A 57289-nucleotide genomic window follows, 5' to 3' on the forward strand; every position below is an offset into this window, starting at 1 on the left:
CGACGGGCATCACGTCACTCCTCCCACTGCAGCCGGGCGACCGCGTCCAGGATCCGGTCCACCCCGGGCAGGTGGTGGTGCTCCAGCATCGGTGCCGGGTAGGGGATGTCGAAGCCGCTGACCCGCAGCACGGGGGCGGCCAGGTGGTGGAAGCACTTCTCGGTGAGCCGGGCGGCGATCTCCGCGCCCGGGCCGGCGAAGCCGGTGGCCTCGTGGACGACGACCGCACGGCCGACCGAGCGGACGACCTCGCAGGCGGTCTCCTCGTCGAAGGGGACGAGCGAGCGCAGGTCGAGCACCGCGAGGTCCCAGCCCTCGGCCTTGGCGGCCTCGGCGGCCTCCAGGCAGACCGGCAGCGAGGGGCCGTAGGTGATCAGCACGGCGGAGCGGCCGGTGCGGCGCAGCACGGCCTTGCCGATCGGCTCGACGGGCGCCGCCGGGTCCCACTCGGACTTGCCCCAGTAGAGGCGCTTGGGCTCCAGGAAGACGACCGGGTCGTCGGAGGCGATGGCCTCGCGGAGCAGGCCGTAGGCGTCGTGCACGGTGGCCGGGGCGACCACGTGCAGGCCGGGCGTCTGGACGTAGTACGCCTCGGAGGAGTCGCTGTGGTGCTCGACGCCGCCGATGCCGCCGCCGTAGGGGACGCGGACGGTGATCGGCAGCGGCAGCTTGCCGGCGGTGCGGTTGCGCATCTTGGCGACGTGCGAGAACAGCTGCTCCAGCGCCGGGTAGGCGAAGGCGTCGAACTGCATCTCCACGACCGGGCGCAGGCCGTACATGGCCATGCCGACCGCGGTGCCGAGGATGCCGGCCTCGGCGAGCGGGGTGTCCAGGCAGCGGTCCGGGCCGAACTCGGCGGTCAGGCCGTCGGTGATCCGGAAGACGCCGCCGAGCTTGCCGACGTCCTCGCCCATGACGTGCACGGTCGGGTCGGCCTGCATGGCATCGCGCAGGGCCGCGTTGAGTGCCTGCGCCATGGTGCTGGTGCGGGCGGAGACGACTGTGGTCATCAGTGGTGCACCTCGGCCTCGGCGGCCAGTTCGGCGGCGAGCTGGGCGGCCTGCTCGCGCAGCTGCGGCGTGGGCTCGGCGTAGACGTGGGCGAAGAGCGACATCGGGTCGAGCTGCGGGTCCTCGTGGAACTCGGCGCGCATCCGGGCGGCCAGCGCCTCGGCCTCGTCGGCGGCGTCCTGGACGAGGGTGTCGTCGAGGACGCCGAGCGGGCGCAGGTGCCGCTCCATCAGCAGGATCGGGTCGTGCTCGCGCCAGGCGGCGACCTCGTCGTCCTGCCGGTAGCGGGTGGCGTCGTCGGCGTTGGTGTGCGCCTCGATGCGGTAGGTGAGCGCCTCGACCAGAGTCGGGCCGCCGCCGCTGCGGGCGCGCTCGAAGGCCTCGGTGAGGACGGCGTGCACGGCGGGGGCGTCGTTGCCGTCGACCAGCCGGCCGGGCATGCCGTAGCCGACGGCCTTGTGCGCCAGGGTCGGGGCGGCGGACTGCCGGTCCAGCGGGACGGAGATCGCGTAGCCGTTGTTCTGGACGAGGAAGACCACCGGGGCGTTCAGCACCGCGGCGAAGTTCAGCGCCTCGTGGAAGTCGCCCTCGCTGGTGCCGCCGTCGCCGAGCATGGCGAGCGCGACGACCGGATCGCCGGCGAGCCGGGCGGCGTGCGCGAGGCCCACGGCGTGCGGGGCCTGGGTGGCGAGCGGGGTGGAGAGCGGGGCGGTGCGGGTGGCGCGCGGGTCGTAGCCGGTGTGGGCGTTGCCGCGCAGCAGGGTGAGGGCCTCCAGCGGGTCCACGCCGCGGGCGACCACGGCGAGGGTGTCGCGGTAGCTGGGGAACAGCCAGTCCTGCTCGTGCAGGGCCATCGCGGCGGCGACCTCGCAGGCCTCCTGGCCGGTGGTGGCCGGGTAGACGGCGAGGCGGCCCTGCTTGGTGAGGGTGGTGGCCTGCTGGTTGTAGCGGCGGCCGACGACCAGGCGCCGGTACAGCTCGCGCAGCAGTGCCGGGTCGGCCTTCTCCAGCGCCGGGGTGCCCAGGACGCGGAAGGGGGAGTCGTCCGGCAGCAGCGGGGCGGGATCGGTCCGCGGGGCGGTGGCACCGGGCAGCCAGCCGGGTACGGCGGCCGCCTGGTGTCGGTGGTCGAGAACGGTCATCTCGGGGCACCTCCGGAGTGGTGGGGGCTCCCTACCGATTGTTCGGTCGTCTGTTCATCTTGACCAGATGTGCGACAGGGTGGTGGACAATCGGCCCGATCGGCGGTCGACTGGAGGCAGCACGTCCAACGAGGGAGGGTGGGGGGCCATGTCGGCTGAACAGACGTCCAGGCTCGACCGTGTCGACCGTGCGATCCTGCGGCTGCTGCAGCAGGACGGCCGCGCTTCCATCCGCTCGGTGGCCGAGCGGGTGCACGTCTCCCGGGCCAACGCCTACGCCCGGATCTCCAGGATGGTCGAGGAGGGCGTCATCCGCGGGTTCACCGCGCGGGTGGACCACGAGAAGTCCGGGCAGGGCGCGTCCGCGTACGTCACGCTGAAGATCGTCCAGAACTCCTGGCGGACGATCCGCGAGCAGTTGCTGGAGCTGCCGGGGGTCGCGCACATCGCGCTGGTCGGCGGCGAGTACGACGTGCTGATGCTGGTGCACACCGCCGACAACCGGGCCCTGCGGGAGCTGGTGCTCAACCGCATCCAGGCGATCCCGGACGTGCTCGGCACCCAGACCGTGCTGGTCTTCGAGGAGACCGACCAGGTCCCCCCGGACGCCTGAGACGTAAGCCCCGGAGGGGCGCCCTACCGCGCGCGGAGGCCGTCGAAGGCGAGGTGGGCGACCGCGTCGGCGACGCCGTCCGCCCCGCGGGTGCCGGGCCGGTACCACTCCACGATGGAGTTGATCATGCCGAAGAGCAGTCGGGTGGCCAGCCGGGGCTCGACGTCCGACCGCAGCTCGCCGGCCGCGACCGCCGCCCGCAGCAGTTCGGCGACCCGGTGGTCGAAGTCGCGGCGGCGCTCCAGCGCCCACAGCTCGGTGGCGGTGTTGCCGCGGACCCGCAGCAGCAGGGTCACGTAGGGGAGTTCGGCGAGGAGCACCTCGGCGGTGCGCCGCACCACGTGCTCCAGCCGGTCCACCGGCGGGCCGGTCTCGGCGGCGGGCTCCTCCAGGATGCCGAAGAGGGCGTCCAGCGCGCGCCCGACGGCCAGCCGCAGCAGTTCCTCCTTGCCGCGGACGTGGTGGTAGATCGAGGACTTGGAGATCCCGGCGGCCCGGGAGAGGTCCTCCATCGACGTGCCGTCGTACCCGCGCTCGTTGAAGACCCGGACCGTCACGGCGAGCAGCGATTCGACGGTGTAGGCAGTACGGGGGGTGTTCTCGGCCATGGGCACGAGTATCCCCGGCAGCCCGGCGCCGCCTCCGCGCGGGGTGGCGGCTTCGCCGGCCGGCGAAGCCGCCGGAGGGGCGCCTACTCGAACGGCCGGCAGGCTGGCCGAAATTCCGGTGTTCCGCCCCGCCGGGGCCGCCTAGGGTCCTTTTCTCGTAGGGACGCACACGAACCGGAAATCCGGAACGTGCCCTTCGACATTTCCTTTCCACCCATCACCGGAAGGTCCTTCCATGACGAACTGGATGCGGCGAGCAGCCACCCTCTCGGCCGGTCTGGTGCTCGCCGGCGGTGCCGCCATGGCGACCGCCCCGACCGCGTCCGCACTGGTCAGCGGCCCGCTGCACCCCGCCAGCTCGGGCAAGTGCCTGGGCGTCTACGGGATGTTCACGGACAACGGCATGGACGCCGTGCAGTGGGACTGCAACGGCAACCCCGACCAGCGCTGGAGCTACTCCGGCGTCGGCGGCGGTTACTACACCATCACCAACGCGAATTCCGGCAAGTGTCTCGGCGTCTACGCCATGGACAAGAAGGACGGCGCAGTGGCGGTCCAGTGGGACTGCAACGGCAACCCCGACCAGCAGTGGTACATCGACTCGGTCGGCAACGGCGCGGCCCACCTGATCAACCGCAACTCGGGCAAGTGCCTCGGCGTCTACGGCGGCAACACCGCGAACGGCACGGTCGCCGTGCAGTGGGAGTGCAACGGCAACCCCGACCAGGTCTGGTCCTCCTGACGCCCCGCCCGCGGCCGGCCGGCGGGGTGCCCGCAGGGGTGCCCCGACCGGCCGGCCGCGGGCCTTCGGGCCGCTCGCGGCCGGGCGGTAGACTCCGCCGCGCCACCCGCATGCGGCGGGGTGACCGGCGACGGAGGACCGACGTCCATGAGCGCGATACCTGACACCGCGGTGCCGCGTCAGCGGCCCGCCGCCGACCCGGTCGCCGCCGACCCGGCGCCGGCCGGCGCGGACGACCGCGGCGGGCAGCGCCCCCCGGAGCCGCTGCGCAGCGCGCTCGGCTCGGCGGCGGCACGCTTCGGACCGGCGCTCGGCCTGTACGGCGCGGTGAAGCTGATCGGTTTCGCCGTCTTCATGATGCTGCTGGAGTCCTCCGGCAAGTTCCGCGAGCAGTCGCCGCGGTTCGGCGGCGGCGCGAACCCGTGGGACGTGGTCGGCTCCTGGGACGGCTGGTGGTACCGGCAGATCGCCGAGATCGGCTACGACCCCAAGCTGATACCGGACCCGGGCGGGTTCTTCCCCGTCCACCAGGACTCCTCGGCGTTCTTCCCGCTGTACCCGGGCCTCGTCCGGCTGGTGTCGGACGGCACCGGCCTCGGCCTGTACGGCGCGGGCATGCTCGTCTCGGTGGTCTCCTCGTTCGTGGCCGCGGCCGGCATCTACGCGGTGGCGGCGCACCTCGGCGGCCGGCGGGCCGGCGTGATCGCCGCGGCGGTCTGGGGCGCCTTCCCCGGCGCCGGTGTCGAGTGGGCGGTCTACACCGAGTCGCTGTTCGTGGCGCTGGCCTCGTGGGCCTGCTACTTCACGATCACCCGGCAGTGGTCGCAGGCCGCGCTGGTGGCCTTCGTCGCCGGGCTGAGCCGTCCGACCTCGATGACGCTGATCGCCGGCGTCGCACTCTCGGCGGCCGTCGCGCTGTTCCGGCGCCGGGAGGAGGGCGTGGCCGGGCCGCTGACGGCGATCCTGCTGCCCCCGCTGAGCTTCTTCGGCTACATCGGCTGGGTGGGCTGGCGGATGGGCCACCTCGACGGCTACCTCACCCTGCAGCGCTACGGCTGGCTGCACTTCTTCGACTGGGGCTCGTACACGAGCACGGCCGTCTCCAACATCCTGGTCGGCGAGACCGCGTACCTCTTCCCGTACCCGACCGAGGACCTGGTCGCCGTCCTGGTGCTGTTCGCGCTGCCCTGCCTGCTGGTGCCGTTCCTGTCCCGGCGGCCGCCGCTGGTGCTGGTGGTCTACACGCTGGGGACGCTGGTGCTGGCGCTGGGCAGCCAGCAGATGTTCGGCACGCTCTCCCGCTTCGTGCTGCCGGTGTTCCCGCTGACGATCCCGGTGGCGCTCGGGCTGCGGCGCCTCAGCCTGCCCTCGCTGGCGGTGGTGCTCGGCGTGGCCGGCGCCGCGTCCGGCTGGTACGCCGGCTACGTGATCTTCGAGCTGGGCATCCCGTAACCGCGGAGGCGTCCGGGCCGCGGGCGGCCGCGCCCTCTTGTCCCGACCGATCGTTCGGTTACTCTTTGGGGTGTCCCGCCCGCCCCTGTGAGGAGCGCACCATGGCTGCTGCGACCCCCGACCCCAAGGTCGCCGACCTGATCGAACGCCACCAGGCCACCCTCGACCGCGCGCTCACCGCGATGGCCGAGCGCGACTACTGGTCGCCCTACCCCGAGTTCCCCAAGGCGTACGGCGAGACCGGCGCCGAGGACGGCAAGGCGGCCTTCGACGCCCTGCTCGGCAGCGTGTTCGCGGTCGAGGGCCAGCCCACCGACGGCGACCTGGTCGGCGGCGAGACCTCCCCGTACGGCATCGAGCTCGGCGTCAGCTACCCGCACACCGAGCCCGGCGCGCTGATCGAGGCGCTGGAGGCGGCCCGCCCGGCGTGGGCGGCGGCCGGCCCGGCGGCCCGCGCGGCGGTCTGCCTGGAGATCCTCGCCCGGATCAACGCCCGCTCGCACGAGTTCGCGCACGCGGTGATGCACACCACCGGCCAGGCCTTCGGCATGGCGTTCCAGGCCGGCGGCCCGCACGCCCAGGACCGCGGCCTGGAGGCCGTCGCGTACGCCTACGCCGAGCAGACCCGGCTGCCGCAGAGCGCCGGCTGGACGAAGCCGCAGGGCAAGCGCGAGCCGCTGCAGATGGTCAAGGAGTTCACCGTGGTGCCGCGCGGCACCGCGCTGCTGATCGGCTGCAACACCTTCCCGACCTGGAACGGCTTCCCCGGCCTGTTCGCCTCGCTGGCCACCGGCAACGCCGTGCTGGTCAAGCCGCACCCGCGGGCGGTGCTGCCGCTGGCGCTGACCGTGCGGATCTCCCGCGAGGTGCTCGCCGAGGCCGGCTTCGACCCGAACGTGGTGTGCCTGGCCGCCGAGCACGAGGGCGGTACCGCCGCGCAGGTGCTGGCCGTCCGCCCCGAGGTCAAGGTCATCGACTACACCGGTTCGACCTCCTTCGGCGACTGGCTGGAGGACAACGCCCGGCAGGCCCTCGTCTACACCGAGAAGGCCGGCGTCAACACCGTGCTGGTCGACTCCACCGACGACTACCGCGGCATGCTGAACAACCTGGCCTTCTCGCTGTCCCTGTACAGCGGCCAGATGTGCACCACCCCGCAGAACCTGCTGATCCCGCGCACCGGCATCGGCACCGACCAGGGCGACAAGTCCTACGACGAGGTGGTCGCCGACCTCGCGGCCGCCATCGACGGGCTGCTCTCGGACGACGCCCGCGCGGCCGCCATCCTCGGCGCGGTGGTCAACCCGGGCGTGCTGCAGCGCACCGCGCAGGCCGCCGGCGGCGAGTTCGGCGAACTCGCGCTCGCCCCGCGCCCGGTGGCCTCCGCCGAGTTCCCCGGCGCGACCATCCGCACGCCCGCCCTGGTCAAGGCCGACGCCGACAAGCCGGACGACCGGGCGTCCTTCCTCGGCGAGCAGTTCGGCCCGATCTCCTTCACCGTCGCGGTGGAGGACACCGCGGCCGGCATCGAGCTGCTGCGCCGCAGCGTGCGCGAGCAGGGCGCGATGACCGTCGGCGCCTACACCACCTCGCCCGAGGTGGAGCAGGCCCTGGTGCAGGCCTGCCTGGACTCCGGCGTCTCGCTCTCGCTGAACCTCACCGGCGGGGTCTACGTCAACCAGACCGCCGCCTTCTCCGACCTGCACGGCACGGGTGCCAACCCGGCCGCCAACTCGGCCTACTGCGACGGCGCGTTCGTCGCCGGCCGGTTCCGCACGGTGGAGGTCCGCCGGCACAGCTGATCCGGCGTCCGGCACGGTCCGGCGGCCCGCTCCCGCACCGCGGGGCGGGCCGCCGGCCTTCCCCGGCCCGCCGCCTCACCGGCGGGCCCGCCGCGGGTTGAACACCCAGACCCGCAGCAGCACGAAGCGCACCAGCGTGGCCAGCGCGTTGGCGGCGACCAGGGCCGCCAGCTCGGCGGAGTGCCCGGCGGCCGGCGCGGCCGCCCCGAGCAGGGCGATCGCCCCGCTGCTGAGGACCAGCCCGATCACGAAGGCGATCCCGCCCTCGACCTGGTGCTTGAGCGCGTCCCGACGGCCCGTCACACCGAAGGTGAAGCGGCGGTTCGCGGCGGTGTTGAAGACCGCGGTGACGGCCAGCGCGACGAAGTTGGCGAGCAGCGCCGGCACCAGCTGGCGCAGGCCCAGGTAGAGCAGCACGTAGGCGAGCGTGGACACCGTGCCGACCACGGCGAAGCTGGCGAGCTGCCAGCCGAGGCCCGGCGGCAGCCGGTCCTGCCCGGGACGCTCGGGCGGCTGCACCGCGCCGCCGCCGGACAGCGAGCGGCGGGCGACCCTGGCCATGCCCCTGAGGTCGTCGAGGGCGGTGCGGACGATGTCCACCCGGCTGTCCGGGTCGTCGACCCAGTCCACCGGCACCTCGTGGATCCGCATCCCGGACCGTTCGGCGAGCAGCAGCAGCTCGGTGTCGAAGAACCAGGCGTTGTCCTCGACCTCGGAGAGCAGCTGCTTCACCACCGAGGTGCGGCCCGCCTTGAAGCCGCACTGGGCGTCGGAGAACTTGGCCGCCATGGTCGCCCGCAGCAGCAGGTTGTAGGTGCGGGAGATGAACTCCCGCTTGGGCCCGCGGACGACCGCCGAGCCGCGGTGCAGCCGGCTGCCGATGGCGAGGTCGCTGTGGCCGGAGAGCAGCGGCGCCACCAGCGGCAGGAAGGCCTCCAGGCCGGTCGAGAGGTCGACGTCCATGTAGGCGACCACGTCGGCGTCGCTGTCGCCCCAGACCTGGCGCAGTGCACGGCCGCGGCCCTTGAGGTCCAGGTGGACGGCGGTGACCTGGGGGATCTCCTCGGCGAGGGCGGTCGCGACCCGCCAGGTGCTGTCGGTGGAGGCGTTGTCGGCGACGGTGATCCGGTAGGGGTAGGGGAAGGTCTCGGCGAGGTAGGCGTGCAGCCGCCGGACACACCGCTCCAGGGTGTGCTCCTCGTTGTAGACCGGGACGACCACCTCGACCAGGCTCGTCCGTACCTTGTCACCGCCCGGCGGGGTGTCGGCCAGGATCGTTGCGGGCTCTGTCATGCCAAAGAGGCTCACAGCGGCTGATGGGCCCGGGATGATGGGAGGGTGAGAGCGGACTGAGAACCGCGCGGCCCGCTCGCCGTACCACCAACGGGAGATGACACATGGCTGACAGGCAGCTCGACTCCGATGTCGTGGTCGTCGGCGCAGGCCCCACCGGCCTGCTGCTGGCCGGCGACCTGGCGGCGGCGGGGGTCCGGGTGACGGTGCTGGAGAAGCGCGGCGCCGAGTCCAACCTCACCCGGGCGTTCGCGGTGCACGCCCGGACCCTGGAGCAGCTGGACGCCAGAGGGCTGGCCGACGACCTGATCGCGACCGGGACGCCGCTGTCCTCGCTGCGGCTGTTCGGCAAGGTCCGGGTGGAGCTCGGCGACCTGCCGACCCGCTTCCCCTTCGTGCTGATCACCCCGCAGTCGAACACCGAACGGCTGCTGCAGGAGCGGGCGCTGAAGGCCGGCGCGGTGATCCGGCGGGGCGCCGAGGTGGTGGGGCTGCGGCAGGACGCCGCCGGGGTGCGCCTGGACGTCCGCGAGGACGGCGGCACCGCCTCGTACCGGGCCGCCTACGCGGTCGGCACGGACGGCGTGCACAGCACCGTCCGCGACCTGCTGGGCCTGCCCTTCCCGGGCACCTCGGTGGTGGACTCGGTGGTGCTCGCGGACGCCCGGCTGGAAAAGGCCCCGGAGGAGGTCCTCACGGTCGGCGCGAACGAGGCGGGCTTCGCCTTCGTCGCCCCGTTCGGCGACGGCTGGTACCGGGTGATCGCCTGGGACCGGCACCGCAGCCTGCCGGACGCCGCCCCGGTGGACCCCGCCGAGCTCACCGGACTGCTGCGCGCCGTCCTGGGCACCGACCACGGCCTGCACGACGTCCGCTGGTCGTCGCGCTTCCACAGCGACGAGCGGCAGGTCCCGACCTACCGCTCCGGCCGGGTCTTCCTGGCCGGCGACGCCGCGCACTGCCACTCCCCCGCCGGCGGGCAGGGCATGAACACCGGCCTGCAGGACGCCGCCAACCTGGGCTGGAAGCTCGCCGCCGCGGTGCAGGGCTGGGCCCCGGACGCCCTGCTGGACACCTACCAGAGCGAGCGCCACCCGGTCGGGAAGGCCGTGCTGCGCAGCTCGGGCGCGCTGATCCGGGTGGCCCTGGCGCAGTCCCTGCCGGCCCGGGCGGCGGGCGGTCTGCTGACCGCCGCCGCGGACCGGCTCGGCCCGCTCACCCGGTTCGGCGCCCGGGCGGTCTCCGGCCTCGCGGTGGCGTACCCGCCGGCGGGGGAGGCGCACCCGCTGGTCGGCCGGCGCATCCCCGACCTGCGGCTGGCGGTGGACGAGCCGGGCGGCGCGCCGCGGCTGTACGAGGCGCTGCGCGGCGGCCGGGCGGTGCTGGTCTCCAACGACGAGCAGCCGTACGCCGACCAGTGGGCCGGGCGGGTGGTGACGGCGGCGCCGGCCGACCCGCACGGCAAGCTGCGGGACACCGTGCTGCTGGTCCGTCCGGACGGCTACGCCGCCTGGGCCGCGGTCGACCCGACCCGCACCGAGGTCCGCGCGGCCCTCACCGCGCTGCTCGGCCGCCCGTCCCAGCCGTAGGGGGCCGTCCTCGGACGGGCACCCTCAGGACGTGCCCGGGCGCCCGCCTGCCGTCCGCTCGTAATGGCGGGCGGCTTTCGAGCGGTTCCCGCAGAGCGCCATCGAGCACCACCGGCGGCGGCCGTTCTGCGATGTGTCGAAGAAGTGCAGAATGCAGGCGGGGTGTGCGCACTGCTTGATGCGGTGCGCCCCCCGCCGCAGCAGCGAGAGGTAGTCGTCGGCGGCGAGCCAGGCGGCGAGCTGCTGCGGGGGATCGGCCTCGGCGGTCTCGGCGGGGCCGTCCGGTCCGAGGCTGTGCCGGACCCTGCCGTGCGCGAGGACGGCGTTGAGCGCGGCGGCGCCCTCGGCCGAACCCGGGTCGGCCACGAGCAGGTCGAGGGCGTCGCGGGCGGCCTTCACCGCGGTCAGCGAGGCCTCGTCGGCGGGGCAGCGGTCGGTGAGGCCGGCCGAGGAGAGCCAGATCCGGTAGCCGTCGAGGTCGGTCAGGAGGTCCTGCCGATCGGCTTCGCGCCAGCGGGTGTTCAGCAGATCGAGGGCGAGCGGTTCGCCGATCAGCGGTCGCGGGTCGCGGGGGTCAGCCATGCAGCCGAGTGTAGTGCGGTGCCGCCGGACGCCATTCACTGTATGAATTCACATCCATTCTGTTGATGGATTCCGATTCCACACTTGACTGTTTTTTAGCAAGCGATTGCTGCCGCATGGGCCCTTTTCTGGGTGCTTTCTGGGAACTTCGTGCAAGCGTTTTCGAACCCGGAACGCCCCACACCTTCCGGAGGACCCCGTGCGACCCCGCTCGCTCGCTCTTTCCGCGGCCATAGCCGTCCTGCCCCTGACCGTGGTTTCGCTGGGCGTCTCCACCGCCCAGGCCGCGCCGACCCCGCAGGCCGCCTCCCGGGTGGCCCTGCCGAACACCGTGACCCCGGCGGTGGCCCGCTCGCAGAAGCAGGGCGACCTGCCCGCCGACCGGACGATGTCCGTCTCGGTGAACCTGAAGCTGCGCAACACCGCCGACCTCGACCGCTTCCTGAAGGCGGTCAGCACGCCCGGCACCCCGGAGTACGGCCGCTACCTGACGCCGGCGCAGTTCACCGCGCTGTACGGCCCGACCGAGGCGGACGTGGCGAAGGTCCGCACCTACCTCACCGGCCAGGGCCTGACGGTCGACTCGGTGAGCGCCAACCGCCAGGTGGTGAACGTCCGCGGCACCGCGGCGCAGGTGGCGAAGGCCTTCGGCACCCACGAGAGCTCGTACAGCGACCCGCAGCAGGGCGGGCGCACCTTCTTCGCCAACGACGCGGCGGCCAGCGTGCCGGCCGAGCTGGCCGGCACGGTCGAGGGCGTCTCCGGCCTCGACAACCACACCGTGCGCACCTCACGGGCCGTCAAGCCGAAGGCCGCAGCCCCGCACGCGACGCCGAGCGGCTTCGGTCCGGCGCAGTACGACGGCGCCTACCGGCTCGACAAGGTCGGCGCGGACGGCACCGGCACGACCGTCGCCCTCTGGGAGTTCGACGGCTACAGCTCGACCAACCTGCGCACCTACGACAGCCAGTACGGGCTGACCGGCCCGACGGTGTCGACCGTCTCGGTGGACGGCGCCAACTACGACGCCAAGCCGGGCGACGGCCAGGGCGAGGTCGAGCTGGACAGCGAGATCGTCCGCGGCGTCGCCCCGAAGGCCACCCAGCTGGTCTACGAGGCCCCCAACAGCGACCAGGGCGAGATCGACATGGCCGCCCAGATCGTCGCGGACAACCGGGTCTCGGTCATCTCGATCTCCTGGGGCTCCTGCGAGCCGGACACCACCGCGTCCTCGATGACGGCGGTGAACAACTCCTTCAAGCAGGCCGCCGCCCAGGGCATCTCGATCTTCTCGGCCTCCGGCGACGACGGCTCCCGCGACTGCACCCGCTCGACCAGCGGCTCCACCGTGAAGGCGGTCGACTTCCCGGCGTCCAGCCCGTACAACACCGGCGTCGGCGGCACCAACCTCAAGGTGAGCGGCAACGCGTACTCCTCGGAGAGCGCCTGGAGCACCGCGGGCGGCGGCGTCTCCACCCAGTTCGCCAAGCCGAGCTGGCAGACCGGCACCGGGGTCACCGGCACCATGCGCACCGTCCCCGACATCGCCTCCAACGCCGACCCGGCGAGCGGCTTCGCGATCTACACCACGGGCGGCTGGCAGGTCTACGGCGGCACCTCCGCCGCGGCCCCGCTGTGGTCCGGCTACACCGCGCTGTTCAACCAGAAGGCCAAGGCGGCCGGCCAGGCCGTGCTCGGCGAGGCCAACCCGAAGCTCTACTCGCTGGCCAACTCCGGCAGCTACGGCACCGTGCTGCACGACGTCACCACCGGCAAGAACCAGGACTTCTCCACCAAGACCGGCTACGACCAGGTCACCGGCTGGGGCACCCCGGTCGCCGACTCGCTGACCACCGCCCTGCTCGGCGGCACCACCCCGCCGCCCACCGGCGGCTGCACCTCCACCCAGCTGCTCGGCAACGCCGGCTTCGAGACCGGCACCGCCGCGCCGTGGACGGCCTCCTCCGGCGTCGTCGACAACAGCGCCTCCGAGGCCGCGCACGGCGGCTCCTGGAAGGCGTGGATGAACGGCTACGGCTCCGCCCACACCGACTCTGTCTCGCAGACCGTGTCGATCCCGGCCGGCTGCAAGGCGACCTTCACCTTCTGGCTGCACGTGGACACCGCCGAGACGGGCAGCACCGCCTACGACAAGCTGACCGTCGCGGCCGGCACCACCACCCTGGCCACCTACTCGAACGTCAACGCCGCGAGCGGCTACGTCCAGAAGTCCTTCGACCTGTCGGCCTTCGCCGGGCAGACCGTGACGCTGAAGTTCACCGGCGCCGAGGACTCCTCGCTGCAGACCAGCTTCGTCGTGGACGACACCGCGCTCACCGTCTCCTGACGCCCCCCTCGCCCCGGCCGGCGCGGACCTCCCACGGTCCGCGCCGGCCGCACTGTTGCGACTGTGTTTCTATCCGCCGTGAACTGGGACTTTCTTGTCGTGACCACTGTCATATGTCCGAGTTGATGACGTAGCCTCTCGACGGTGCGTAGGGTGTGCCCCCAGCTCGGTGTGGCAGCCCGATCACGGAACGCTGGGCCGACGCCGCCGAACTCGCCTGGTGGGGGAGGTGTCCGGATGAGTTCTCAGCAGCCGCAGCACGCGGGCCGGCTCAGGCTGGTCGGTGAGCGCGACGCGGGGCCGGCGTACGGCCGGCCGCGGCCCACCGGCGAGCGGGCCGCCGTTCCCGCGCCCGCCCGTACGCCCGGGCAGCCGCCCGCACCGGCCCAGACCCCGCCGCCGCCGGCGCCCCAGGCGCCCGCCGCCGGCGCGCTGGGCTTCGCCGAGGTGCTGAACGCGGCGATCGAGGCCAGCGGGCTCAGCCTCGACCGGATCCGCGCCGCCCTCGCGCACCAGGGCGTCAGGATCAGTGTCACGACCCTCAGTTACTGGCGCCGCGGCCGCAGCCAGCCCGAACGGGCCGCCTCGCTGCGCGCCGTCCACCTTCTGGAGGAGCTGCTGACGCTGCGCCGCGGCACCCTCTCCTCGCTGCTCGGGCCGCCCCGCCCGCGCGGCCGCTGGATCGCCCCGACCACCCACGACGCCCTGCGGGTGGAGCAGGTCTGGCCGGGCGAGCAGGAGATCGCGGAGGTCTTCGAGGAGCTGGACGCCCCGCCCACCGGCGACCTGGAGCGCCTCTCCATCCACGACTCGTACTTCGTCGACGCCGACCGCCGCGGCCACCTGCTGAGGATGCGCCAGGTGGTGCGGGCCACCGTCGGCGGGGTCGCCCGCTGCGTGGTGGTGCACAAGGCGGACGAGGGCGCCGTCGGCTGCCCGGAGATCACCTCCGTCCGGCACGCCCGGCTGGGCCGGGTCCGCCGCCGGCCGGAGAGCGGCCTGCTCGTCGCCGAGCTGCTGCTGGACCGCCCGCTGGCGCTCGGCGACTCCACCGTCTTCGAGTACGAGGTGCAGATCCCCGACACCGGGGCGACCACCGACTACGGCCGCTTCTTCGCCGTGCCCGTCCGCGAGTACGTGCTCCAGGTGCACTTCGACCCGGCGGCGGTGCCCGTGCACTGCGAGCGCTTCGAGCGCGAGCCGTGCGCCGAGGTCGACCGCAAGCGCGAGCAGCTGTGGATCGGCGCCTCGGCCAGCGCCCACGTGCTGGCCCCGGACCAGCCCCCGGGCCAGGTCGGCATCCGCTGGCAGTGGGAGTAACCCGATCATCTAACCATTACACGACCCCATACCGGTTTGCGCCCCGATCTTCTAACCCGTACTGTCCCCAAGTACCGGTTAGACGACCGGGCCGTCCCCTCTTCCGGGAGTGATGCGTCGTGTCCACCGCCGCCCTTGCCCCACGCACCCTGCAGACCGGCCACATCGGGCTGAACGTCACCGACCTGACCCGCTCGGTCGCCTTCTACCGGCACCTGCTCGGCCTCGACGTGGCCGCCGGGAGCGACGAGCCGGGCCGCCGCCACGCGCTGCTCGGCCGCGACGGCGTCCTGGTGCTCACCCTCTGGGAGCAGAGCACCGGCAGCTTCTCCCCCGGTGCCCCCGGGCTGCACCACCTCTCCTTCCGGGTGGACTCGGTGGAGGAGGTCCGGGCCGCGGAGGCCGTCCTCAAGGAGCTCGGCGCCGACTTCGCCCACGAGGGGGTCGTCCCGCACCGCGAGGGCGCCGACTCGGGCGGCATCTTCTTCACCGACCCGGACGGCATCCGGCTGGAGGTCTTCACCCCCGCCGGAGTGGCCGAGACCGGCGCCACCGCGCCCGACACCACCGCCCCCACCTGCGGATTCTTCTAGGAGCCGGGATGTGGCACGCGGGCGAGCGCGCCGTGCAGCGGCGCACCGGGCAGCAGGAGCGGGCCGAGCACACCGGCCGGTCGATCGGACGCACGATCCCGCCGGTCGCAGCGCGCTTCCTCACCGAGCGGCGGACGGTCGTGGTCGGCGCCGCCGACCCGGCCGGCCGGATCTGGGCCACCCAGCTGGCCGGTCCGGCGGGCTTCGTCCGCGCCGACGGCGACCACGCCGTCCTGGTGGCCGCCCGCCCGGTGCCCGGCGACCCGCTCGCCGAGGTGCTGGCCGGGCCGGCCGAGGTCGGCACCATCGCCCTGGACGCGGCCGGGCGGCGCCGGATGCGGCTCAACGGCCGCTCCGAGCCGCACGGCCCGGACGGGCTGCGGATCACCGCCGAGCAGGTGTACGCCAACTGCCCCAAGTACATCCAGCGGCGCAGCCCGCAGGAGCTGCCCGCCGCCGAGCCCACCGCCACCGCGGGCGACCGGCTGTCCCTGCCCCGGCAGCTCGCCGTCGCCGCGGCCGACACCTTCTTCCTGGCCACCGCCGGCCCGGACGGCCGCGTCGACGCCTCGCACCGCGGTGGCTTCCCGGGCTTCGTCGAGGTGCTGGGCCCGAACCGGCTGCGCTGGGCCGAGTACGCCGGCAACAGCATGTTCATGAGCCTGGGGAACCTGGAGCTGAACCCCGCCGCCGGTCTGCTGCTGCCCGACTGGGACACCGGCGACGCCCTGCTGCTCACCGGCCGCGCCGAGGTCGACTGGTCCGACCCGTCCGCCCCGGTCGTCGACTACACCGTCCACCGGACGGTCGACCTCGCCCACGCCACCGCGCTCACCTGGACACCCCCCGAGTTCTCCCCGGCGCTCCCCCGTCCGTCCCGCTGACCGGTCGTCGCCACCCCTATCGCTTCACCAATTTGTCATATTTTGTTACCTATCAGGTGATATTCCGTCGGCTGACGGTGGAACACATCCCTCTCCTGCATCCGGAGAAAGGGACCCACCATGCTGATGGAGTTCACCGAGGTCGAGCCGGACGGCGGCTGCGGCTGCCCCGGCTGCGGCGCCCGCAGCCTCGCGCGGCGGCACGCCGCCCGCCCCCCGGCCACCGGCCCGGCCGCCCGGGGCGCCCGCCGGGCCGCCGTCCTGGTCGCAGCGGTCGGCACCGCCCTCGGCGGCGCCACCAGCGCCATAGCCGCCGTCCCGCGGGCGGCCGCCGCGGACACCCCGGCCCCGACCCCGGTCTCCCCCCAGGGCGAGGTGGCCGGCCCCTTCGGGGGCGAGGGCGAACAGCCCCGCACCCTGCTCCGCGCCACCACCCGCGAGGAGGTCATCGCCCGCGCCCAGGTGTGGGTGGACAAGAAGGTGCCGTACTCGATGAGCCGGTACTGGTCGGACGGCTACCGCCAGGACTGCTCCGGCTTCATCTCGATGGCCTGGGGCCTGGGCAGCAGCCAGACCACCTGGACGCTGCCCAACTTCGCCGACCGGATCGCCAAGGACGACCTGCAGCCGGGCGACGCGCTGATCTACAACGACTCCGCCAACCCGCAGGGCGGCTCGCACGCCGTGCTCTTCGGCGGCTGGACGGACTCCTCGCACACCCGCTACACGGCCTACGAGCAGACCAGCCCGAACACGATCAGGCGCAGCACCCCGTACGCGTACTGGAGCCACTCCGGTTCCTACCTGCCGTACCGCTACCGGGGCCTCGCCCCCGCGGCGGACGGGGCGGCCTTCCCCGGGGCTGTGTGGTTCGGCACCGGCCAGACCAACCAGTACGTGAAGCGGCTGGGCGAGCTGCTGGTGCAGCGCGGCGGCGGGCGGTTCTACACCGAGGGCCCGGACGCGACCTGGAGCGAGGCGGACCGCCGGGCGACCCAGGCGTTCCAGCTGGCGCAGGGCTGGACGGGCACCGAGGCGGACGGCGTCCCGGGCAAGGACACCTGGGCGACGCTGGTCGCCGGCCGGGGCCGGGACATCCCGCCGGAGGCTCCGCAGCCGGTGCCGCCGACCGTCCCGACGGTTCCGACGCTGCCCCCGGTGCCGACCGTTCCGACGGTGCCCACCCTGCCGACGGTGCCGACCCTGCCCCCGGTGCCGCGGGTCCCGGGGACGCCGGCGCCCGCCTTCCCCGGGGTGGACGCCTTCGGTCCGGGCCGGGTGAACGCCGCCGTGCAGCTGCTCGGCGAGCAGCTCGTCCGCACGGGCTTCGGCGGCTTCTACCGCGTCGGCCCGGGCCCGGAGTGGACGGAGAGCGACCGGCGCAACGTCGAGGCGTTCCAGCTGGCGCAGGGCTGGACGGGCTCCGAGGCGGACGGCTACCCCGGTCCGCACACCTGGCGGCTGCTGTTCGGCTGAGCGGTGCCCGGCCCGGCCGTGGTCAGGGGCGGCCGACGCCCGCGCCGTGCACCCGCACCCAGGCGTGCATGGCGATGGCGGCGGCCGCCCCGGCGTTGATCGACCTGGTGGAGCCGAACTGCGCGATCGAGCAGACCGCGGTCGAGTGCTCCCAGGCCTCCGGGGTCAGCCCGGGGCCCTCCTGCCCGAAGAGCAGCACGCAGCGCTCGGGCAGCTCGTAGGTCTCCAGCGGGACGGCACCGGGCAGGTTGTCGATGCCGATCAGCGGCAGTCCCTCGGCCGCGGCGAAGGCGGCCAGCGAGGCGACCGACTCGTGGTGGCGGACGTGCTGGTAGCGGTCGGTGACCATGGCGCCGCGCCGGTTCCAGCGGCGACGGCCGACGATGTGCACCCGCTCGGCCAGGAAGGCGTTGGCGGTGCGCACCACCGAGCCGATGTTGAAGTCGTGCTGCCAGTTCTCGACGGCCACGTGGAAGCCGTGCCGGCGGGTGTCGAGGTCGGCGACGATCGCCTCGCGGGTCCAGTACCGGTAGCGGTCCACCACGTTGCGGCGGTCGCCGCCGGCCAGCAGCTCGTGGTCCCAGTGGTCGCCCCGGGGCCACGGCCCGGGGTGCGGACCGACGCCGATCTCGCGGTCGTCGGGCACGAAGGCGTCGTCGTACTGCTCGCCCTCGTGGGGCACTCCGGTGTCGCTCACGCCCCCGAGCGTACGCGGCGCGGCCGGACGGCCCGCTCCAGGTCGTCGAGCGCCTGCAGCATCAGCTTGGCGCCGGCCCGGGCGACCACCGTGCGGTCCTCGTGCCCGGGCACGGCGTCCCCGACCGGGTACCCGTCCCAGCGGGCGTAGGCCTCGCGCAGCCCGGAGAAGTCCAGCGGCTCGCCGATCAGCACCCCGGCGGCGGCGATCGCCGTCGCGTACCGGAGCTCCTCGGCGAAGTCCGCGGCGCCGGCGACGGGCGGGCTGTCCCCGTGCGGCAGGTGGGCCTCCATCAGGACGGCGCTGCGGGCCAGGAGTCCGATCGCGGTGCGCGCCCGGTCGAGCTGCTTGCGACTGATCTCGGGCAGCCGGTCGGCGTGCTTGACCGGCTCGGCGTCGGCCCGTTCGAGCGCCTCCACCAGCTCGGCGCGGGCCTCGCGGGAGTCGAGCAGCGCGTCCCGCACACCGCGGTCGTCGCGGCCCGCCGGGTCGCCGTACGCCCCGAGCACGGCCGCCCCGTAGCGGCCGGCCGCGGCGAGCCACTCGGCGAGCCGCTCCGCGAGCCGCGCGGTCTGCCAGGTCGGGAAGAGCGCGTACGCGCCGAGCGCGATGGCGCCGCCGAGCAGGGTGAGCAGCACCCGCTCCAGGGCGGTCTCCAGCGGGTTCCCGGCCTGCAGGCCCAGCAGGAACACCACGTACGAGGAGACGCAGGCGGTGGTGAACGCGTAGCCGGTGCGGATGGTGAGGTAGGCGCCGCCGATGCAGACCACGGCGAGGGCGGCGGAGAGGTACGGCCCCGGGTCCAGCAGCTGCACGACGCCCGTGGTGACGGCCACCCCGACGACCGTGCCGGCCAGCCGGGCCACGCCGCGGCTGAAGGTCTGCGCGAAGTCGGGCCGCATCACCATGGCGGCGGTCAGCGGCGCCCAGTAGCTGTGGTGCAGGCCCGTCGGCCGGGCGGCCAGGTAGGAGAGGGTGACCACCGCGGACATCCGGACGGCGTGCTGGAAGACCGCGGAGCGCGGCTGCAACTGGCGCCGGACGGTCTGCAGGGCGACCGGCACGATCTTCAGCAGCGGCGGGCGGCGCAGCTGCGGTCCGGTCGCCGGCACGACGGTGCGGTCCTGCCGGTCGAGGGCGCCCGTCGCCTTGGAGAGCTGGGTGGCGAGCCGTTTGGCGGCGCGGCGGGCGGCGCCGGTCAGTTCGGGGCTCTGGGCCGCCTCGGCAAGGGTGAGCGCGGGGGTGGTGGTCGGCGGCCGGACGGCCTCCCCGGCCCGGACGGCGGCGGCGATGGCGTCCAGCAGCTCGGCCGCGGCGGCGAGGATCTCGCGGGTCAGGTCGCGCCCGGGGCCCTCGGCGGGGGCGCCGACCGCCGGGTCGGCGAGGGCCGCGAGGGCGGGCCGGATGTGCTCGGCGACCGACCGGAGGCCGCGCATCTCGGGCGGCCGGTGCCGGGCCTGCCAGCCCGTCAGGGCGCCGGCCCGGCGGGCGGTCATGAACGGTTCCGGGTCGACGCCGGCGGCCGGGTCGTGGCGCAGCCGGCGGGCGTAGTCGCCGAGTTCGGCGTAGGTGTCGGCGAGGGCGTCGCGGTGGCCCCGCCAGCGGTCGACCGGCCAGAGGAGGGCGACCAGCGCCTGGACGGCCCCGCCGAGGGCGCAGAGCAGGCCGTGGCCGAGGGCGCTGGGCAGGCTGACGGGCAGTTGGACGACGACCAGCATCACGGAGATCGTGGTGGCGGCGACCGTGCCGCCGGTCGGTCCGACCGCCCAGATCATCCCGGCGCCGAACGCCCAGACGGCGAGCAGCACCGGGAAGAGGCCGGGCACGCCGACGGCGGCGTAGCCGAGGAAGGTACTGATGCCGAGGCCGAGGCCGGCGCCGACGGCGATCGAGGCGCGCGGGCGGAAGGTCCGCTGGAAGGTCGCGGTGCCGGCGATGTATCCGCCCATCGCGGCCGAGGTCGCCGGACCGGTGCCCGCGACCGCCAGCACCGGGAAGAGCACCAGGCCCACGGCGAGTGCGCCGCGCACGGCCCGCCGCGGGTCGGAGAGCTCCCGGGCCGGGACGAGTCCGGCCTTCGCAGTCTCCCGAAGTGCGACAGACCAGGGCATGTCGGGCAGTCTAGGGCGAAGGCGGGCGCGCCGCCGGGAGGCGTACGGCCTCCCGGAGCCGGCCGGCGGCCGGACGGCACAGGGCGCCCAGCCGCACCAGGAAGGCGGTCGGCAGGAAGACCAGGTCGGCGGCGATCATCGCCAGCGAGAAGAACGGCAGTCCGAGGACGACCGCGATCGCGCTGTGCTCGGCGATCATGAGGGCCAGCAGCACGTTCTTGAGGCGCCGGTCGGCGAGCGTGAACGGGAAGGCCACCTGCAGGATCACGGTGCCGTAGCTGAGCACGAAGGTGACGACCAGGCTGGAGCCGAGCAGCGCGGACAGCTCCGGCCAGGGGCTGAAGTAGTCGAGGTGCAGCGGGTAGTGCAGGGCGGTGCCGTCCTGCCAGCGGGAGCCCTGCACCTTGTACCAGCCGGCCGTGGAGTAGATCAGCACCACCTGTGCGGCGATGATCGCCATCCCGCAGTTGTGCAGCATGGTGACGAGGGCGTCGCGGACGGCCCGCAGCTCCCCCGCGGGGGCGGCCGGCGCCTCCCGGCGGGCCCGGCGCCGGGCATCGAGCGACCAGACCAGGCCGGAGCGGACGAGCAGTAGGTACATCGCCATCAGGTGCACGACGTTGTCGCCGCCGTCGCCGACCAGCACGTTGCGGTTCTGCAGGGAGAGCACGGTGACGGCGAAGAGCACGGCGCTCGCCCGGGTCCGCCAGCCGAGCACCATCAGCACGGCGGCGAGGATCCCCAGGTGGTAGACGGTCTCGAACCAGAGCCGGCCGTCCGACCAGGAGAGCACGGTGAAGGCGTGGGTCGCGGAGAGCAGCCGGTCGGAGAGGTCGGCGGACCACGGCGAGCGGTCGCCGTACAGCACCCTGCGGTTCGGCCACTCGCGGAGCAGGAAGCCGAGCCAGGCGAGGCCGAAGCCGATCCGGACCACCGCCGCCTGGTGGCGGCCGAGGACGGTGCCGGTGAAGGCGTCGAACAGCCGCTCGAAGCGGGTGGGCGGCGGCGCCGCGGCCGGCGCGGGGCCGGCGTCCGCGGCGGGTTCGGTGGCCGTTCCGCTCACAGCAGCCCCCGGTAGTCGTCCTCGTCCACCGGCCACCAGGGCAGTTCCTTGTACGGGGTGGACTCGCCGGGCTCCTCGGTGCTCCAGGCGGGCGGCGGGACGGCCTTCGCCGCCGAGCGGAACTGGATCTGCAGGATCCGCTCGCCGCCGGCGGTGCGGCCGAACCGCTGCAGGGCAATCCGCTTGAGGTACTCCTCGGCGAGCTTGCCGCGCTGCCCCGGCACCGCGCCGTCCTCCGCGGGGTGGGTGGACTCGTAGAAGTCCCAGGCGCGGCGCAGCATGTTCTGGTCGACGTGGCTCGGCGCCGGGTTGTGGCGTATCGCGGCGGCGTCCCGGGCGGTGAGGCCCGTCCAGTCGCGGGTGTGCACCTGGCCGTCGTCGGCGATGGTCTGCACCCGGGCGTCGACGGTGATGTTCTGCTGCAGCGGGTTGGGCGCGAAGAGCTTCCAGTTCTGCTCGAACTCGGGGTAGACGAGCCCGTCCAGCTGCTGCCGGTACTCCTGGGAGAGCGCGTTGGGCGGGGCGTTGTGCAGGAACAGCGCCCCGAGCAGGATCGCCGTCCCGCCGAGCATGCCCGCGCCGGAGAGGCAGAGCACGGTGAGGGCGGGGGTGGACCAGGTGCGCACGCGGTGTCCTCCCCTACGGCTGCTGCGGCACGGTTCGCCCGGTCATCCTGCCGTACCGGCGGGCCGGGGGACAGGCCCGGCGGACGACCCGGGCGCGCACGGCGGCACGGCGGTGCCGCAACGGCCGAGGGCCCGCCGGAGCGGGCCCCCGTGCCGGGCGGGCGGCCGGCGGTGCGGTCAGAGGACGAACGGCTCCCGGCCGTCGGTGCCGACCATCGGACGGCCTGCGGCCTCCCAGGCGAACATGCCGCCGTCGACGTTGACCGCGTCGCGGCCCTGCGCGACCAGGTACTGGACGACCTGGGCGGAGCGGCCGCCGACCCGGCAGAGCACGTACAGCTTCCCGTCGGGCAGCTCGTCGATCCGGGCGACCACCTGGCCGATCGGGACGTGCAGCGCGCCGTCCACGTGGCCGGCGTCCCACTCGTCCTGCTCGCGGACGTCGAGCAGTGCGGCGTCGGCCGGCACGGACGCGGCGTCGGTGGTGGGCAGCGCTTGCGCGAACATCGTCGGATTCTCCTGGGCGTGGGTGCGGGGGCGGTGCTGCGAGGGGTCCTCCCCTCCATTGTGCCGACCGGACGGCGTCGGACCCGGCACGACGTCGTCGCCGAGCAGCCGCTCCAGGTCGGCGCGCCGGTCGGAGGCCCGGGCGAGGAGCTGCTCGGCGAGCTCCTCCAGCAGCCGCTCCGGCTCCTGCGGCGCGAGCAGCAGCAGCTCGCCCATCGGGGTGCGCTCCAGCCGGACCTGCTCGGTGGCCAGCTGGCCGATCCGCGCGGTCAGCCACTCCAGGCGGCGCAGCAGCCAGTCGGGCCGGTCGGGGGAGTCCGGGTCCGGCGCGGTCTCCGGTGCGGTCGACCACTCGCCGGCCAGTTCCTCCAGGCCGGCGGTGTCGCCCTGGGCGTACGCCTCGTTGACCCGGGCGATGAACGCCGACCGGCGCTCCTGCTCGGCCGGGTCGGTCGTCAGGTCGGGGTGGGCGCGGCGGGCGAGGTCGCGGTAGATCCGCTGGGCCTCCCGGTCGGGGCGGACCTTCGCGGCGGCCGGCGGCTCGGGGGCGAGGTCGGCGGCGGCCGGGTCGTCCGGCTCGGCGACCCGGCTGCGGGCCTCAACCGCCCGGCGCAGCGCCTCCGGGTCCCCGGTGCGCACGGCGACGGCCTCGGCGATCAGCGCGTCAAGCTCGTCGAGGCGGGCGTAGAGCGGGCCGAGCAGCTGGTGGTGGACCAGCGCGAAGTTGTCGATCTCCACCCGGAGGGTGGCGACGTCGACGTCGAGGGTCAGCCAGGCCAGTTCGGCGGCGGCCACCCGCTCCTCGAGCAGCAGCCGATCCTGGTCGCTCCACTGGACGGGGCTCTCCGCGCTCACCAGTCCGCCTCCGCATGCACCCGGTCTCCGAGCCTGCCACCCTACCGGGGGGCCGGACCGGTCCGCCGTGCCCGCGTCCCGGTACCCCTTCCGGTTGAACCCGCAGCGCACACGGGCGCTCACCCAGTGACACGCAACTGATACCGAGGAATCTCCGCGATTCGCTGTCGGAGCCGGCCCCGCACGTGCTTCGCTGGAGGGTGCCTCCGTGCTGTGCCGCGCCCGTGCACGAGTACCGCCCGGAGGCCGGCGTACAAAAGATGGGACACACAGGAGCGGCCGGAGACAAGGAGCCGGTGCGCCGCGACGACACAGCGGCCGCTCCCGGGCAGGGCGGCCAGGCGGGAGCAGACCGAACCGATGGTGGACGAGCCGAACTCCGCACCGACACCGAGGGACGCCTCGGGCGACCCTCCCTCCGGAGTGGTCGCCCTGCTGCGCGTCGCCGCGGTGATGGTCGACCCGGACGGGCGGATCGCGCTGTGGAACCGCGCCGCGGAGGAGCTCTTCGGCCACCGGGCCGAGGTCGCCTGCGGCCGCACCGCCTCCGGTCTGCTGCCCGCCGTCGAACCCCGCCCGGAGACCGGCTCGACGCGTCCGGGCGCGCCGCCGCGACGCTGCGACGCCCTGGACACCCTGGACGACCTGACCCGGGCCGACACCGCCTGGGCCGGCGCGATGGCCGTGGTCGACCGCGAGGAACGGCTGCGCGACGTCATCTGGTGGGCCTACCCGCTGGTCGAGCCGACCGGGCGCAGCCTGCTCGCGCTGGCCGCCGACGCCCGGCCGCTGCGGGCCGGCGGTCCGCGGATCGCGCTCGGCGAACGGCTGCTGGCGTACGCCGCGGCGCCGGCCGCGACCGGCTCCTTCCACCGGGTCTCCCCCGCCTTCGCCCCGGTCGGCCCCGGCGGTGCGGCCCCGCTGGACGGGCTGCTGCCGCGCGGCTCCGAGGAGCGCCGGCGCCGGCTGCTCGGGCAGGTCGCGGCGGCCGGCGTGCCCGCGCTCTGGGTGGACGCGGCGACCAGACTTCCCGTCCTCCCCTACGAGTCGGCCGGCCGCGGCGCGGCCCGGGTCGCCGCCGGACTGGTCCGCCGGTACCCGACCCCGCAGCAGCGCGCCGACCGGCCGCGGGCGGCCCGCCGCCCGGGCGATCCGGCCGCGCCCGGCGGGCGCCGCACGATCGGACTGCAGGTCCTGCCCGCCGGGGCGCCGCGCGGCGCCGAGGACGGGCGGGCGATCGGCACCACCGTGCCCGGGCAGCGCGAGTCCGGGGCGACCACCGCGAACGGCCAGAGCCAGGGAGGCCCAGCCATCGAGTCCACCGCCAACGGCACCGCGCCCGCCCGGGCCGCCGTCGGGTCCGCTCCGCCGCAGGGCCGATCGGACGGGCCGGACGGACACCGCCACGACGTCCCCGGCGTCCCCGGTGTCCCGGCACCGCCGACACCGCCGTCCGTGGAGGTGCTGACCGTCAGCCAGGCCGGCGAGCAGCTGGCCCTGCTGAGCGAGGTCGGCAACCGGGTCGGCACCACCCTGGACCTCGACACGACCGCCCGCGAGCTGTGCGAGGTGCTCGTCCCGCGGGTCGCCGACTTCGCCTGCGTGGACCTCCTCGACGGCCTGATCTCCGACTCGGAGCTGCCCGACGAGCGCCCGGACGACCGGACGATGCTGCGCCGGGTCGCCCGCGCGGTGAACAGCTCCCCCGGCCACTGGGACCACGTCCTCGACGAGGGCGCGCTGCTCGCGATGCCCCGGTCGACACCGCCGGGCCTGGCCCTGCAGGAGAACCAGCCGGTGCTCGTCCCGGTGATCGACCCGGACGTGGCGGTGGACTACGCCGCCTCGCTGGGCGGCGGGCCGGACCTGGTGCCGGTGGTGGTCGGCCGGTCGATGCTGGTGCTGCCGCTGTCCGCCCGGGGCACCGTGCTGGGCATCCTGAAGCTGCTGCGGCTGCCGGACCGCTCGCCGTTCGACAAGTCCGACGCCGCCACCCTCAAGGAGCTGGCGGCCCGGGCGGCGCTGTCGCTGGACAACGCGCGGCTGCACCGGGCGGAGTCGCGGGTGGCGACCACGCTGCAGCGGTCGATGATCCCGACCCGGCCGCCGCGGATCCCCGGGGTGCAGATCGCCCACCGCTACCTGCCGGGCGACTCCCGGGCGGAGGTCGGCGGCGACTGGTTCGACGCGATCCAGCTGCCGGGCAGCCGGGTCGCGCTGGTGGTCGGCGACGTGATGGGCCACGGCCTGCACTCGGCGGCGGCGATGGGCCGGTTCCGCACCGCCATGCAGACCCTCGCCGCCCTCGACCTGCCGCCCGGCCAGCTGCTGCGGCACCTGGACAACCTGGCCCACAAGCTCGGCGACGACCACCTGGCGACCTGCCTGTACGCGGTCTACGACCCGATCAACCGCACCTGCGAGCTGGCCAGCGCCGGGCACGTCCCGCCGGTGCTGGTGCACCCCGACGGCCGGGGCGAGCTGCTGGAGATCCCGGAGGGCGCGCCGATCGGCGTCGGCGGCGTCCCGTTCGTGGCGAAGCGGATCGACGTCTCGGACGGCTCGATGCTGGTGATGTGCACCGACGGTCTGGTCGAGGTGCGGGGCGGTGACATAGGAGAGGGCCTGGCCGCGCTCTGCGGCAACCTGATCGACCCCAAGCAGACCCCGGACGAGGCCTGCGACACCGTGCTGGAGCGGCTGCACACCGACGACCGGGCCGACGACGTGGCGCTGCTGGTCGCGCGCTTCGACGGCGTGCCGCCGAGCGAGGTGGCGACCTGGGAGCTCGCGGTGGCGGAGGGCGAGGTCCGCCGGGCCCGGTCGCTGGTGCGCGGGCAGCTCGCCGCGTGGGGCCTGGACGCGCTCGACGACACGGTGGAGCTGCTGGTCAGCGAGCTGGTGACGAACGCCGTGCGGGTCGCCCGGGACCACGTCCAGCTGCAGCTGATCAGGGTCGACAAGCTGCTGGTCGAGGTCAGCGACGACAACCACAACCTGCCCTCGCTGGAGCCCGCCGGCTCGATGGACGAGCACGGCCGCGGCCTCCACCTGGTCAGCAAGCTCGCCGAGCGCTGGGGCACCGCCCGCAAGGCGGTCGGCAAGGTGGTCTGGTTCGAACTGGCACTGCCCAGGAGCTGAGCCCCCGCCGTCCGGCCCCGGGGCCGGACGGCGGGCGCCGACGCCTCAGCGCACCAGGGGCACGGCCGTCCGCGGACCGGCCTCGGCCGCCACCGAGGCCGCCGCGCCGACCCCGGCGAGCACCCGCGGCCAGAACTGTCCGAAGACCTCCAGCGAGGCGGCGATCAGCCCGGCCACCAGCACCGCCACGACGTGCTCCAGCCCGGCGAGGTTCGGCAGCAGCACGGCCTCGACGACCATGGCCAGCACCACCGCACCGCCCGTCCACCAGGCACGGCAGCGGATCGCCACGCAGACCGCCAGCGCGACCACGGCCGCGGACGGGCCGGTGTCCCGGACGTGGCCGACCCAGGTGGGGAAGCCGAAGAGGTGGTCCGGCCCGAGTTCCACGCCGATCCGGGCGAACAGCGTGCCCGCCAGTGTGCAGGCGTAGGCCACGACCACGGTGAGCCGGCGGCCGAGGACGATCTCGGCGATCCCGAAGACCAGGAAGACCTGGACGAGCGCCCCCCACACCGGCAGGTCGAGCGCGGGCACGTACAGCGAGAGCGGCGTCCTCAGCAGCGAGACCCCGAGCGGCAGCGCGGCCCGCACCACGCCGACCTGGGTGACCAGCCGCTCCCCGCCCGGCAGGTGCTGGACGACGGAGAAGACCAGCACCAACAGGGTCGCCGCGGTGGCCAGCGGGACGGAGGCGAACCGGTGCCGGCGCACGTGCGCCCGGACGATCCCGATCAGCGTGCCCCATTCCGCAGCCGCGGCCCGGACCGCCACCGGTCCGGTCCCCGGCCGAACGCCCCCCGCACGAGCCATCCGCTCCACCGCTGAATCTCCCCGTCCGCTTTCCGGCCGGGCGCCCCCGCGCCCCGCCGTGCAATTCCCGGGACATTTCCCGTACGGCCGAGGTTTCTCCCGCCGATACATCCACGGTAGACACAGCGGAAACGGGGGGCGTCCCCTTGCGAGGCGAATCGCGGATCATCCTCAAGTCGGAGGGGGGCGACCACCGGAGGCGGCCGCACCCCCCGAACGGCGGTGGCCCTCCGCCCCCCGGCGGAGGGACTACCCCTACCCGTCCCGCTCCGCCGTCGACCCCCCGCCGGGCGCCGCCTGCGCGGCGGCCCGGACGTGACGGCGACGGAAGAGGACGGGGAGACTCGGCACCGTGATGAAGCCCTCGGCACGCGCACTGGCGATGCCGATCCGCGGAATCTCGCTGCTCTTCTCGAAGAGCAGATAACGCGGCTCCCAGATCGGCCGGTACTTCGCATTGGCCCGGTACAGCGATTCGATCTGCCACCAGCGGGAGAAGAATCCCAGCACCGAGCGCCACAGCCGCAGCACCGGACCGGCGCCCAGCTTCGACCCGCGCTCGAAAACCGAGCGGAACATCGCGAAATTCAGCGAGACCCGTTCCAGCTCGACCTCGTCGGCACGCTGCAGCAGTTCGATGACCATGAATTCCATCAGGCCGTTCTCGCTGTCGCGGTCCCGGCGCATCAGGTCCAGCGAGAGGCCGTTTCGGCCCCACGGCACGAAGCTCAGCAGCGCCCGCAGCTCGCCGTCCGCGTCGTGGCACTCCAGCATCACGCAGCGGCCGTCGTCCGGGTCGCCGAGCCGGCCCAGCGCCATCGAGAAGCCGCGCTCGGTCTGGCCGTCCCGCCAGTGGTCGGCCTTGTCGAGCAGGTCCGCCATCTCCGCGTCGGGGATGTCCTCGTGCCGGCGGATGCGCACCGTGTACCCGGCCCGCTTGACCCGGTTGTAGGCCTGCCGGACGACCCGCATCGCCCGCCCGTCCAGCGAGAACTCGTCGACCTCGACGATCGCCTCGTCGCCCAGCTCCAGCGCGTCCAGGCCGTGCCGGGCGTAGATCACGCCGGCCTCCTCGGAGGCGCCCATCACGGCCGGCACCCAGGCGTGCTCCCGGGCCTCCTCCAGCCACGCGTCGATCGCACCCGGCCAGGCCTCCGGGTCGCCGATCGGGTCGCCCGAGGCCAGCGAGACGCCGCCGATCACCCGGTAGGCCACCGCGGCCTTCCCGGACGGCGAGAAGATCACCGCCTTGTCGCGGCGCAGCGCGAAGTAGCCGAGCGAGTCGCGCTCGCCCTGCCGCTCCAGCAGGCCGCGCAGCCGGACCTCGTCCTCCTCCGTCAGCAGCTCCTGGCCGCGCGGGCTGCGGAAGGCCAGGTAGAGCACCAGCAGGAAGAGCACCGCGCCCATCGCGTTGATGAAGGCGTTCACCCAGGTCGGCACGGAGATCTCGTCCGCGAGCCGGCCGGACGGGGTGATCGTCACCATCCGGGCCACCGCGTAGCCGAACCGGGTGCCGAACTCGGCGCCGTGCACCGTATTGGTCAGCTGCACCAGGGTCGCGCCGACCACACCGCCGAACAGCAGCCCGCCGATGAACGTCGCCACGCCCGTCTTGGGGTTGGAGCGGTCGCCCTTGGAGGTGAACTCGCGGCGGCCGACCAGCAGGGCCAGGAAGAAGCAGACCGTCAGCACGGTCGAGAACCAGTTCATCGGATGGTCGGCGAACCGGCTGTCCGGCACCAGCATCAGCAGCAGGTACAGCACCGAGAACAGCCCCGACACCACCGCGTTGAAGATCCACGCCGCCCGCTTGCGCCGCCGCATCGCCACCGCCAGGAACAGCGAGAGCAGTACGGTCGTCAGACCGGCCGTCAGCAGGTAGGGGGTGAAGTACTCGCCCTCGTTGTGCTCCTGCACCTGGTCCCGGAACGGCACGGCCAGCACCGCGACCAGGTTCAGCAGGGCCAGCAGCCTCAGGTACCAGACCGTCGCGGCGGCGGCCCGCGGCCGCCACCGGGCGAGCGGCCCGGACGGGGATCCGACATGCGCGGGAACGGCGGTGGGCGCCGGCTTCACGGTGGACACAGCTCCAATTCCAGACGATCAACGTGGGGGACGCATCCGTACGACACCCGGGGAGGGAAGGAGCGGCCCGCACACCCGGTCCCCGAGCGGCCAGGGCCCACAGGGGGCTCCGAGTTCCATGGTTCCCCACCCCGGATGAGAATTGCGTGAATCGGCCAGCGGATTCCGACCCCCGCCGAACGGCGGGGGTGCCCACCCCGCCGGTGGACCGGAATCCGGCCCGTCGCCCCCTAGGCTCGGAGACGAGCCGCGCACGCCCGAGGAGAGCCATGCCACCGATCCGCGTCCTGATCGTGGACGACGAGGTCCTCGTCCGCTCGGGCCTCGGCCTGATCGTGGGCTCCGCCCCCGACCTGGAGGTGGTCGGCGGCTGCTCCGGCGGCCAGGCCGAGCAACAGACCGTCGGCCTGCGCCCGCAGGTCGTCCTGCTCGACATCCGGATGCCAGACCTCGACGGCATCAGCGTGCTGCGCCGGCTGCGCGCCCTGCCCGACCCGCCGGCCGTGGCGATGCTCACCACCTTCGACACCGACGAGTACATCGGCACCGCGCTGCGTGCCGGCGCCGCCGGGTTCCTGCTGAAGGACACCGCCCCCGAGCAGCTGGTGCACGCCGTCCGGGTGCTCGCCGCCGGCGGCAGCATGCTCTCGCCCACCGTCGCCCGGACGGTCATCAACGGCTACGTCGAGGGCGGCGGCCCGGACGCCGACGCCGCCGCACTGGCCCGCCAACTCACCACCCGCGAGCTCGACGTGCTCGCCCTGCTCGGCGAGGGCCTCTCCAACGCGGAGATCGCCGACCGCCTCTACCTGGGCACCGGCACCGTCAAGGACCACATCAGCGCGATCCTCGCCAAGCTCGGCGCGGCCAACCGCGTCCAGGCCGCGGTGGTCGCCCACCGCGCCGGACTGGTCCGCGCCCAGGGGAGCCCGGGCGCATGACCGGTCCCAGAGCACTGCCGGCCTGGTGCACCGCGACCTGGCTGATGCTGCTGCTGCCGGTGCTGATCTCGCTCGTCGACGCCGCCCTGGTCTCCAAGGGGGCCCAGTGGTGGGAGGCGGCGCTCTCCGTGCTGGCCGCGCTCGCGCTGCTGCTGCGGCGCCGCTTCCCCGTGACGGTGCTGCTGCTCACGCTGCCCGGGGCGTTCGTCAACTACATCTGGCTGGCGCCAATGACGGCGGTCTACTCGGTCGCCGCGCAGCGGGCGGCGCTGCGGGTCACCGCGGCCTGCGCCACCGCCTTCGCCCTGGTCGAGTTCTTCCACTGGCCGCTGGCCGACCACCCGCTCGCCCTGGACCGGGACAACGCGCTCTACGCCATCCAGTGCGTGATGCTCGCGGCCGGGCCCGCCGCGCTCGGCCTGCTCGCCCGCACCAGGCGCGAGCTCGCCCACCGGCTGGACGAGATCACCCGCGGCCAGCAGCGCGAGAGCCGGCTGCTCGCCGAGCGGGTGCTGGCCACCGAGCGGGCCCGGCTGGCCCGCGAGATGCACGACGTGGTCTCCCACCAGGTCAGCCTGATCTCGATCCAGGCCGGCGCGCTGCAGGTGTCCACCGGCGACCCGACGGCCAAGGACACCGCCTCGACCATCCGCGAGCTGGCCGTCCGCACCCTGCAGGAGCTGCGCCAGATGGTCGGGGTGCTGCGGGCGGCCGGGGTGGAGTCCGCCGAGCCGCTCGCCCCGCAGCCGCGCCTGGCCGACCTGCCGAAGCTGATCGACGGCAGCGGACTGCCGGTGACCAGCGACCTGTCCACCGGCGGCCGGCACTGGCCGGAAGCGGTGGAGCGGGCCGCGTACCGGACGGTCCAGGAGGCGCTGACCAACATCACCAAGTACGCGCCCGGGGCCGCGGTGTCCGTCCGGGTGGCGGGCGGCGGCTCCCGGCTGCTGGTCGAGGTGCGCAACGCACCGCCGCCCGGGCGCGCGTCCGACCTGCCGGTGCTGCCCGGCGGCGGGCACGGCCTGGTCGGCCTGCGGGAACGGGCCCAGCTGCTCGGCGGCACCCTGGTAGCCGGCCCCACCGCGGACGGCGGCTTCACCGTCCGCGCCGCCCTCCCGGCCGCCGCGGACTGAATCCGCGGCGGGGCCCACGCGTGGTTCCCGTCACACCTGCCGGCCCGCCGGGCATTCCACGGGGGGAATTCCACCGCGAGAAATATCACCGGCCCACGGTCCGACACAACGAGAAAGCCCCGCAGATCCGAAGATCTGCGGGGCTTCGCTGTGCGCGAGGGGGGAGTTGAACCCCCACGCCCTTTCGGGCACTGGAACCTGAATCCAGCGCGTCTGCCTATTCCGCCACCCGCGCATGGGTGCTGCCGTAAGATGCTTTCCGCTCTTCCGACCTGACGAGAACCTTACCGCATCTCGACCGGTCTTCCGTTCGGCTCCCTCTCGGGCGCCCCTTCCGACGTGGAAAACATTAGCACGACCTGCGGGCTACCTCCGAATCCGTTTCCCCGCACCCCGGGGACCCGCTCCTGCGCGGGGCGGACGAACGGGTGACCGAGGGATGAGCGGGGCCCGGTACGGGTACCTCCCGCATGCCGTGCGGCTCGCTCCGCACGGCTGTCCGCACCCGGCGCACGCCCCCGCCACGGCACCCGCCGGGCAGGTGGTGGGCGGTGTGCCCGGTCTCACGCCCCGGGACCACGTTCCCGGGGAACCGTACGGATGGGCCCGACGTGGATACGATCAGTACGGAAAACCGCAACCCGGCCCGCGAGGGCGGCCCGGCCGACGCCCTGGAAGGGGGTGCCCCGTGGGAGTCCTGAAGAAGTTCGAGCAGCGGCTCGAGGGTCTCGTGAACGGCACCTTCGCCAAGGTGTTCAAGTCCGAGGTCCAGCCGGTGGAGATCGCCGGTGCGCTCCAGCGCGAGTGCGACAACAACGCCACCATCTGGAACCGCGACCGCACGGTCGTCCCGAACGACTTCATCGTCGAGCTCAGCCCGCACGACTACGAGCGGCTCAGCCCGTACGCCGGCCAGCTCGGCACCGAACTCGCCGGCATGGTCCGCGAGTACGCCGAGGCGCAGCGCTACAGCTTCATGGGCCCGCTCCAGGTGACCCTGGAGCAGGCCGACGAGCTGGACACCGGCCTGTACCGGGTGCGCAGCCGCACCCTGGCCGGCGAGGAGCCCGCGGCGCAGGCCCCGCAGCCGCCGGCCGCCCCGAGCGGCTACGACCGTCGCCCGACCCCGCCCGCGCCCGGCGCGCCCTGGCAGCAGCAGCAGGGGGCGGCGCCGTACGGTGCGCCGCCGCCGCCCGCCGGGCCTCCGGCGGTGCCGCAGGGCCCGCCCGCGGCCGGCGGCAACGTCCGCCCCTTCCCGGGCGCCGGCCACGGCGGTGCGAACACCCGCCGCTGGATCGAGGTCAACGGCACCCGGCACCAGATCACGGGCAACGCGTGCGTGCTCGGCCGCTCGACCGAGGCGGACATCCGGATCGACGACCCCGGGGTCTCCCGCAAGCACGCGGAGATCCGGCCGGGGACGCCCGCGATGGTGCTCGACCTCGGGTCCACCAACGGCATCGTGGTGGACGGACAGCACACCCAGCGCGCTACGCTCCGCGACGGCTCCCGAATCGTCCTCGGGTCCACCACCATCGTCTACCGACAGGTCGAAGGGTAGAGCGGGCCACTCATGTCAGAACTGACCCTCACGGTCATGCGGCTGGGCTTCCTCGCCGTGCTGTGGCTGTTCGTCATCGTCGCGGTCCAGGTCATCCGCAGCGACCTGTTCGGCACCAAGGTGAACCCGCGCACGGCGCGGCGCACCGCCACCGCCGCCGCGTCCACGGGCCGTCCGCCCCAGCAGGGCGGGCAGGCCGCGCCGCCGCAGCCGCGCCAGCGCCGCGGCGCACCGACCCACCTGGTTGTCGTGCAGGGCTCGCTGGCCGGCACCACCGTCGCCCTGCAGGGGCAGACGATCACGCTCGGCCGGGCGCACGACTCCACCATCGTGCTGGACGACGACTACGCCTCCTCGCGCCATGCCAGGATCTTCCCGGATCAGACTGGGCAGTGGACGGTGGAGGATCTAGGCTCCACCAACGGCACGTATCTGGACCGGCAGCGGCTCACCGCGCCGATGCCGCTCCAGCCCGGCGTGCCGATCCGTATCGGCCGGACCGTCATCGAACTGCGGAAGTAGCGGCGCATGAGGGACACCACCCCGTCCAAGACCAGCCGGGAGCGCGGGAGCCGCGCTGCCGCCGCCGTGCGCGCCCGCGGCATGGTCGCCACCGCTCGCGCCCGGAGGGGGGCGGCGACGGCATGAGCCTGGTGCTGCGCTTCGCCGCCGGCTCGCACAAGGGCCTGATCCGGGAGGGGAACGAGGACTCCGGCTACGCCGGTCCGCGACTGCTCGCCGTCGCGGACGGCATGGGCGGCGCGGCGGCCGGCGAGGTCGCCTCCTCGGAGGTGCTCGGTTCGATCGTCCGGCTGGACGAGGACGTCCCCGGCGCCGACCTGCTGACCCTGCTCGGCGACGCCGTCCAGGGCGCCAACGACCGGCTGCGGCAGATGGTCGAGGAGGACCCGCAGCTGGAGGGCATGGGCTGCACCCTCACCGCGATGCTGTGGACGGGCCAGCGGATGGGCATGGTGCACATCGGCGACTCCCGGGCGTACCTGCTCCGCGACGGCTCGCTGACCCAGATCACCCAGGACCACACGTGGGTCCAGCGCCTGGTGGACGAGGGACGGATCACGCCGGAGGAGGCGGAGACCCACCCCCAGCGGTCGCTGCTGATGCGCGCGCTGGACGGCCGCGGCCAGGTCGAGCCCGACCTCTCGATCCGCGAGGTGCGGGCCGGCGACCGCTACCTGATCTGCTCGGACGGCCTGTCCGGCCCGGTCAGCCACCAGACCCTGGAGGCCACGCTCGGGAGCTACTACGCCCCGCAGCAGACCGTCCAGGAGCTGATCCAGCTGGCGCTGCGCGGCGGCGGCCCGGACAACATCACCTGCATCGTGGCGGACGTCATCGACGTCGGCGCCACGGACACCCTGAGCGGGCAGCTCGCGGACATCCCGGTGGTCGTCGGCGCGGTGGCCGAGGCGCAGCCGCACCACGGCGACCAGAACCTGCTGAACACCCCCGCCGGCCGGGCCGCGGGCCTCGGCCGTCCGCAGGCCCCGCAGGGCGCGTTCGGTCCGGCGAGCGGCTACGAGGCGGCGGGCTTCGGCCCCGCCGAGGGCTACGAGGACGACGAGTACGGCGCGGCCGAGGGCTACGGCCCCGACGCGCAGCCCTACGAGGGCGAGCGGCCGTCCCGGCGCAAGCGCAAGGGCCGGAAGCTCAAGGTCTCGCTGGCCGTGCTGGCCGTGCTCGGCCTGCTGGGCGGCGGCGGGTACGTCGGCTGGAAGTGGACGCAGGACCAGTACTACGTCGGCGCGGACGGCGACGGCGTGGCGGTCTACCGCGGCCTGAACCAGTCGCTGGCCGGGCTGAGCCTGTCCTCGGTCTACGAGCAGCACGGCGACATCGAACTCAAGTTCCTGCCGACCTACCAGCGGACGCAGGTCACCAAGACCATCCAGGCGAAGAGCCTGGCGGACGCCCGCGAGCAGGTCCGTACCCTGGGCACCCAGGCGGCGGTCTGCAAGAAGGTCTCGCAGGGCGCCAAGCCCGGCCAGGGCACCACCGACGGCGGCGCGACGCCGCAGCCCGGTGCGAGCCCGAGCCCGTCGGCGGCGACCCCGTCGGCGTCCGGCACGGCGGTGACCCAGGTGGGCTTCCGCAACGAGACCCCGAGCCCCGGGGCGAGCCAGAGCCCGAGCCCGAGCCCGAGCACCGACACCCTGAGCACCGGCAACCCCGGCACCACGCCCGAACTGACCGAGCAGGAGAAGCAGCTGGCGACCTCCTGCCCGACCCCCTAGCACCGACCCCGCCAGGGGACTCAGCCGTCGGGGAGCGGCCTACACGTGAGCACCTTTGACCTGAGCAACAGCGACACCGACCGCCGCGGCGCGCGGCGGGGCAACACCACGATCACGCCGCAGAACGCGCCGAACCGCCGCAACACCGAGCTGGCCATGCTCGGCTTCGCGGTGGTGCTGCCGATGTTCGCCTACGCCAACGTGGGCCTCGCGATGGACGGCTCGCTGCCGGCCGGCATGCTGGCGTACGGCCTCGGCATGGGCGCCCTGGCGCTGGTCGCGCACCTGCTGATGCGCCGGTTCGCGCCGTACGCGGACCCGCTGCTGCTGCCGCTGGCGACCCTGCTCAACGGGCTGGGCCTGGTGATGATCTGGCGGCTCGACAAGGCCGGCAAGCTGCTCGCCAACAACTTCCCGGCGGCCGCGAACCAGCTGATGTGGTCGGGCCTGGGCATCGCGTTCTTCATCGGCGTCATGGTGCTGCTGAAGGACCACCGGATCCTGCAGCGGTACACCTACATCTCGATGGCGGCGGCCCTCGTGCTGCTCGCCGCGCCGGCGTTCTTCCCGGCCCGGGCGGGCGACTTCGGCGCCAAGATCTGGATCCACATCGGCAGCTTCTCCATCCAGCCCGGCGAGTTCGCCAAGATCATCCTGACGGTGTTCTTCTCCGGCTACCTGATGGTCAAGCGGGACGCCCTCGCGCTGGCCAGCCGCCGCTTCATGGGCCTGTACCTGCCCCGCGGCCGCGACCTCGGCCCGATCATCGTGGTCTGGCTGCTGTCGATCCTGATCCTGGTCTTCGAGACCGACCTCGGCTCGTCCTTCCTGTTCTTCGGCCTGTTCGTGGTGATGCTGTACGTCGCCACCGAGCGCACCAGCTGGATCGTCTTCGGCCTGGTGATGTCGATCGGCGGCGCCACGGTGGTGGCCTCCGTCGAGTCGCACGTGCAGACCCGCATCAACTCCTGGCTCGACCCGATGGCGGCCTTCGCCGACCCGCCGCCGCCCGGCACCAGCGAGCAGATCGGCCAGACCCTGATGGCCTTCGGCTCCGGCGGCGTCACCGGCAGCGGCCTCGGTCAGGGCCGCTCGTGGCTGATCCAGTTCGCCGCGAAGAGCGACTTCATCCTCGGCTCGTTCGGCGAGGAGCTCGGCCTCACCGGCATGATGGCGGTCTTCCTCCTGTACGGCCTGATCGTGCAGCGCGGCCTGCGGACGGCCGTCGCCGCCCGCGACCCGTTCGGCAAGCTGCTCGCGGTGGGCCTGTCCTCGGCGTTCGCGCTGCAGGTCTTCGTGGTCGCCGGCGGTGTCACCGGCCTCATCCCGCTGACCGGCATGACGATGCCCTTCCTCGCCCAGGGCGGTTCCTCGGTGGTGGCGAACTGGGCCCTGATCGCCATCCTGCTCAAGATCAGCGACAGTGCGCGCCGCCCGGCCGCCGAACCGGAGCCGGCCACCGTCCCGGCCTCGGCCTGAAAGGGATCCGACACGTGAACAAGCCCATCCGCCGGGTCTCGGTCTTCTGCCTGATCCTCGTCCTCGCCCTGATGGTGCGCACCAACTGGGTGCAGGGCGTCCAGGCGCACGCCTGGGCGACCAACAAGAACAACGACCGCAACAAGTACGACCGGTACGCCTACCCGCGCGGCAACATCATCGTGGGCGGCCAGCCGGTCACCAACTCGGACTTCGTCAACGGCCTGCGCTACAAGTACAAGCGCAGCTGGATCGACGGCCCGATGTACGCCCAGGTCACCGGCTACTCCTCGCAGTCCTACGGCACCAGCCAGCTGGAGTCGCTGGAGGACGGCATCCTGGCCGGCACCGACTCGCGGCTGTTCTTCCGAAACACCCTCGACATGCTGACCGGTGACGACAAGAAGGGCGGCGACGTCGTCACCACGATCGACGCCAAGGCCCAGAAGGCCGCCTTCGAGGGTCTCGGCAACAAGAAGGGCGCGGCCGTCGCCCTCGACCCGCGCACCGGCGCGATCCTGGCCCTGGTCTCCACCCCGTCCTACGACCCGAGCAAGTTCTCCGGCAGCTCGAAGGCGGACCAGGACGCGTGGACGGCCGTCAACGCGGACCCGAACAAGCCGCTGCTGAACCGGGCGCTGCGCGAGACCTACCCGCCGGGCTCGACCTTCAAGCTGGTCACCGCCGCCGCCGCGTTCGAGGACGGGAAGTTCCAGAACCCGAGCGACAAGACCGACACCCCGGAGCAGTTCTTCCTGCCGGGCACCAAGACCGAGCTGAAGAACGCCAGCAAGACCGAGCCCTGCACCAACGCCACGCTGCAGGACGCCATGGACCTGTCCTGCAACACCGTCTTCGGCAAGATCGGCTCGGAGGTGGGCGGGCAGAAGCTCCGGGCGCAGGCGGAGAAGTTCGGCTTCAACAACGCCAAGGTGGACGTGCCGATCCGGGCCTCCGCCAGCGTGTTCCCGTCGAACTCCTCGCCGGACGGCACCGCGATGGACGCCATCGGCCAGCACGACACCCGGGCCACCCCGCTGCAGATGGCGATGGTCGCCTCGGCGATCGCCAACAACGGCACGCTGATGGAGCCGTACCTGGTCGACCAGGAGCGGTCCAGCACCCTCGCGGTGGTCTCCAAGCACTCCGAGAAGGTCATGAGCCAGGCGGTCTCGGCGACCACCGCCCAGAAGCTGCAGCAGCTGATGGAGTCGGTGGTGCAGAACGGCACCGGCACCAAGGCCAAGATCGACGGGGTCACGGTCGGCGGCAAGACCGGCACCGCCCAGCACGGCCAGGACAACAGCGGCCTGCCGTTCGCCTGGTTCATGTCCTACGCCAAGGGCGCGGACGGCAAGCAGGTCGCGGTGGCGGTCGTGGTCGAGGACGGCGACAGCGACCGGAACGAGATCAGCGGCGGTTCGATCGCGGCGCCGATCGCGAAGAGCATCATGCAGGCGGTGGTGCAGGGCAAGTAGCGGCGGGCTCCGACCTGAGGGAATCGTCACAGTACGACCGTTCCGGTGCATACCGGTCTGGTCTCAGCTGGCAGGCTGTTCGGGTTGCCACGGGTTCGCCCGGTAGCGTATCCGCCAGCAGCGGGTGTACCCACTGCTGAGCCACGGCTCCGGCCGGGGCGGCCGACGTCACAGAACCGATGTGGCGGCGGCCAGCGTCCAACAGTGCGTGCGGGGACACCTACGTCACATCCTCACCACCCGGTGAGGGAGAGGGTCGGAACTATGGAAGAGCCTCGTCGCCTCGGCGGCAGGTACGAGCTCGGCGGCGTCCTCGGACGCGGCGGCATGGCCGAGGTCTACCTGGCCCATGACACCCGGCTCGGCCGCACGGTCGCCGTGAAGACCCTCCGCGCGGACATGGCACGCGACCCCTCGTTCCAGGCGCGCTTCCGCCGCGAGGCGCAGTCCGCGGCCTCCCTGAACCACCCCGCGATCGTCGCCGTGTACGACACCGGCGAGGACTACATCGACGGCATCTCCATCCCGTACATCGTGATGGAGTACGTCGAGGGCTCGACCCTGCGCGAGCTGCTGCACTCCGGCCGCCGGCTGCTGCCGGAGCGCGCGCTGGAGATGACCATCGGCATCCTGCAGGCGCTGGAGTACTCGCACCGTGCCGGCATCGTGCACCGCGACATCAAGCCCGCCAACGTGATGCTGACCCGTCAGGGCAACGTCAAGGTGATGGACTTCGGCATCGCCCGCGCGATGGGCGACGCCGGCATGACGATGACGCAGACCTCGGCGGTCATCGGCACGGCCCAGTACCTCTCCCCCGAGCAGGCCAAGGGCGAGACCGTCGACGCCCGCTCCGACCTGTACTCCACCGGCTGCCTGCTGTACGAGCTGCTGACCGTGCGTCCGCCGTTCGTCGGCGACTCGCCGGTGGCGGTGGCCTACCAGCACGTGCGGGAGGAGGCCCAGCCGCCGTCCGCCTTCGACCCCGAGGTCCGCCCCGAGGTCGACGCGATCGTGCTGAAGGCGCTCGCCAAGGAGCGGGACTACCGCTACCAGAGCGCCGACGAGATGCGCGACGACATCGAGCGCTTCCTCGACGGCCTGCCGGTGGCCGCGGCCCAGCAGGCCGCCGCGTACGGCATGGGCGGCGCCGGCTACGGCTACGACCAGGGCGGCGGCGCGCAGTACGACCCGTACGGCCAGACCAACCTGCTGCCGCAGCAGGGCGCGGCCGGCCCGACGACGATGCTGCCGCAGGTCGGCTCCCAGCAGTCCGGCTACGGCTACCCGCCCCAGGCGCAGGGCGACGGCTACGGCGGCTCCGGCGGCCAGGGCGGCTACGAGGACGACGACGGCTACAGCCGCAGCAGCCGCCGGCAGAGCCAGCAGAAGAAGAACAACACCTCCTGGATCGTGCTGGCCGTCGCGGCCGTGCTGGTGCTGGTGGGTGCGTTCTTCGTCGTGCAGGCGATGCTGAACAGCGGTGGCGGCGGCGGCAAGACGACCGCGCCGAACCTGGTCGGCCTGAGCCTCGCCGACGCGCAGGCGAAGGCGAAGACGCAGAACGAGAAGCTGCAGGTGCAGCAGAGCACCCCGATCGCCTGCCCGGACGCGAAGATCCAGAAGGATCAGGTCTGCACCCAGGAGCCGGTCGCCAACTCGCAGATCGACATCAGCACGCCGATCAAGGTGCACCTGTCCTCCGGCCCGGTGGAGACGGACATCCCGGACGTCACCGGCCAGTCGGTGGACGCGGCGACCACGACGCTGACGGGCAAGGGCTTCACGGTGAAGACCGAGATCAAGAACGACGACTCGGTCGCCCAGGACAAGGTCATCTCGTACAGCCCGAACGGCAAGGCCGCGGCGGGCACGCAGATCACCCTGACCATCTCCGGCGGTGCCGGCAAGGTCGCGGTGCCGAGCGTGATCGGCCAGACCAAGGACGCGGCCAGCCAGGCGATCTCCGACGCCGGTCTGTCGGTCAAGGTCTCCACCCAGCCGGTGACCGACCCGGCCCAGGTGGACGTCGTCCTGGACCAGAACCCGAAGAGCGGCCAGCTGAAGAAGAACGCCCAGGTCACCATCACGGTCGGCAAGATGGCGGACAAGCCCTCGGTGCCGATCCTCGTGGGCAAGACCTACAAGCAGGCGTTCGCGCTGCTGACCCAGAAGGGTCTGCAGCCGCAGGTCATCGGCGGGCCGCAGGACGACAACGCGATCGTGACGACCAGCGACCCGCCGTCCGGCACCCCGGTCGACGCGGGCACGGTCATCCGTCTGACCACCCGGCCGGGCGACGGACTGCCCACGGGCAACTGACGGGCCGACGTCGAACGGAAGGGGCCGCGCACACCGCGCGGCCCCTTCCGCGTTCCCGCGGCCGCCGCAGCGGCGCTCTCAGCCCGTCAGCTCGGGCGGCGGGGTGCGCCTGGCGTCCACCGGGTCGACCCGCTGCAGACTCCCCCACACCACCAGCCGGTACAGCGAGGTGTACACCGGCGTGCAGGTGGTCAGGGTGAGGTAGCGGCCGGGCCGGGTGTACGGCGAGCGTTCGGGGACGGGGGCGATGACGCCGGTGTCGTCCGGGGAGGTCTCCGGCAGCACGCCGTCGACCCGGTAGACGTACCAGTGGTCGTCGGTCTCGATCACCACCGGGTCGCCGGGGCCGAGCCGGTCCAGGTCGTGGAAGCGGGCGCCGTGCCCGTCCCGGTGCGCGGCCAGGGTCACGTTGCCGACCGGGTCCCAGGGCATCGCGGAGCGGTACGGCTCCTCGTAGAGCCCGGCCACCCCGGTGTCCAGGACGTCGGCGCCGGTGCCGGGCCGGATCAGCACCTCGTTGCCGCGGCCGAGCGCGGGGACGTGCAGGAAGCCCACCGCACCTGCGGCCCGGGCCCGTCCCCCGGCGGGCGGCGGGGCGTTCCACCCGGCGCGCAGCCGGGCCGCCTGCCGCCCGGCCTGCCGGTCCGCGACCAGGTCGGTCCACCAGACCGAGTACACCGCGAACAGGGCGATCACCACACCGAGTGTGATCATCAGCTCGCCCGCGGCTCCGGCCGCCGCCCCGATCCGACGGCCGACGGACACAGGACTCACGGCGGGACCTCCCGGGGTGCGGGATCAGCCGGTGAGCGCGGCGGGCTTGCCCTGGCTCCTCGGCCGTTCCTCCAGCATCTTCCCGAACACGATCAGGCGTCCGCGGGCACTGAACTCGGGTGTACACGTCGTCAGGGTGATGTAACGACCCGGTTGGGTGAACGGCGAGCCCTTGGGAACGGACTGAATGACCGTCACGTTGGTCGGCGGCGTCTCGGGGATGCCGCCGGCCACCTCGTAGGTGTAGAAGGCGATGGCGGTCTCCACCACGATCTTGTCGCCGGGAGCCAACTGGCCGATCTTGCGGAAGGGCTGACCGTGCGTCGTGCGGTGCGCGGCGATCGCGAAGTTGCCGGTCCTGTCCGCCGGCATCGCGGTGCCGGTGTAGTGGCCGACCAGGCCCTTGTCGAGCACCTGCTGCTTCTGGGTGCCCTCGGCGATCGGGTACTTGAGGCCCAGCTTGGGGATGTAGAGCAGCGCGAAGCCCTTGCCGGGCTCGAACTGCCCGGCAAGGGTCGCCCCCGGCTTGGCGGAACCGGTGGGCTGCGGCGCGCTGTTCCACTGCTGTTCCAGCCGGTCCCCGGCGGCGTTCGCCGAGGCGTCGGCCTGCACGTTGGTCCACCACAGCTGGTAGGCGACGAAGAGCAGCATCACCAGGCCGAGGGTGATGAAGCCCTCGCCGAGCGCGCGGGCGAGGACGACCCGCTTCTTCTCCGGGGGCCGCGGCCGGGCGGGGGCCGAGCGGCCCTGGGCCCGGCGGCGGCCGGTGCCGGGGGCGCCCAGCCCGCTCGCGGCGGCGCGGCGGCGCTCGGCGCGGCCCTCCGGGGCGGCCGTCGGCGCGGGCGCGGCGGGTGCGGCGGCCTCGGGGACGGTCCGCAGCTGCATCGTCCGGTCGTCGAGCTGCCAGCCGGCCTCCTGCCCGCCCGGCGCCCCGCCCCGGTGGGGCGCGGACGGCTGCGGGGCCGGCTGCTGCGGGGTCGGCTGCTGCGGGGCGGCCTCGTACACGCCCCAGTCGTCGGCCCCCCGGCCCGGCTGCGTGCCCCCCTCCGGGCGTACGGCGGTCATCGCGTCAGCTCCGGCCGATGACCGGGGCGAGCCCGCGGGAGCGTCCGACCGCGTCCGCGAATCCGCACTCGGCGAGCCAGTTGGCGAGCATCCGGTGGCCGCCCTCGGTCAGCACCGACTCGGGGTGGAACTGGACGCCCTCGACCGGCAGCTCGCGGTGGCGCAGGCCCATGATCACGCCGCTCTCCGTCCGCGCCGTCACCACCAGGGCGTCCGGCACGGTGCCGGGCTCGACCGCCAGCGAGTGGTAGCGGGTGGCGGTCATCGGCGAGGGCAGACCCTCGAAGACGCCGCCGTCCTCGTGCTCCACCAGCGAGGTCTTGCCGTGCAGCAGCTCGGGCGCGCGGTCCACCACGGCGCCGTAGGCGACGGCGATCGACTGCAGGCCGAGGCAGACCCCGAACACCGGCAGGCCGGTCGCGGCGCAGTGGTGCACCATCTCGACGCAGACGCCGGCCTCCTCCGGGGTGCCGGGGCCGGGGGAGAGCAGGACCCCGTCGAAGCCCTCGTCCCCGGCGCGGCGCACGGCGTGCTCCACGGTCACCTCGTCGTTGCGCACCACCTCGCAGGTGGCGCCCAGCTGGTACAGGTACTGGACGAGGTTGAAGACGAAGCTGTCGTAGTTGTCGACCACGAGGATCCGGGGCGAGCCTGCGGAGCTCATGCGTGCTTCTCCTGGGGTGGGTCCGGGGTGCGGATCGGGCAAGGACGGGGGAGCGGCGGCCGGTCAGCCGGTGCCGTTCTCCACCGTGACGTCGCCGAAGGGCAGCAGCGGTTCGGCCCACGGGAAGACGTACTGGAACAGGACGTAGACCGCCCCGAGGACGAGCAGCAGCGAGATGATCGCGCGGACCGGGGTGTTCCCCGGCAGGTGGCGCCAGAGCCAGCCGTACATCGAGCTCCTCGGGTCGGGTCCGGAGACCAGATTAGACGCCGTACCGCCGGGGCACGCCGTCCGTCGGTCTTCCACACCCCTAACGAGCGTCCTGGGCGGAGAGATCCACCGAGCCCTGGTAGCCGGGGACGGTGAGGTCGCCGCCCTCCTGGACCTTCCAGCCGAGCCCGTACGCGGCGACGTACTGCAGGTAGTTCCGGATCGTCGGGTCGGCGTCCACCGCGGAGCGCAGCGTGTCCGTCCGGCCGACCGCCTTGATCACGTACGGCGGGGAGTAGACCCGGCCCTGCAGCAGCAGGGTGTTGCCGACGCAGCGCACCGCGCTGGTGGCGATCAGCCGCTGGTCCATGACCTGGATGCCCTCGGCACCGCCCCGCCAGAGGGCGTTCACCACGGCCTGGATGTCCTGCTGGTGGATGACCAGGTCGTTGACGCCGGGCTCGGGCACGCCGGGGATCCGGGCGGTGGCGTTGGGCGGCGCGTCGTTGAGGGTGACGGTGAGGCCGGGGCCGCGCAGCGCCTCCAGGCCGGCCGTCCGCTCCAGCGCGTCCAGGTGCGCGGTGTCGGCCGGGTCCTGGCCCTGCTCGCCGGCGAGCCGGTCGACCTGGTCGTGCAGGCCGCCGATCTGCGCCTGGATCTGCTGGTTCTGGGTGCTGCGCTGCTGTATGACGTCGCTGAGCCGCAGCAGGGAGTCGTCGGTCCGCAGGTCGGTGCCCTGGGCGGTCCGGGCGCTGATGTAGAAGAGCAGACCGGCCAGCGCGAAAACGGCGCAGGTCAGGGCACGGCCGACAATTCGGATGCGCGAGGGGCGGCGAACTGCCGGAGAAGGGGGAATCATGGAATTAGGCACCGTACCCTTATCTCCTTCAGACCCGGCGAACCACTACGCTAACGGACGCCGGTGGCATGTGCGGAGCACGTCTCCCGTACGGACCGGCTCCCACAGCCGCCCCGCTCCGCTGCACACCGCGCGGTCACAGCGCATCGACAGGAGAGATCCTCGTGCCGAAGTCCCGAGTCCGGAAGAAGGCCGACTACACGCCGCCGGCCACCACCGCCGTGAAGATCAGCTCCGGCCGCGGCTGGGTCGCCCCGCTGATGCTGGCGTTCTTCCTCATCGGCCTGGTCTGGATCGTCACCTACTACGTGACGAGCGGCGACTGGCCGGTCGGCGGCTGGGGCAACTGGAACATCCTGGTCGGCTTCGGCTTCATCGCGGCGGGATTCGGCGTCTCCACGCAGTGGAAGTAGCGGCGCGGCCGGTCCGTCCCGCCTTCCGCCGCCCCGGCTCGCCCGGGGCGGCGTTTCGCTGCCCGCCGTCCGGGCGATCGTACGTTTATCCACACGGTTATCCACACTGGGGAAAACTCGCCCCGACCTGTGGATAACCCGCTCGTGTTTCACCGTCCGCCCGCTGCGGGCATTCCGCGGAACGGTGAATTCGCCGAGGGGGACGCGCGTAGACACGGCGTGTGCACAGCGGTGGTGGAACGAGCTGTGCACAACCCGCCGCGCGCTGTGGACAACGACCCGCGGAGCGGCCGTCCTCAGGCCCCCAGCCGGGCCGATTCCACCACGACCATCAGGACCACCGCGGCCAGCACACCGGCCACGGTCAGGCCCTGGACGAGGTTCCGGCGGGCCCGCGGCGCGTACATCAGCCCCGCGCCGGTGACCGCGCCGGCGATCAGCCCGCCGATGTGCGCCCGCCAGTCGATCGCCGACACCGAGAAGGTGATCACCAGGTTGAACACCAGCAGGGCGATCACCGGCGCGAGCGGCGTCCGGGTCACCCGGAACAGCACCGCGGTGGCGCCCAGCAGTCCGAAGATCGCCCCGGACGCGCCCACCGAGAAGACGTTGCCCCCGGTCACCACGTACGCGAAGGCGTTCCCCGCCAGGCCGGAGAGCAGGTACAGCGCCAGGTAGCGCGCCCGCCCCAGCACCCGCTCCAACTGCGGCCCGAGCACCCAGAGCGAGACCATGTTCATCAGGATGTGGAACGGCCCCGAGTGCACGAAGACCGCGGTGGCCAGCCGGTACCACTCCGAGGGGCCCTCAGCGACGCCGAAGCGCACCGGGAAGGCCCCGGCGTGCGTCCCGCTGAGCATCGCCAGCCGGACGCCCCACTCCGGGCTCAGGTACTCCGTCAGCAGGAAGACCAGCACGTTGACCGCGATCAGCAGCTTGGTGACCAGCGCGCCGTCGGCCGTCGGGAGCCCGCCGAACAGCGTCCTGGCCGGCCGCTGCCGTGCCGCCTCGCCGCGTACGCAGTCGGGGCAGTGGAACCCCACCGAGGCGCTCACCATGCACTCCGGGCAGATCGGCCGGCCGCAGCGCGAGCAGCCCACCCCGGTCTCCCGATCGGGGTGCCGGTAGCAGCCCGGCAGCGGCGCCGGGCCCTCCGGCTGCGGACGTACGGGCTCGTCCGGGAGCATCCGGGGTTCCCTCCTCGTGGGTGGTCCCGGCGGCCGCCCTCCGCGGGCACCACCGGGACCGTCCAGGCTACTGCCGGCGGCTCAGCGCCGGGTGATCTCCACCGACTCGATCACCACGGGCTGCAGCGGACGGTCGTCGCCGTCCGTCGCCACCGCGGCGATCCGCTTCACGACCTCCCGGGCGGCCGGGTCGGTCACCTCGCCGAAGATCGTGTGCTTGCGGGTCAGCCGGGTGGCCGGCGCGACCGTGATGAAGAACTGCGAGCCGTTGGTGCCCGGCCCGGCGTTGGCCATCGCCAGCAGGAACGGCTTGGTGAAGGCGAGCTCCGGGTGGAACTCGTCGGCGAACGCGTAGCCGGGGCCGCCGGTGCCGTCGCCCAGCGGGTCGCCGCCCTGGATCATGAAGCCGTCGATCACCCGGTGGAAGGCGGTGCCGTCGTAGAGCGGCTTCGCCTCCTTCTCCCCGGTGGCCGGGTCCGCCCACTCCCGGGTGCCCTCGGCCAGCTCGACGAAGTTCGCCACCGTCCTCGGGGCGTGGAAGGGGAAGAGGTCGACCACGATGTCGCCCCGGTTCGTCCTCAGGGTCGCCGTGCGCACGTGGGCCACGACCGCTCCTTCGCTCCGCGTCGCTCCGGCTCGCTCCGGTCCGTCGACCCCGGAATCATCCCACGGGCCCCGCGGACGGCCCAGCCCGGCGTGCCCCTCTCCAGAACGGGATGCATGATCTCGAAAGAGGTGGAAATGTGCATACCGGACGCCACCGAGGAGGAGAAGCCCGTGACCCGCATGGATTCAGCGCGCGAGAACGCCGGCTGGAGCAAGGAGGCCGCCGCTGCCTATGCCGCCACCGCCAAGGACGCCGCACTCCACTACGCGGACGAGGCCAAGCAGCGGTTCGGCCCGGCCGTGGAGGCGTTCGGGCCCAAGGCCGCGGCAGCCGGTGCACAGGCCCGCAGCAGTGCCACCCAGGCCGCCCAGGCGGCCCGCGTCCAGTACGCCAAGCACGTCGCTCCGCAACTGGAGCACGCCTTCCTCTCGCTGCCCCCGGGCGCGCAGCAGAACACCCTGAAGGCCGTCCACCGCGCCCAGGAGGCGGCACTGGCCGCCAAGATCAACGCGGGCAGGGCGGCGGAGCAGGCGCGGACGACGCTCGGCCCCAAGGTCACCGACGCGTACACCGGCGCCAGGGCCACCGTCGTCCCGGTCGCCCAGGAGGCCCAGGTCCGCGGCGCCGCGGCGCTCACCGCGCTGCAGGGCCACGTGACCGCCGCCGAGATCAGCGAGCTGGCCGCCAAGAACCTCAAGAAGGAGAACCGCAACGGCTGGGCGACCGGCCTCGCGGTGGGCGGCGTCGTCGCCATCGGTGCCGGCGTCTGCGCCTGGCAGTGGTGGCGCAAGCAGAACAACCCGGAGTGGCTGGTCGAGCCGCCGGCGGGCGCGCACAACGGCACCGGCTCGCACGCCTCCGACCGGCCGGCGACCGGCGCGGGCACCGCTGCGGCACCGGCCCCGGCGGACGCCCCGGTCAACGGCTCCGTCCCGCACGACGAGCAGCAGGGCGGGGACGCCGCCCCCGAGCCCACCCCGCCGGCGAACGGCAAGCCGGACGCCGAGCGGCCCAAGCCGCACGACCCGCGCAAGCCGCACTGACCCCGCGGGCGCTCCGGGCGGATCCCCGGGGACACGGCCCGCCGGCTCCGGAAACGACGATCGGCCGCCGACCTGATTCCAGGTCAGCGGCCGATCCGTGTGTGGAGCTTAGGAGATTCGAACTCCTGACATCTGCCATGCAAAGACAGCGCTCTACCAACTGAGCTAAAGCCCCAGCAGCAGCGCACGAGGACGTGCACTGCGCACTAGCGTACCCGCTCCCGACGGAAATCTTGAGCGAGCCGCCGACAGCGGCCCCGGCCGGACGGGCCGGACCGGGACCGACGAAGATCGTCCAGCGCCTCAGCGACCGGCCGGGACCGGGTCGGTGGCCTCGGTCCACAGGTCCTGCTCGGCGCGGTCCGCCTGGACCTGACGGTAGACAAAGAAGCCGCCGAGGGCGACCAGGGCGACCAGGAGAAGCTTCTTCACCGCGGGACCTCGTCCTTCTTGCAGATCGGATGTACGAGCATCAACGGGCGGTCGGGCCGACAGACCGCCCTGCGGCCGATGATACACACCGGTAACCCGCTTCCGAGCGGGCCGCCACCGCGTCCAACCCGGCGCTCCCCGTGCCCGATTGACGCGGCGGTTACCGACGGGTGCCGGCAGGACCGTGGCCGGCGGACAGCACCGCGGTGCCGCGCTGCAGGTCGACGCCGCCGCGCGGCGGGGCGCCGTCGCCCTCCTCGTCGCGCAGCATCAGCGTGGTGGCGCACTGCTTCAGCTCGTGCTGCCTGCCGGCGGCGAACTGGGCGTGCAGCTGCTCGAAGCCGGTGGCCGAGACCTGTCCCTCACGGCCCGCTCCCCGCCACGGGAGCCGGGCGGCCCGGCGGGCGCGCAGGGCCAGCTGGTCCACCGCGGCCAGGGCCACCAGGGCGCACACCGGCCCGGGCAGGCTCATCGCCCAGAAGATCGCCACACCGACCGCCTCCCGTCCCGCACCCGCGCTCCTCGGCACCGGCCTGCCGGGCGCGGGACGAAAGGTCCAGGGACGTGAATCACCCGGTCAGCGGCCGAGACTCCACCTGCGCGGCCGAACGGCGCCGAGCCGGCCGAGGCCCCGGCGCAGCTCGGCCACGTCCTCGCGGAGCTCGCGCAGGTCGTGGGCCGCCTCGCAGAGCCGGGCGCTCATCGCCCGCACCAGCGCCCGGTCGGCGAGCACCATCCGCTCGCAGGCCGCGAGCCGGTCGCCGACCTCGCCGGCCAGGACCCACCGCTCGGCCGCGGTGAGGAGGGCGTCCCGGTCGATCGGCGCGGCCGCCGCCTCCTCGGCGTCGAGCAGCTGCGACCGCACCCGCCGGGCGACCTCGCTGTCGCGCAGCAGCATGGCCACGTTGAGCACCGCCCGGCGCGGATAGAGCGCCGCGCGCCATCCCCCGTTCGAGTTAGGCTGCAAGTTGCAGCTGGGCGTGACCTGCGCTTTTGCGTTCCGGCGGACGATCTTCAGTCCGTTGTCCACAAGCTCGGCCCGATGCCTGTGGATAACCGCGTTGACCGCACGCTCGCCGACCTCGAAGTAGTCGGCGACCATCCGGGTCGTGATGTGCAGCCCGTCGGGCAGCAGGACGAGGGCCTTCACGCGGTCGAGCGCCTCTACGCGGTCGCACAGGCTTCGGCGGAGAGTCGGGGATTCGAGCAGGGCAGCTTCCCTGGACACGGGCATGCCTCCGGGACGGAGTGGATGGTGGACCGCCCCGTCACCCCGGGCCGGGGGCATGGTCTTCCGCCAGCAGGAGCGGAGGTCGCATCACGTCCACGGATCCCATGACCGGTTCTGTCGCCCGGCTATCCCCGACTTCACAGCAGTTTCGAGTCGCCCAACCCCAAGGTGCCTCCGCGCACCCGGTCCAACGAGCAGCGGGTGCCCGGCGTCACGCCGAGCCGCAGTTGGCGGGGGCGGTCACGGCAACGGGCAAAGCGAAGGGCCCGGATGACGAATCATCCGGGCCCTTCGTGCAGGTGGGGCTAACAGGACTTGAACCTGTGGCCTCTTCCTTATCAGGGAAGCGCTCTAACCGTCTGAGCTATAGCCCCTTGCCGCACTGAAAGATTAGCGGACCGACGGCCGATCTCCCAAATCCGTATCGGCGTGCTGCTCCGATCGGGGCCGGTCGGAGGTGTGGTCGGCCCCCGCGAGCCACTGCTCGCGGGTGGCGGGGAAGCCGCTGGCACCGGCCTCGGTGGCGCGGACGGCGAGCACCTGGTTGATGCCGATGCGGTTCTCCTCGAAGGCGACGGCCGAGGCGGCCATGTACAGCCGCCACACCCGGGCACGCCCGCGGCCGGCCAGCTGGGCGGCGGTCTGCCAGTGCGCCTCCAGGTTGGCCACCCACTCGCGCAGGGTCAGCGCGTAGTGCTCCCGCAGCGACTCGACGTCCCGGACCTCGAAGCCGGCCTCCTCCAGCAGGGAGACGGTGCTGCCCACCGGGGCGAGCTCCCCGTCGGGGAAGACGTACCGGTTGATGAAGGGACTCGGCTCGTACGGCTCGCCGGGGCGGTCGGGGCGGCGGGAGATCTGGTGGTTGAGCAGCCGGCCGCCGGGGGCGAGCAGCCCGTACAGGCCGCGGGCGTAGGTGAGGTACTGGACGGCGCCGACGTGCTCGGCCATGCCGACGCTGGAGATGGCGTCGAAGGGGCCGTCGGGGATCTCCCGGTAGTCCTGCAGCCGGACCTCGATCCGGTCGGACAGGCCTGCGTCGGCCACCCGGCGGCGGGCGAGGTCCACCTGCTCGGCGGAGATGGAGACGCCGACGGCGGTGACCCCGTAGTTCCGGACGGCGTGCAGCAGCAGGGAGCCCCAGCCGCAGCCCACGTCGAGCAGCCGCTGGCCGGGCCGCAGCCCGAGCTTGCGGCAGATCAGGTCGAGCTTAGCCTCCTGGGCCGCCTCCAGGCTCTTCGCCTCCGGCGTCCAGTAGGCGCACGAGTAGACCATGCTGGGCCCGAGGACGAGGCCGTAGAAGTCGTTGCCGACGTCGTAGTGGTGGCTGATGGCGTCGCGGTCCCGGCGGCGGCTGTGGGCCCGCCCACGGCCCCTGGGGACCTCCTCCGGCGGGGGAGCGGGCTGCGGGCCCACCGCGCCCGCCCCGAGGACCGTCCGCAGGGCGCGCCGGCCGGGGACCCCGAGGACGTCGCCGAGGCCCGGCCGGTGGACGTCGGTGCGGTCGGAGAACCGGCCGACGGCGGAGAGCACCTCGTACAGGTCGGTGTCCGGCGCGACGTCGAGGTCGCCGGAGACGTAGGCGCGGGCGAGGCCGAGCTCGTCGGGGTGCCAGAGCAGGCGGCGCAGGGCGCGCCGGTTGCGCAGCACGATGCCGGGGGCGCCGGGCGGGCCGGCGGTGCTGCCGTCCCAGGCCGTCAGGCGTACCGGGATCCGGACGCCGAGCAGTGACTCCACCGCACCGACCAGCTCCGTCGCGACCTCGGCCATCAGAACACCTCCGAGCAGCCATACCGGACAGTCCGGGCGCCCCCGGCACCGCCACAGCCAACCGCCGCCCGGGGCCGCAGGGCCGTCCGGCACGCCGGGGCGGTGGCGCTGTCACCCGGATGCCAGCGGGCCCCGACAGCTGCAACAGCTGTCGGGGCCCGCCTTGTTCCCGGGAACTGACCGGATGTCAGAGATCCTTCGGGGGCGCTCAGTCCTCTTCGGCGAGGGTCAGCTCGACACCGCCGGTGAAACCGGCCGCGGTGTTGTAGATGAACGCCGAGAGGGTCGCGAGCGCGGTCATCAGCACGACGTCGATGACGGCGATCAGCGTCGTGAAGATCATCACCCGGCCGAAGCCGATGTACTCCATCAGGTCGAAGCCGCCGGAGGTGTCCGAGCCGGTCACGTCCTTCAGGGTGCTGGTCAGCGAGTCGAAGACGCCGAGCGCGTTGAGGACGATCCACAGCAGCGCGGAGGCGACGATGATGACCACGCCGACGGCCAGCGACAGCAGGAAGCTGACCTTCATGACCGACCACGGGTCGGCCTTGATCACCCGCAGCCGGGCCTTGCGGATGCGGGCACCGGCGGCGCCGGCCGGGCCGGTGCCGCCGGCCGGACGGCGCGCGGCCGAACCGGACTGCGCGGCGCCGGGCACCCGGGTGCCGCGGGCCGGCGTGGGCTGGCCCTTGGCGTAGGTCGTCGGCTGCGAGTACCCGCCCGCCGACGGCGGCGTGCTGGGGGCCGGCGGGGTGGCCGGCGCACCGCCGCCCGCGGCGAAGCCCGCACCACCGGGGCCGGGCTGGCCGGCGGAGGCGACGGGGGGCATCAGCGAGGTGGAAGCGGCCGGGTGCTCGGCCGGAGGCTGCGGTACGCCGCTGTAGGGCGTACCGCCCTGCGCGGCGCCCGGCGCTCCGCCCGCGGCACCTCCCGCTCCGCCCATGGCTCCACTCACCCTGGTCCTCCCGCCGTTCCTTCCCGGTCGGCCACCGCCGCCCGGTCATCGTCTGTCGGCCCGCCCCGGCCAGGTCGCCGGCGCCGGTGGGCGGCCGGCGCGCCTCTCGGGGGAGGGCTGCGCCGACCGCCCGGACGAGCGGTCAGGCCTGGTCGGCCGTGCCGTCCGCCGTCGTCGTGTCCGCGGTGGTCTCGGCCTCGTCGGCCTCGCCCTCCACGGTGTCCTCGTCCTCCGCCTCCGCGTTGCGGGCCATGCCCACGACCGCGTCGCGCTTTCCGAGGTTGATCAGTTGGACGCCCATGGTGTCACGTCCGGTTTCACGGACCTCGGAAACCCTTGTCCGGATCACACCGCCCGACAGGGTGATGGCCATGATCTCGTCGGTCTCCTCGACCACCAGGGCACCGACCAGAGAACCCCGGCCCTCGACGATCTTCGCCGCCTTGATGCCGAAACCGCCGCGCCCCTGGACACGGTACTCGTCGACGGACGTCCGCTTGGCGTAGCCGCCGTCGGTGGCCGTGAACACGAAGGTACCCGGCCGGATCACGTTCATCGAGAGGAGCTCGTCGTCCTCGCGGAAGGCCATGCCCTTCACGCCGGAGGTGGCGCGGCTCATCGGGCGCAGCGCCTCGTCGGTGGCGGTGAACCGGATCGACTGGGCCTTGCGGGAGATCAGCAGCAGGTCGTCCTCGGAGGAGACCAGCTCGGCGCCGATCAGCTCGTCGTCCCGGCCCTCCTCGTCCTGGCGCAGGTTGATCGCGATCAGACCGCCGGAACGGGGGGAGTCGTAGTCCTTCAGCGCGGACTTCTTGACCAGGCCGGCCCGGGTGGCGAGGACCAGGTAGGGCTTGTCCTCGTAGGTGCGCACCGCCATGACCTGGGCGATGTGCTCCTCGGGCTGGAAGGCCAGCAGGTTGGCGACGTGCTGGCCGCGGGCGTCGCGGCCGGCGTCCGGCAGCTCGTAGCCCTTGGCGCGGTAGACCCGGCCCTTGTTGGTGAAGAACAGGATCCAGTTGTGGGTCGTCGTCACGAAGAAGTGGTCGACGATGTCGTCCTGCTTGAGCTGCGCACCGCGCACGCCCTTGCCGCCGCGCTTCTGCGAGCGGTACAGGTCGGAGCGGGTGCGCTTGACGTAGCCGCCGCGGGTGATGGTGACGACGATGTCCTCCTCGGCGATGAGGTCCTCGATGGAGAGGTCGCCGTCGGAGGGGATGAGGGTGGAGCGGCGCTCGTCGCCGTACTTCTCGACGATCGCGGTGAGCTCCTCGGAGACGATCCCGCGCTGGCGGACGGGGGAGGCGAGGATCCGGTTGTACTCGTTGATCTTCGCCTGCAGCTCGTCGTGCTCGCTGAGGAGGCGGGCGCTCTCCAGGGCGGCGAGGCGGCGCAGCTGCATCTCGAGGATGGCGTTGGCCTGGATCTCGTCGATCTGGAGCAGGCCCATCAGGCCCGTGCGGGCGGCGTCGGCGCTCTCCGAGGCCCGGATGAGGGCGATGACCGCGTCGATCTGGTCGAGGGCCTTGAGCAGCGCGCGCAGGATGTGGGCGCGCTCCTCGGCCTTGCGCAGCCGGAAGGTCGTCCGGCGGACGATGACCTCGATCTGGTGGGCGACCCAGTGCCGGATGAAGGCGTCCAGCGCGAGGGTGCGGGGCACGCCGTCGACCAGGGCCAGCATGTTGGCGCCGAAGTTGGTCTGCAGGTCGGTGTGCTTGTACAGGTTGTTGAGCACGACCTTGGCGACCGCGTCCCGCTTGAGCACGATGACCAGGCGCTGGCCGGTGCGCGAGGAGGACTCGTCGCGGACGTCGGCGATGCCGGCGATCTTGCCGTCCTTGACCAGGTCGGCGATCTTCAGCGCCAGGTTGTCCGGGTTCACCTGGAACGGCAGTTCGGTGATCACGAGGCACTGCCGGCCCTGGATCTCCTCGACCTCGACGACCGCGCGCATGGTGATCGAGCCGCGGCCGGTGCGGTACGCGTCCTCGATCCCGCGGCGGCCGACGATCAGCGCACCGGTCGGGAAGTCGGGGCCCTTGATCCGCTCGATCAGGGCCTCCAGCAGCTCCTCGTTGGAGGCCTCGGGGTGCTCCAGGGCCCACAGGGCGCCGGAGGCGACCTCGCGGAGGTTGTGCGGCGGGATGTTGGTGGCCATGCCGACCGCGATGCCGGTGGCGCCGTTGACCAGCAGGTTGGGGATGCGCGAGGGCAGGACGGTCGGCTCCTGCGAGCGGCCGTCGTAGTTGGAGGCGAAGTCGACGGTCTCCTCGTCGATGTCGCGCATCATCTCCATGGCGAGCGGCATCATCTTACACTCGGTGTAGCGCATCGCCGCGGCCGGGTCGTTGCCCGGGGAGCCGAAGTTGCCGTTGCCGTCGACCAGCGGCATCCGCATCGACCACGTCTGGGCCAGGCGCACCAGGCTCTCGTAGATGGCCGTGTCGCCGTGCGGGTGGTAGTTGCCCATGACGTCGCCGACGACGCGGGCGCACTTGTAGTAGCCCTTCTCGGGGCGGTACCCGCCGTCGTACATCGCGTAGAGCACGCGCCGGTGCACCGGCTTGAGGCCGTCGCGGACCTCGGGCAGGGCACGGCTGACGATGACGCTCATCGCGTAGTCGAGGTACGAGCGCTGCATCTCCGTCTCGAGCTCGATCGGCTCGATCCGCAGGGTGCCCTGGGTCTCGGTGTTCTCCGGAGTCTCGTCGCCGTCCGGACGGTTGTCGTCGACCACTGGTGGTCAGTTTCCTTTCACGCGTGTCTGGTCCGTGGGATCCCGGTGGGGATCACACGTCCAGGAAGCGGACGTCCTTGGCGTTGCGCTGGATGAAGGAGCGGCGGGCCTCGACGTCCTCGCCCATCAGGACGGAGAACAGGTCGTCGGCGCGGGCGGCGTCCTCCAGGGTCACCTGCAGGAGCAGGCGGTGCGCCGGGTCCATGGTGGTGATCCGCAGTTCCTCGGCGTTCATCTCGCCGAGGCCCTTGAAGCGCTGGATGGCGTCGTCCTTAGGGAGGCGCCGGCCGGCCTCGACGCCGGCCGCGATCACGGCGTCGCGCTCGCGGTCGGAGTAGGCGTACTCGAAGTCGTCCTTGCCCCACTTGATCTTGTACAGCGGGGGCATCGCCAGGTACACGTATCCGGACTCGACCAGCGGCCGCATGAAGCGGAACAGCAGGGTGAGCAGCAGGGTGCGGATGTGCTGGCCGTCGACGTCGGCGTCGGCCATCAGAACGATCTTGTGGTACCGCAGCTTCTGGGCGTCGTAGTCCTCCTGGATGCCGCAGCCGAAGGCCGAGATCAGCGCCTGGACCTCGGTGTTCTGCAGCACCTTGTCGATCCGCGCCTTCTCGACGTTGAGGATCTTGCCGCGGATCGGGAGGATCGCCTGGGTGCGCGGGTCGCGGCCCTGCTTGGCCGAGCCGCCGGCCGAGTCGCCCTCGACGATGAAGATCTCGCACTCCGCCGCGTCCTTGGACTGGCAGTCGGAGAGCTTGCCCGGCAGCGAGGCGGTCTCCAGCAGGCCCTTGCGGCGGGTCAGATCGCGGGCCTTGCGGGCGGCGACCCGGGCGCTGGCGGCCTGGATGGACTTGCGGATGATGTCCGCGGCCTCGTTGGGGTTGCGGTCCAGCCAGTCGGCGAGGTGCTCGTTGACGACCTTCTGGACGAAGGTCTTGGCCTCGGTGTTGCCGAGCTTGTCCTTGGTCTGGCCCTCGAACTGCGGCTCGCCGAGCTTGACCGAGATGATCGCGGTCAGGCCCTCGCGGATGTCCTCGCCGGAGAGGTTGTCGTCCTTCTCGCGGAGCAGCTTCTTGTCGCGGGCGTACCGGTTCATCAGACCGGTCAGCGCGGCGCGGAAGCCCTCCTCGTGGGTGCCGCCGCCGTGGGTGTGGATGGTGTTGGCGAAGGAGTACACCCCCTCGCTGTACGAGGCGTTCCACTGCATGGCGACCTCGACGGAGATCGTCCGGTCCTTGTCCTCGGCCTCGAAGGAGATGACCGAGGGGTGGACGACATCGCCCTTGCGGGAGTTGAGGTGCGCGACGAAGTCGGCGATGCCGCCGTCGTAGCGGTAGCTGACGGAGAGCGGCTTGCCCTCGTCGTCCGCGTGCTCGGGGCGCTCGTCGGTCAGCGAGATGGTCAGGCCCTTGTTGAGGAAGGCCATCTCCTGGAAGCGGCGGGAGAGCGTCTCGAAGGAGTAGACGGTGGTCTCGAAGATGTCGCCGTCGGCCCAGAACGTGACGCTGGTGCCGGTGCGCCCGGTGGCCTCGTGCCGGTCGAGCGGGGCGGTCGGCGCGCCCATCTTGTAGTCCTGGGTCCAGCGGTGGCCGTCGGTGTGGATCTCGACCGCGAGGCGCGTGGACAGCGCGTTCACGACGGAGACGCCGACGCCGTGCAGACCGCCGGAGACGGCGTAGCCGCCGCCGCCGAACTTGCCGCCGGCGTGCAGCACGGTGAGGACGACCTCGACGGCCGGCTTGTCCTGCCCCGGCACGATGCCGACCGGGATGCCGCGGCCGTTGTCGACCACCCGCACACCGCCGTCGGGGAGGATCGTCACGCCGATGGTGTCCGCGTGCCCGGCCAGTGCCTCGTCGACGGAGTTGTCCACGACCTCGTAGACGAGGTGGTGCAGGCCGCGCTCACCGGTCGAGCCGATGTACATGCCCGGGCGCTTGCGGACGGCGTCCAGACCCTCCAGCACCTGGATGGCGTTGGCGTCGTAGGACTTCCCGGTCGCGGGGTCGATGGATTCATTGGTCTGGCTGGGATTGCCGGAATCGGCCACGAAGCGCCCTCTCTGGCACAGCGCGGGCCGCACCCCCACCCCTTCGTCGGGCGGGTCTGCGACCACGGCGTTTCGACTCGGTTGCTGCGAGCAACAGCGTTTGCTCTTCAGTCTACCGGTACGACTGACAGAGACGGGCGTTTGGCAGCCCCTGAGGGCAGATGTGCCGCCCTGAATCCCCTCCGCACATGTCCCGATACTCGCCAGGGGGTCCCAGAGCCCCTGGACGGGCCGCCAGCCGTTCCGGATCCGTTCACTCCGGGTGATGCCGTCAGCCCCAGGTGTCGCCCGGCCCTCGGCTGCCCGGCGCACGCAGCCGGCCGTAGCCGCGCTTGGGGGCGTCCGGCCCCAGCACCTTGATCACCCGCACCGTGCCGTGCCCCAGCTCGTGGTTGAGTCGCGCCACCAACTGCCGCGCCAGAAGTCGCAGTTGAGTGGCCCATGCGGTGGAGTCGCACTGCACCGTGAGGACCGCCGCGGCCTCCTCGAACTGCTTGGGCACGCAGTGCGCCGCGATGTCCGGCCCGACGATCTGCGGCCACCTGCCCATCACCCCGCCGACCGCCGCCGGGGCCTCCCAACCCCGCTCCGTGATCAGACGGTTCAACGCCGCCCCCAGCGGAACCGGATCGCGGCCGTCCGCCCGTGCCCCGCTGCGCAGCCCGTGCCGCTTGGCCTCGCGCTTCTCCCGGACCTGCTCGCCGCGCTGCCGCGCCTGCTCCTTGGCGGCCCGCAGCGCCACCCGGGCCAGGTCGACCCCGGACTGACCCGGCCG

The 57289-nt window shown here is 73.1% G+C and carries 49 protein-coding genes and 3 tRNA genes (2 of these 52 running past the window's edge); 21 read left to right on the forward strand and 31 right to left on the reverse strand.

From position 1 onward, the window contains the following. The 3 genes in view from IE98_RS0117780 to pdhA are tightly spaced (at most 4 nt apart) and all read right to left on the reverse strand, a layout consistent with a single transcriptional unit that may run on beyond the window. A protein-coding gene (locus IE98_RS0117780) for a dihydrolipoamide acetyltransferase family protein (RefSeq protein ID WP_030270034.1) crosses the window boundary here: on the reverse strand, nucleotides 1-10 show its start. Its footprint begins 1319 nt before the window's first position; 10 of the gene's 1329 nt are visible here — the first part of the coding sequence; its start codon is at nucleotides 8-10; its stop codon lies beyond the left edge, outside the window. A gap of 4 nt (nucleotides 11-14) precedes the next feature. Then, the gene (locus IE98_RS0117785; RefSeq protein WP_030270035.1) at nucleotides 15-1010 is read right to left on the reverse strand and encodes an alpha-ketoacid dehydrogenase subunit beta; all 996 of its coding nucleotides are present in this window, start codon (nucleotides 1008-1010) and stop codon (nucleotides 15-17) included. Continuing rightward, a complete protein-coding gene (gene pdhA / locus IE98_RS0117790; protein WP_030270036.1) occupies nucleotides 1010-2152 on the reverse strand; it encodes a pyruvate dehydrogenase (acetyl-transferring) E1 component subunit alpha in 1143 nt (380 codons plus the stop codon). Before pdhA ends, IE98_RS0117785 begins: the two co-directional genes overlap by 1 nt. 148 nt (nucleotides 2153-2300) lie before the next feature. On the opposite strand from pdhA, the gene IE98_RS0117795 reads away from it, so the two are divergent. After that, entirely contained in the window at nucleotides 2301-2765 is a 465-nt protein-coding gene (locus IE98_RS0117795; protein ID WP_030270037.1) for an Lrp/AsnC family transcriptional regulator, read from the forward strand. A 23-nt stretch (nucleotides 2766-2788) separates the two neighbouring features. Here IE98_RS0117795 and IE98_RS0117800 read toward each other — a convergent pair whose 3' ends face one another. Then, the gene (locus IE98_RS0117800; protein ID WP_030270038.1) at nucleotides 2789-3373 is read right to left on the reverse strand and encodes a TetR/AcrR family transcriptional regulator; all 585 of its coding nucleotides are present in this window, start codon (nucleotides 3371-3373) and stop codon (nucleotides 2789-2791) included. A 235-nt stretch (nucleotides 3374-3608) separates the two neighbouring features. Here IE98_RS0117800 and IE98_RS0117805 point away from each other — a divergent pair, with 235 nt between their 5' ends. The 3 genes from IE98_RS0117805 to paaN all read left to right on the forward strand — a co-directional run bounded on the left by IE98_RS0117805 (nucleotide 3609) and on the right by paaN (nucleotide 7369). Next, nucleotides 3609-4115 (forward strand): RICIN domain-containing protein, encoded by a 507-nt coding sequence (locus tag IE98_RS0117805; RefSeq protein WP_052390640.1) that lies wholly within the window; start codon nucleotides 3609-3611, stop codon nucleotides 4113-4115. A 147-nt stretch (nucleotides 4116-4262) separates the two neighbouring features. Further along, nucleotides 4263-5567, forward strand: coding sequence for a hypothetical protein (locus IE98_RS0117810; RefSeq protein WP_052390641.1), 1305 nt, complete (start codon nucleotides 4263-4265; stop codon nucleotides 5565-5567). A 101-nt stretch (nucleotides 5568-5668) separates the two neighbouring features. Continuing rightward, entirely contained in the window at nucleotides 5669-7369 is a 1701-nt protein-coding gene (paaN, locus tag IE98_RS0117815) for a phenylacetic acid degradation protein PaaN (RefSeq protein WP_030270041.1), read from the forward strand. Between the two features lie 75 nt (nucleotides 7370-7444). Here the strand turns inward: paaN and IE98_RS0117820 are convergent, their stop codons facing one another. Then, nucleotides 7445-8662: a glycosyltransferase gene (locus IE98_RS0117820; protein WP_030270042.1), complete on the reverse strand. Its 1218-nt coding sequence runs from the start codon at nucleotides 8660-8662 to the stop codon at nucleotides 7445-7447. 104 nt (nucleotides 8663-8766) lie between these two features. Here IE98_RS0117820 and IE98_RS0117825 point away from each other — a divergent pair, with 104 nt between their 5' ends. After that, nucleotides 8767-10251 carry an FAD-dependent monooxygenase gene (locus tag IE98_RS0117825; protein ID WP_030270043.1) on the forward strand — a complete coding sequence of 495 codons (1485 nt, stop codon included), beginning with the start codon at nucleotides 8767-8769 and terminating at the stop codon, nucleotides 10249-10251. A gap of 24 nt (nucleotides 10252-10275) precedes the next feature. Here IE98_RS0117825 and IE98_RS0117830 read toward each other — a convergent pair whose 3' ends face one another. Then, the gene (locus tag IE98_RS0117830; protein WP_030270044.1) at nucleotides 10276-10833 is read right to left on the reverse strand and encodes a CGNR zinc finger domain-containing protein; all 558 of its coding nucleotides are present in this window, start codon (nucleotides 10831-10833) and stop codon (nucleotides 10276-10278) included. 199 nt (nucleotides 10834-11032) lie between these two features. Here IE98_RS0117830 and IE98_RS0117835 point away from each other — a divergent pair, with 199 nt between their 5' ends. The 5 genes from IE98_RS0117835 (at nucleotide 11033) to IE98_RS0117855 (ending at nucleotide 17453) form a co-directional block, all read left to right on the forward strand. Further along, nucleotides 11033-13180, forward strand: coding sequence for a protease pro-enzyme activation domain-containing protein (locus tag IE98_RS0117835; RefSeq protein ID WP_052390642.1), 2148 nt, complete (start codon nucleotides 11033-11035; stop codon nucleotides 13178-13180). 237 nt (nucleotides 13181-13417) lie between these two features. After that, a complete protein-coding gene (locus IE98_RS0117840; protein WP_078661096.1) occupies nucleotides 13418-14500 on the forward strand; it encodes a hypothetical protein in 1083 nt (360 codons plus the stop codon). A 119-nt stretch (nucleotides 14501-14619) separates the two neighbouring features. Next, the gene (locus IE98_RS0117845; protein WP_030270047.1) at nucleotides 14620-15093 is read left to right on the forward strand and encodes a VOC family protein; all 474 of its coding nucleotides are present in this window, start codon (nucleotides 14620-14622) and stop codon (nucleotides 15091-15093) included. A gap of 8 nt (nucleotides 15094-15101) precedes the next feature. Next, the gene (locus IE98_RS0117850; RefSeq protein WP_030270048.1) at nucleotides 15102-15977 is read left to right on the forward strand and encodes a pyridoxamine 5'-phosphate oxidase family protein; all 876 of its coding nucleotides are present in this window, start codon (nucleotides 15102-15104) and stop codon (nucleotides 15975-15977) included. A gap of 120 nt (nucleotides 15978-16097) precedes the next feature. Continuing rightward, nucleotides 16098-17453: a peptidoglycan-binding protein gene (locus tag IE98_RS0117855; protein ID WP_030270049.1), complete on the forward strand. Its 1356-nt coding sequence runs from the start codon at nucleotides 16098-16100 to the stop codon at nucleotides 17451-17453. Between the two features lie 22 nt (nucleotides 17454-17475). Here IE98_RS0117855 and IE98_RS0117860 read toward each other — a convergent pair whose 3' ends face one another. From IE98_RS0117860 to IE98_RS45700, 5 genes are all read right to left on the reverse strand, one after another. Then, complete coding sequence (locus IE98_RS0117860) at nucleotides 17476-18150, reverse strand: TrmH family RNA methyltransferase (RefSeq protein ID WP_030270050.1); 675 nt, start codon at nucleotides 18148-18150, stop codon at nucleotides 17476-17478. Next, nucleotides 18147-20261, reverse strand: a complete 2115-nt coding sequence (locus IE98_RS0117865; RefSeq protein ID WP_030270052.1) for an FUSC family protein — start codon at nucleotides 20259-20261, stop codon at nucleotides 18147-18149. Before IE98_RS0117865 ends, IE98_RS0117860 begins: the two co-directional genes overlap by 4 nt. Nucleotides 20262-20271: 10 nt before the next feature. Then, entirely contained in the window at nucleotides 20272-21324 is a 1053-nt protein-coding gene (locus IE98_RS0117870; protein WP_078661097.1) for an HTTM domain-containing protein, read from the reverse strand. Further along, nucleotides 21321-21950 carry a DUF5819 family protein gene (locus tag IE98_RS0117875; RefSeq protein ID WP_043174435.1) on the reverse strand — a complete coding sequence of 210 codons (630 nt, stop codon included), beginning with the start codon at nucleotides 21948-21950 and terminating at the stop codon, nucleotides 21321-21323. The genes IE98_RS0117870 and IE98_RS0117875 overlap by 4 nt, the downstream gene beginning before the upstream one ends. Nucleotides 21951-22127: 177 nt before the next feature. Beyond that, the gene (locus IE98_RS45700) at nucleotides 22128-23312 is read right to left on the reverse strand and encodes a rhodanese-like domain-containing protein (protein WP_063748952.1); all 1185 of its coding nucleotides are present in this window, start codon (nucleotides 23310-23312) and stop codon (nucleotides 22128-22130) included. Between the two features lie 360 nt (nucleotides 23313-23672). On the opposite strand from IE98_RS45700, the gene IE98_RS0117885 reads away from it, so the two are divergent. Then, nucleotides 23673-26453: a SpoIIE family protein phosphatase gene (locus tag IE98_RS0117885; protein ID WP_030270062.1), complete on the forward strand. Its 2781-nt coding sequence runs from the start codon at nucleotides 23673-23675 to the stop codon at nucleotides 26451-26453. 45 nt (nucleotides 26454-26498) lie between these two features. Here the strand turns inward: IE98_RS0117885 and IE98_RS49170 are convergent, their stop codons facing one another. Next, complete coding sequence (locus IE98_RS49170) at nucleotides 26499-27227, reverse strand: hypothetical protein (RefSeq protein ID WP_159400959.1); 729 nt, start codon at nucleotides 27225-27227, stop codon at nucleotides 26499-26501. Between the two features lie 294 nt (nucleotides 27228-27521). Next, on the reverse strand, nucleotides 27522-29351 hold the full coding sequence (locus IE98_RS0117895; protein ID WP_420706194.1) for a phosphatidylglycerol lysyltransferase domain-containing protein: 1830 nt from the start codon (nucleotides 29349-29351) through the stop codon (nucleotides 27522-27524). A gap of 269 nt (nucleotides 29352-29620) precedes the next feature. Between IE98_RS0117895 and IE98_RS0117900 the strand changes: the two genes are divergently transcribed. After that, complete coding sequence (locus tag IE98_RS0117900) at nucleotides 29621-30292, forward strand: response regulator (RefSeq protein ID WP_030270066.1); 672 nt, start codon at nucleotides 29621-29623, stop codon at nucleotides 30290-30292. Then, nucleotides 30289-31425: a sensor histidine kinase gene (locus IE98_RS0117905; protein WP_052390644.1), complete on the forward strand. Its 1137-nt coding sequence runs from the start codon at nucleotides 30289-30291 to the stop codon at nucleotides 31423-31425. Before IE98_RS0117900 ends, IE98_RS0117905 begins: the two co-directional genes overlap by 4 nt. A gap of 151 nt (nucleotides 31426-31576) precedes the next feature. Here the strand turns inward: IE98_RS0117905 and IE98_RS0117910 are convergent. Next, a tRNA-Leu gene (locus tag IE98_RS0117910) sits at nucleotides 31577-31660 on the reverse strand. 453 nt (nucleotides 31661-32113) lie between these two features. On the opposite strand from IE98_RS0117910, the gene IE98_RS0117915 reads away from it, so the two are divergent. From IE98_RS0117915 to pknB, 6 genes are all read left to right on the forward strand, one after another. Then, a complete protein-coding gene (locus IE98_RS0117915) occupies nucleotides 32114-32986 on the forward strand; it encodes an FhaA domain-containing protein (protein WP_030270070.1) in 873 nt (290 codons plus the stop codon). Nucleotides 32987-32998: 12 nt separating this feature from the next. Continuing rightward, nucleotides 32999-33508: an FHA domain-containing protein FhaB/FipA gene (locus IE98_RS0117920; RefSeq protein ID WP_030270072.1), complete on the forward strand. Its 510-nt coding sequence runs from the start codon at nucleotides 32999-33001 to the stop codon at nucleotides 33506-33508. Between the two features lie 122 nt (nucleotides 33509-33630). After that, nucleotides 33631-35241, forward strand: coding sequence for a PP2C family protein-serine/threonine phosphatase (locus tag IE98_RS0117925; protein ID WP_030270074.1), 1611 nt, complete (start codon nucleotides 33631-33633; stop codon nucleotides 35239-35241). Between the two features lie 45 nt (nucleotides 35242-35286). Then, the gene (locus tag IE98_RS0117930) at nucleotides 35287-36720 is read left to right on the forward strand and encodes an FtsW/RodA/SpoVE family cell cycle protein (protein ID WP_420706195.1); all 1434 of its coding nucleotides are present in this window, start codon (nucleotides 35287-35289) and stop codon (nucleotides 36718-36720) included. Nucleotides 36721-36734: 14 nt separating this feature from the next. Continuing rightward, entirely contained in the window at nucleotides 36735-38198 is a 1464-nt protein-coding gene (locus tag IE98_RS0117935) for a peptidoglycan D,D-transpeptidase FtsI family protein (RefSeq protein ID WP_030270078.1), read from the forward strand. A gap of 264 nt (nucleotides 38199-38462) precedes the next feature. Further along, entirely contained in the window at nucleotides 38463-40520 is a 2058-nt protein-coding gene (gene pknB, locus IE98_RS0117940) for a Stk1 family PASTA domain-containing Ser/Thr kinase (RefSeq protein WP_030270080.1), read from the forward strand. A gap of 78 nt (nucleotides 40521-40598) precedes the next feature. Here pknB and IE98_RS0117945 read toward each other — a convergent pair whose 3' ends face one another. The 5 genes from IE98_RS0117945 to IE98_RS0117965 form a co-directional block, all read right to left on the reverse strand. Further along, the gene (locus tag IE98_RS0117945; RefSeq protein ID WP_234443579.1) at nucleotides 40599-41294 is read right to left on the reverse strand and encodes a class E sortase; all 696 of its coding nucleotides are present in this window, start codon (nucleotides 41292-41294) and stop codon (nucleotides 40599-40601) included. Nucleotides 41295-41318: 24 nt separating this feature from the next. Continuing rightward, the gene (locus IE98_RS0117950) at nucleotides 41319-42359 is read right to left on the reverse strand and encodes a class E sortase (protein ID WP_052390645.1); all 1041 of its coding nucleotides are present in this window, start codon (nucleotides 42357-42359) and stop codon (nucleotides 41319-41321) included. 4 nt (nucleotides 42360-42363) lie between these two features. Beyond that, entirely contained in the window at nucleotides 42364-43023 is a 660-nt protein-coding gene (locus IE98_RS0117955; RefSeq protein ID WP_030270086.1) for an aminodeoxychorismate/anthranilate synthase component II, read from the reverse strand. Between the two features lie 63 nt (nucleotides 43024-43086). Continuing rightward, nucleotides 43087-43254, reverse strand: a complete 168-nt coding sequence (locus IE98_RS50115) for a hypothetical protein (protein ID WP_030270089.1) — start codon at nucleotides 43252-43254, stop codon at nucleotides 43087-43089. A 79-nt stretch (nucleotides 43255-43333) separates the two neighbouring features. Further along, complete coding sequence (locus IE98_RS0117965) at nucleotides 43334-44092, reverse strand: DUF881 domain-containing protein (protein WP_043174437.1); 759 nt, start codon at nucleotides 44090-44092, stop codon at nucleotides 43334-43336. 164 nt (nucleotides 44093-44256) lie between these two features. Here IE98_RS0117965 and crgA point away from each other — a divergent pair, with 164 nt between their 5' ends. After that, nucleotides 44257-44505, forward strand: a complete 249-nt coding sequence (crgA, locus tag IE98_RS0117970; RefSeq protein WP_030270093.1) for a cell division protein CrgA — start codon at nucleotides 44257-44259, stop codon at nucleotides 44503-44505. A gap of 296 nt (nucleotides 44506-44801) precedes the next feature. On the opposite strand, the gene IE98_RS0117975 is transcribed toward crgA, so the two are convergent. Together IE98_RS0117975 and IE98_RS0117980 are read right to left on the reverse strand one after the other, a co-directional pair. After that, entirely contained in the window at nucleotides 44802-45692 is an 891-nt protein-coding gene (locus IE98_RS0117975) for a rhomboid family intramembrane serine protease (protein ID WP_043174440.1), read from the reverse strand. Between the two features lie 81 nt (nucleotides 45693-45773). Next, on the reverse strand, nucleotides 45774-46298 hold the full coding sequence (locus tag IE98_RS0117980; RefSeq protein WP_030270097.1) for a peptidylprolyl isomerase: 525 nt from the start codon (nucleotides 46296-46298) through the stop codon (nucleotides 45774-45776). A 135-nt stretch (nucleotides 46299-46433) separates the two neighbouring features. On the opposite strand from IE98_RS0117980, the gene IE98_RS0117985 reads away from it, so the two are divergent. Continuing rightward, a complete protein-coding gene (locus IE98_RS0117985) occupies nucleotides 46434-47342 on the forward strand; it encodes a DUF5324 family protein (RefSeq protein WP_052390646.1) in 909 nt (302 codons plus the stop codon). A gap of 102 nt (nucleotides 47343-47444) precedes the next feature. Here IE98_RS0117985 and IE98_RS0117990 read toward each other — a convergent pair. The 10 genes from IE98_RS0117990 to IE98_RS0118035 form a co-directional block, all read right to left on the reverse strand. Further along, a tRNA-Ala gene (locus IE98_RS0117990) sits at nucleotides 47445-47517 on the reverse strand. 128 nt (nucleotides 47518-47645) lie between these two features. Continuing rightward, the gene (locus IE98_RS50865) at nucleotides 47646-47774 is read right to left on the reverse strand and encodes a DLW-39 family protein (protein WP_014137031.1); all 129 of its coding nucleotides are present in this window, start codon (nucleotides 47772-47774) and stop codon (nucleotides 47646-47648) included. Between the two features lie 160 nt (nucleotides 47775-47934). After that, on the reverse strand, nucleotides 47935-48264 hold the full coding sequence (locus tag IE98_RS0118000; RefSeq protein WP_234443580.1) for a DUF6191 domain-containing protein: 330 nt from the start codon (nucleotides 48262-48264) through the stop codon (nucleotides 47935-47937). A gap of 87 nt (nucleotides 48265-48351) precedes the next feature. Further along, nucleotides 48352-49002 carry a hypothetical protein gene (locus tag IE98_RS0118005; protein WP_106976613.1) on the reverse strand — a complete coding sequence of 217 codons (651 nt, stop codon included), beginning with the start codon at nucleotides 49000-49002 and terminating at the stop codon, nucleotides 48352-48354. A gap of 303 nt (nucleotides 49003-49305) precedes the next feature. Further along, nucleotides 49306-49379, reverse strand: a tRNA-Ile gene (locus IE98_RS0118010). 16 nt (nucleotides 49380-49395) lie between these two features. Then, entirely contained in the window at nucleotides 49396-50772 is a 1377-nt protein-coding gene (locus IE98_RS0118015) for an SAM-dependent methyltransferase (RefSeq protein WP_030270104.1), read from the reverse strand. A gap of 208 nt (nucleotides 50773-50980) precedes the next feature. Beyond that, nucleotides 50981-51715 (reverse strand): DUF3566 domain-containing protein, encoded by a 735-nt coding sequence (locus tag IE98_RS0118020; protein ID WP_078661100.1) that lies wholly within the window; start codon nucleotides 51713-51715, stop codon nucleotides 50981-50983. A gap of 154 nt (nucleotides 51716-51869) precedes the next feature. Further along, a complete protein-coding gene (gene gyrA, locus IE98_RS0118025; RefSeq protein WP_030270107.1) occupies nucleotides 51870-54461 on the reverse strand; it encodes a DNA gyrase subunit A in 2592 nt (863 codons plus the stop codon). A 52-nt stretch (nucleotides 54462-54513) separates the two neighbouring features. Beyond that, nucleotides 54514-56514 carry a DNA topoisomerase (ATP-hydrolyzing) subunit B gene (gyrB, locus tag IE98_RS0118030; RefSeq protein ID WP_030270109.1) on the reverse strand — a complete coding sequence of 667 codons (2001 nt, stop codon included), beginning with the start codon at nucleotides 56512-56514 and terminating at the stop codon, nucleotides 54514-54516. A gap of 271 nt (nucleotides 56515-56785) precedes the next feature. Beyond that, nucleotides 56786-57289: the 3' portion of a DUF721 domain-containing protein gene (locus IE98_RS0118035; RefSeq protein ID WP_030270111.1), read on the reverse strand. It continues 30 nt past the right edge of the window; only the last 504 of its 534 coding nucleotides appear in the window; the start codon falls outside the window, past its right edge; the stop codon is at nucleotides 56786-56788.

Origin of the sequence: Streptomyces sp. NRRL B-24484 (genome assembly GCF_000717715.1) — a bacterium.
In the GTDB taxonomy this organism is placed as follows: domain Bacteria; phylum Actinomycetota; class Actinomycetes; order Streptomycetales; family Streptomycetaceae; genus Kitasatospora.

Excerpts from the sequence above, each read along its gene's own strand:
- IE98_RS0117785 (WP_030270035.1), bottom strand. The coding sequence starts at position 1,010 with ATGACCACAGTCGTCTCCGCCCGCACCAGCACCATGGCGCAGGCACTC.
- pdhA (WP_030270036.1), bottom strand. The coding sequence starts at position 2,152 with ATGACCGTTCTCGACCACCGACACCAGGCGGCCGCCGTACCCGGCTGG.
- IE98_RS0117795 (WP_030270037.1), top strand. The coding sequence starts at position 2,301 with ATGTCGGCTGAACAGACGTCCAGGCTCGACCGTGTCGACCGTGCGATC.
- IE98_RS0117800 (WP_030270038.1), bottom strand. The coding sequence starts at position 3,373 with ATGGCCGAGAACACCCCCCGTACTGCCTACACCGTCGAATCGCTGCTC.
- IE98_RS0117805 (WP_052390640.1), top strand. The coding sequence starts at position 3,609 with ATGACGAACTGGATGCGGCGAGCAGCCACCCTCTCGGCCGGTCTGGTG.
- IE98_RS0117810 (WP_052390641.1), top strand. The coding sequence starts at position 4,263 with ATGAGCGCGATACCTGACACCGCGGTGCCGCGTCAGCGGCCCGCCGCC.
- paaN (WP_030270041.1), top strand. The coding sequence starts at position 5,669 with ATGGCTGCTGCGACCCCCGACCCCAAGGTCGCCGACCTGATCGAACGC.
- IE98_RS0117820 (WP_030270042.1), bottom strand. The coding sequence starts at position 8,662 with ATGACAGAGCCCGCAACGATCCTGGCCGACACCCCGCCGGGCGGTGAC.
- IE98_RS0117825 (WP_030270043.1), top strand. The coding sequence starts at position 8,767 with ATGGCTGACAGGCAGCTCGACTCCGATGTCGTGGTCGTCGGCGCAGGC.
- IE98_RS0117830 (WP_030270044.1), bottom strand. The coding sequence starts at position 10,833 with ATGGCTGACCCCCGCGACCCGCGACCGCTGATCGGCGAACCGCTCGCC.
- IE98_RS0117840 (WP_078661096.1), top strand. The coding sequence starts at position 13,418 with ATGAGTTCTCAGCAGCCGCAGCACGCGGGCCGGCTCAGGCTGGTCGGT.
- IE98_RS0117850 (WP_030270048.1), top strand. The coding sequence starts at position 15,102 with ATGTGGCACGCGGGCGAGCGCGCCGTGCAGCGGCGCACCGGGCAGCAG.
- IE98_RS0117855 (WP_030270049.1), top strand. The coding sequence starts at position 16,098 with ATGCTGATGGAGTTCACCGAGGTCGAGCCGGACGGCGGCTGCGGCTGC.
- IE98_RS0117865 (WP_030270052.1), bottom strand. The coding sequence starts at position 20,261 with ATGCCCTGGTCTGTCGCACTTCGGGAGACTGCGAAGGCCGGACTCGTC.
- IE98_RS0117885 (WP_030270062.1), top strand. The coding sequence starts at position 23,673 with ATGGTGGACGAGCCGAACTCCGCACCGACACCGAGGGACGCCTCGGGC.
- IE98_RS0117900 (WP_030270066.1), top strand. The coding sequence starts at position 29,621 with ATGCCACCGATCCGCGTCCTGATCGTGGACGACGAGGTCCTCGTCCGC.
- IE98_RS0117905 (WP_052390644.1), top strand. The coding sequence starts at position 30,289 with ATGACCGGTCCCAGAGCACTGCCGGCCTGGTGCACCGCGACCTGGCTG.
- IE98_RS0117920 (WP_030270072.1), top strand. The coding sequence starts at position 32,999 with ATGTCAGAACTGACCCTCACGGTCATGCGGCTGGGCTTCCTCGCCGTG.
- IE98_RS0117925 (WP_030270074.1), top strand. The coding sequence starts at position 33,631 with ATGAGCCTGGTGCTGCGCTTCGCCGCCGGCTCGCACAAGGGCCTGATC.
- pknB (WP_030270080.1), top strand. The coding sequence starts at position 38,463 with ATGGAAGAGCCTCGTCGCCTCGGCGGCAGGTACGAGCTCGGCGGCGTC.
- IE98_RS0117950 (WP_052390645.1), bottom strand. The coding sequence starts at position 42,359 with ATGACCGCCGTACGCCCGGAGGGGGGCACGCAGCCGGGCCGGGGGGCC.
- IE98_RS0117955 (WP_030270086.1), bottom strand. The coding sequence starts at position 43,023 with ATGAGCTCCGCAGGCTCGCCCCGGATCCTCGTGGTCGACAACTACGAC.
- IE98_RS50115 (WP_030270089.1), bottom strand. The coding sequence starts at position 43,254 with ATGTACGGCTGGCTCTGGCGCCACCTGCCGGGGAACACCCCGGTCCGC.
- IE98_RS0117965 (WP_043174437.1), bottom strand. The coding sequence starts at position 44,092 with ATGATTCCCCCTTCTCCGGCAGTTCGCCGCCCCTCGCGCATCCGAATT.
- IE98_RS0117975 (WP_043174440.1), bottom strand. The coding sequence starts at position 45,692 with ATGCTCCCGGACGAGCCCGTACGTCCGCAGCCGGAGGGCCCGGCGCCG.
- IE98_RS0117985 (WP_052390646.1), top strand. The coding sequence starts at position 46,434 with ATGTGCATACCGGACGCCACCGAGGAGGAGAAGCCCGTGACCCGCATG.
- IE98_RS0118015 (WP_030270104.1), bottom strand. The coding sequence starts at position 50,772 with ATGGCCGAGGTCGCGACGGAGCTGGTCGGTGCGGTGGAGTCACTGCTC.
- IE98_RS0118020 (WP_078661100.1), bottom strand. The coding sequence starts at position 51,715 with ATGGGCGGAGCGGGAGGTGCCGCGGGCGGAGCGCCGGGCGCCGCGCAG.